The sequence below is a fragment of the Streptomyces sp. NPDC058052 genome, assembly GCF_042885515.1.
GTDB lineage: Bacteria > Actinomycetota > Actinomycetes > Streptomycetales > Streptomycetaceae > Streptomyces.
The window spans coordinates 1-40,728 of record NZ_JBHVRX010000053.1 but is presented as its reverse complement, the minus strand read 5'-3'; the positions used below and the strand labels follow the sequence as shown (position 1 = coordinate 40,728).

Annotated in this window: 38 protein-coding genes and 1 pseudogene; 25 read left to right on the top strand and 14 right to left on the bottom strand. The window is 72.2% G+C overall.

Going from position 1 to position 40,728, the window contains the following annotated elements:
- Positions 1-129: 129 nt before the first annotated feature.
- The 3 genes from ACFVU3_RS38410 to ACFVU3_RS38400 form a co-directional block, all read right to left on the bottom strand.
- A complete protein-coding gene (locus ACFVU3_RS38410; RefSeq protein WP_390073431.1) occupies positions 130-2,625 on the bottom strand; it encodes an FG-GAP-like repeat-containing protein in 2,496 nt (831 codons plus the stop codon).
- An 88-nt stretch (positions 2,626-2,713) separates the two neighbouring features.
- Positions 2,714-3,196, bottom strand: coding sequence for a hypothetical protein (locus tag ACFVU3_RS38405; RefSeq protein WP_390073430.1), 483 nt, complete (start codon positions 3,194-3,196; stop codon positions 2,714-2,716).
- Between the two features lie 11 nt (positions 3,197-3,207).
- On the bottom strand, positions 3,208-3,405 hold the full coding sequence (locus ACFVU3_RS38400; protein WP_390073429.1) for a hypothetical protein: 198 nt from the start codon (positions 3,403-3,405) through the stop codon (positions 3,208-3,210).
- Between the two features lie 426 nt (positions 3,406-3,831).
- On the opposite strand from ACFVU3_RS38400, the gene ACFVU3_RS38395 reads away from it, so the two are divergent.
- Positions 3,832-4,488, top strand: a complete 657-nt coding sequence (locus tag ACFVU3_RS38395) for a ScbR family autoregulator-binding transcription factor (RefSeq protein WP_390073428.1) — start codon at positions 3,832-3,834, stop codon at positions 4,486-4,488.
- Positions 4,489-4,544: 56 nt separating this feature from the next.
- Here ACFVU3_RS38395 and ACFVU3_RS38390 read toward each other — a convergent pair whose 3' ends face one another.
- Positions 4,545-5,189, bottom strand: coding sequence for a ScbR family autoregulator-binding transcription factor (locus ACFVU3_RS38390; protein WP_390073427.1), 645 nt, complete (start codon positions 5,187-5,189; stop codon positions 4,545-4,547).
- A 425-nt stretch (positions 5,190-5,614) separates the two neighbouring features.
- Between ACFVU3_RS38390 and ACFVU3_RS38385 the strand changes: the two genes are divergently transcribed.
- Positions 5,615-7,219 (top strand): MFS transporter, encoded by a 1,605-nt coding sequence (locus ACFVU3_RS38385; RefSeq protein WP_390073426.1) that lies wholly within the window; start codon positions 5,615-5,617, stop codon positions 7,217-7,219.
- Between the two features lie 37 nt (positions 7,220-7,256).
- Here ACFVU3_RS38385 and ACFVU3_RS38380 read toward each other — a convergent pair whose 3' ends face one another.
- A complete protein-coding gene (locus ACFVU3_RS38380; RefSeq protein ID WP_390073425.1) occupies positions 7,257-8,030 on the bottom strand; it encodes a BTAD domain-containing putative transcriptional regulator in 774 nt (257 codons plus the stop codon).
- Between the two features lie 430 nt (positions 8,031-8,460).
- On the bottom strand, positions 8,461-9,396 hold the full coding sequence (gene mshD / locus ACFVU3_RS38375; RefSeq protein WP_390073424.1) for a mycothiol synthase: 936 nt from the start codon (positions 9,394-9,396) through the stop codon (positions 8,461-8,463).
- Between the two features lie 280 nt (positions 9,397-9,676).
- Between mshD and ACFVU3_RS38370 the strand changes: the two genes are divergently transcribed.
- The 11 genes from ACFVU3_RS38370 (at position 9,677) to pstB (ending at position 22,380) form a co-directional block, all read left to right on the top strand.
- The gene (locus ACFVU3_RS38370; protein ID WP_390073423.1) at positions 9,677-11,497 is read left to right on the top strand and encodes a bifunctional metallophosphatase/5'-nucleotidase; all 1,821 of its coding nucleotides are present in this window, start codon (positions 9,677-9,679) and stop codon (positions 11,495-11,497) included.
- A 152-nt stretch (positions 11,498-11,649) separates the two neighbouring features.
- A complete protein-coding gene (locus tag ACFVU3_RS38365; protein ID WP_360607869.1) occupies positions 11,650-12,042 on the top strand; it encodes a GntR family transcriptional regulator in 393 nt (130 codons plus the stop codon).
- Positions 12,039-12,890: an ATP-binding cassette domain-containing protein gene (locus ACFVU3_RS38360; RefSeq protein WP_390073422.1), complete on the top strand. Its 852-nt coding sequence runs from the start codon at positions 12,039-12,041 to the stop codon at positions 12,888-12,890. The genes ACFVU3_RS38365 and ACFVU3_RS38360 overlap by 4 nt, the downstream gene beginning before the upstream one ends.
- Positions 12,887-13,828, top strand: coding sequence for an ABC transporter permease (locus tag ACFVU3_RS38355; RefSeq protein WP_390073421.1), 942 nt, complete (start codon positions 12,887-12,889; stop codon positions 13,826-13,828). Before ACFVU3_RS38360 ends, ACFVU3_RS38355 begins: the two co-directional genes overlap by 4 nt.
- Positions 13,829-14,075: 247 nt before the next feature.
- Complete coding sequence (locus tag ACFVU3_RS38350; protein WP_390073420.1) at positions 14,076-16,331, top strand: RNA degradosome polyphosphate kinase; 2,256 nt, start codon at positions 14,076-14,078, stop codon at positions 16,329-16,331.
- Positions 16,318-17,319 carry a CHAD domain-containing protein gene (locus ACFVU3_RS38345; protein ID WP_390073419.1) on the top strand — a complete coding sequence of 334 codons (1,002 nt, stop codon included), beginning with the start codon at positions 16,318-16,320 and terminating at the stop codon, positions 17,317-17,319. The genes ACFVU3_RS38350 and ACFVU3_RS38345 overlap by 14 nt, the downstream gene beginning before the upstream one ends.
- A 22-nt stretch (positions 17,320-17,341) precedes the next feature.
- Positions 17,342-17,788: an NUDIX hydrolase gene (locus ACFVU3_RS38340; RefSeq protein ID WP_390073418.1), complete on the top strand. Its 447-nt coding sequence runs from the start codon at positions 17,342-17,344 to the stop codon at positions 17,786-17,788.
- A 487-nt stretch (positions 17,789-18,275) separates the two neighbouring features.
- On the top strand, positions 18,276-19,415 hold the full coding sequence (pstS, locus tag ACFVU3_RS38335; RefSeq protein WP_390073417.1) for a phosphate ABC transporter substrate-binding protein PstS: 1,140 nt from the start codon (positions 18,276-18,278) through the stop codon (positions 19,413-19,415).
- Positions 19,416-19,524: 109 nt separating this feature from the next.
- Positions 19,525-20,508, top strand: coding sequence for a phosphate ABC transporter permease subunit PstC (pstC, locus tag ACFVU3_RS38330; protein WP_390073416.1), 984 nt, complete (start codon positions 19,525-19,527; stop codon positions 20,506-20,508).
- Complete coding sequence (gene pstA, locus ACFVU3_RS38325; protein ID WP_390073415.1) at positions 20,505-21,578, top strand: phosphate ABC transporter permease PstA; 1,074 nt, start codon at positions 20,505-20,507, stop codon at positions 21,576-21,578. Before pstC ends, pstA begins: the two co-directional genes overlap by 4 nt.
- A 25-nt stretch (positions 21,579-21,603) precedes the next feature.
- Positions 21,604-22,380: a phosphate ABC transporter ATP-binding protein PstB gene (pstB, locus tag ACFVU3_RS38320; RefSeq protein ID WP_390073414.1), complete on the top strand. Its 777-nt coding sequence runs from the start codon at positions 21,604-21,606 to the stop codon at positions 22,378-22,380.
- Positions 22,381-22,558: 178 nt separating this feature from the next.
- Here pstB and ACFVU3_RS38315 read toward each other — a convergent pair whose 3' ends face one another.
- Together ACFVU3_RS38315 and ACFVU3_RS38310 are read right to left on the bottom strand one after the other, a co-directional pair.
- A complete protein-coding gene (locus tag ACFVU3_RS38315; protein WP_390073413.1) occupies positions 22,559-23,557 on the bottom strand; it encodes an anion permease in 999 nt (332 codons plus the stop codon).
- 6 nt (positions 23,558-23,563) lie between these two features.
- Positions 23,564-24,184, bottom strand: a complete 621-nt coding sequence (locus tag ACFVU3_RS38310; RefSeq protein WP_030495503.1) for a DUF47 domain-containing protein — start codon at positions 24,182-24,184, stop codon at positions 23,564-23,566.
- A gap of 197 nt (positions 24,185-24,381) precedes the next feature.
- On the opposite strand from ACFVU3_RS38310, the gene ACFVU3_RS38305 reads away from it, so the two are divergent.
- Positions 24,382-24,735 carry a metal-sensitive transcriptional regulator gene (locus ACFVU3_RS38305; RefSeq protein ID WP_390073412.1) on the top strand — a complete coding sequence of 118 codons (354 nt, stop codon included), beginning with the start codon at positions 24,382-24,384 and terminating at the stop codon, positions 24,733-24,735.
- 15 nt (positions 24,736-24,750) lie between these two features.
- On the opposite strand, the gene ACFVU3_RS38300 is transcribed toward ACFVU3_RS38305, so the two are convergent.
- Together ACFVU3_RS38300 and ACFVU3_RS38295 are read right to left on the bottom strand one after the other, a co-directional pair.
- Positions 24,751-24,915, bottom strand: coding sequence for a hypothetical protein (locus tag ACFVU3_RS38300; protein WP_390073433.1), 165 nt, complete (start codon positions 24,913-24,915; stop codon positions 24,751-24,753).
- Positions 24,916-25,036: 121 nt separating this feature from the next.
- Positions 25,037-25,864: a hypothetical protein gene (locus ACFVU3_RS38295; RefSeq protein WP_390073411.1), complete on the bottom strand. Its 828-nt coding sequence runs from the start codon at positions 25,862-25,864 to the stop codon at positions 25,037-25,039.
- 83 nt (positions 25,865-25,947) lie between these two features.
- Here ACFVU3_RS38295 and ACFVU3_RS38290 point away from each other — a divergent pair, with 83 nt between their 5' ends.
- Positions 25,948-26,124 carry a hypothetical protein gene (locus ACFVU3_RS38290; RefSeq protein ID WP_390073410.1) on the top strand — a complete coding sequence of 59 codons (177 nt, stop codon included), beginning with the start codon at positions 25,948-25,950 and terminating at the stop codon, positions 26,122-26,124.
- A gap of 73 nt (positions 26,125-26,197) precedes the next feature.
- Here the strand turns inward: ACFVU3_RS38290 and ACFVU3_RS38285 are convergent, their stop codons facing one another.
- The gene (locus tag ACFVU3_RS38285) at positions 26,198-26,929 is read right to left on the bottom strand and encodes a phosphatase PAP2 family protein (RefSeq protein ID WP_390073409.1); all 732 of its coding nucleotides are present in this window, start codon (positions 26,927-26,929) and stop codon (positions 26,198-26,200) included.
- 243 nt (positions 26,930-27,172) lie between these two features.
- On the bottom strand, positions 27,173-28,213 hold the full coding sequence (locus ACFVU3_RS38280; protein WP_390073408.1) for an NlpC/P60 family protein: 1,041 nt from the start codon (positions 28,211-28,213) through the stop codon (positions 27,173-27,175).
- A 432-nt stretch (positions 28,214-28,645) separates the two neighbouring features.
- Between ACFVU3_RS38280 and ACFVU3_RS38275 the strand changes: the two genes are divergently transcribed.
- The 6 genes from ACFVU3_RS38275 to ACFVU3_RS38250 all read left to right on the top strand — a co-directional run bounded on the left by ACFVU3_RS38275 (position 28,646) and on the right by ACFVU3_RS38250 (position 35,699).
- Positions 28,646-28,954, top strand: coding sequence for a hypothetical protein (locus ACFVU3_RS38275; RefSeq protein ID WP_030495498.1), 309 nt, complete (start codon positions 28,646-28,648; stop codon positions 28,952-28,954).
- A gap of 73 nt (positions 28,955-29,027) precedes the next feature.
- Positions 29,028-29,852, top strand: coding sequence for a hypothetical protein (locus ACFVU3_RS38270; RefSeq protein WP_390073407.1), 825 nt, complete (start codon positions 29,028-29,030; stop codon positions 29,850-29,852).
- A complete protein-coding gene (locus tag ACFVU3_RS38265; RefSeq protein WP_390073406.1) occupies positions 29,842-31,206 on the top strand; it encodes a hypothetical protein in 1,365 nt (454 codons plus the stop codon). Before ACFVU3_RS38270 ends, ACFVU3_RS38265 begins: the two co-directional genes overlap by 11 nt.
- Positions 31,203-32,756: an SCO6880 family protein gene (locus ACFVU3_RS38260; protein WP_390073405.1), complete on the top strand. Its 1,554-nt coding sequence runs from the start codon at positions 31,203-31,205 to the stop codon at positions 32,754-32,756. Before ACFVU3_RS38265 ends, ACFVU3_RS38260 begins: the two co-directional genes overlap by 4 nt.
- Positions 32,757-32,776: 20 nt before the next feature.
- Entirely contained in the window at positions 32,777-34,174 is a 1,398-nt protein-coding gene (locus ACFVU3_RS38255) for an ATP-binding protein (RefSeq protein WP_390073404.1), read from the top strand.
- A 1-nt stretch (position 34,175) separates the two neighbouring features.
- Positions 34,176-35,699, top strand: a complete 1,524-nt coding sequence (locus ACFVU3_RS38250) for a type VI secretion protein (protein ID WP_390073403.1) — start codon at positions 34,176-34,178, stop codon at positions 35,697-35,699.
- Between the two features lie 24 nt (positions 35,700-35,723).
- Here the strand turns inward: ACFVU3_RS38250 and ACFVU3_RS38245 are convergent, their stop codons facing one another.
- Together ACFVU3_RS38245 and ACFVU3_RS38240 are read right to left on the bottom strand one after the other, a co-directional pair.
- The gene (locus tag ACFVU3_RS38245; protein ID WP_390073432.1) at positions 35,724-36,149 is read right to left on the bottom strand and encodes a GNAT family N-acetyltransferase; all 426 of its coding nucleotides are present in this window, start codon (positions 36,147-36,149) and stop codon (positions 35,724-35,726) included.
- Positions 36,150-36,305: 156 nt separating this feature from the next.
- Positions 36,306-36,845: pseudogene (locus ACFVU3_RS38240) on the bottom strand (GNAT family N-acetyltransferase); the annotation flags it as partial.
- Between the two features lie 146 nt (positions 36,846-36,991).
- On the opposite strand from ACFVU3_RS38240, the gene ACFVU3_RS38235 reads away from it, so the two are divergent.
- The 4 genes from ACFVU3_RS38235 to ACFVU3_RS38220 are packed head-to-tail and all read left to right on the top strand — an operon-like array spanning position 36,992 to position 40,620.
- Positions 36,992-37,897 carry an ABC transporter ATP-binding protein gene (locus ACFVU3_RS38235; protein ID WP_390073402.1) on the top strand — a complete coding sequence of 302 codons (906 nt, stop codon included), beginning with the start codon at positions 36,992-36,994 and terminating at the stop codon, positions 37,895-37,897.
- Positions 37,894-38,694 carry an ABC transporter permease gene (locus tag ACFVU3_RS38230; protein ID WP_390073401.1) on the top strand — a complete coding sequence of 267 codons (801 nt, stop codon included), beginning with the start codon at positions 37,894-37,896 and terminating at the stop codon, positions 38,692-38,694. Before ACFVU3_RS38235 ends, ACFVU3_RS38230 begins: the two co-directional genes overlap by 4 nt.
- Positions 38,695-38,701: 7 nt before the next feature.
- The gene (locus ACFVU3_RS38225; protein WP_390073400.1) at positions 38,702-39,952 is read left to right on the top strand and encodes a sensor histidine kinase; all 1,251 of its coding nucleotides are present in this window, start codon (positions 38,702-38,704) and stop codon (positions 39,950-39,952) included.
- Positions 39,949-40,620 (top strand): response regulator, encoded by a 672-nt coding sequence (locus ACFVU3_RS38220; protein WP_390073399.1) that lies wholly within the window; start codon positions 39,949-39,951, stop codon positions 40,618-40,620. The genes ACFVU3_RS38225 and ACFVU3_RS38220 overlap by 4 nt, the downstream gene beginning before the upstream one ends.
- Positions 40,621-40,728: the final 108 nt, after the last annotated feature.

Here is a 40,728-nt window from a genome sequence, read left to right as displayed (position 1 = left end):
TCAACCCCCCCCCTTCGGCGGGCGGCCTCCTTTTTTTTTTTCTCCCCCGGGGGGGGGGGGGGGGGGGGGGGGGGGGGGGGGGGGGGGCCGGGGGGGGGGGGGCCCCCCGGCCCCGGGGTCATCCGTGGATCACAGGATGTCCTTGTAGGTGCCCCAGTCGGTGGCGGTGGACATCTTCGCCGGGGTGCCGAAGGTGCCGTCGCCCTTGCCGGGCCACCGCCAGAGCTGGCCGAGGCTGTCGACGCCGGCCATGTCGCCGTAGCGGTCGCCGTTGAAGTCTCCGGCGAAGCTCTTGGTGACGGTGCCGAAGTTGTTCGGCGGCCAGGTCTGCGTGACGCCCGTGCCGTAGGAGGCGTTGCGGGCGAGGGGGCCCGGGTTCAGCTCCAGCAGCGTGCCGCGCGGCCTCGCGAAGTCCATGCGGCCGTCGCCGGTCACGTCCAGCGGGGAGAACTCGGTCTCCGTGCGGGCCGCGTAGAGGTACTCGTACGTGGGCTTCAGGTAGGCCGCGACCCCGCCCTTGCCGTCTCCGGGCCAGATCCAGACGCTGTCGCTGTCGTAGTCGCCCTGCAGCGACCCCTGGCCGCAGACGGTCGCGAGGTCCGTCTTGCCGTCGCCGCTGTAGTCGGCGGCGAAGGCGACCCGGCACGGGTTGTGCAGCCCCGGGTCGAAGAACGCCTGGGCTCCGCCGCTGGACTCGCTGTTCAGCAGCGGCTGGGCCGTCGCTCCGACCCCGCCGTCGCCGTCTCCGGCCCACCACCACACCGCGTTGCCGGTGAAGCCCGCGACGTCGGCGATCCCGTCGCCGTTGAAGTCGCCGGTGAAGACGTTGGTGTACGCGCTGCCGCGGCCGTCGGTCCACAGCATCCGCTTGTTCCCGAGGGTGCCGTTGCCGAGGCCGATGTGGAGGGCGAGGTTGCCGTCCGTCTGGAGGGCCACGACGTCGTAGAGGCCGTCGGAGTTGAAGTCCTGCGGCGGGGTGATGCCGGGGGTGGAGCTGAAGACGTCACAGGCCGGCAGCCCGGGGAAGGGCTCCGAGCCCGCACCGGTGATCTTGTCGGCCGGGACGAAGCCCCAGCCCTGCCAGTTGGTCCAGCCCGACGACGTGTCGCCCTTGACGTAGTACCAGATGCGGTTCCCCGCGGCGTTCATGTCACCGCTGCGCCAGCACACGAAGGCGTGGGGGCCCGCCAGGAGCTGTCCGGTGGTCTGGGCGTTGTTGTACGGCTCGACCTTCACGTCGGACGCCAGGCTGGTGCAGCTCATCTCCTGGGAGAACGACCGGCCGTCGGGGTCGACGTAGTACACGTTCTTGAGCAGGAAGCACTCGCCGTTGTACGCGATCTCCACGCTGAACGCCGCGTCGATCAGGCGGAAGTTACGGTCGATCTCGGTCCTGGAGCCCTCACCGGCGGTGGAGGTCCGCAGTCCCAGGTCGACCAGGTTCGAGCCGCTCTGAGCGGCGGCCTGCGCCGCGCCCGTCGCGCTCAGGGTCATCGTGCCCTTGGGGCAGGAGTAGGAGGAGTTCTTCGTGATCCACGCCGGCTGGTTGTTCCACGTCGTCGTCGTGCCGGCGCGTCCCGTCTGCCACAGCTCCACGGGAACGGTGGCGCAGTCCCCCGTCCAGGTCGACTGGTCCTTGAGGGTCAGCGACGCGTTCAGCACCTGCCGGCCGGCCAGGTAGGGAACGTCGATCTGGAGGAACGAGCGGGTACGCGTGATCTTGTTCGTGGAGGACGACTTGAAGGTCCCCACCGTGGCCCACTGGGTGTCCCAGTTGTTCCAGTCGGGGGAGAACTCGTGCACCCGGTAGGCGCCGAGCACCTCCATGGTGAACGTGGGGTCCACGTAGACCGGGTAGGTGGTGTCGGCTCCGGTCAGCAGCTTCTGGTCGGGGACGACCGTGAGGCTTCCGCCCGCGACGGTGGTCGCCATGTCCTTCTGCCGCTTCTTCGCGCCCTTGCCGCTGTCCCACATCCGGGGAACCGGGCCGGCGAACTTCGTGCGGCCCTTGGCGTCGGTCGCCCGCACGCCCTGCTTCTGGTCCGCGGTCAGCTTCAGGCCGTTCGCCTTGACGCCGTACGTGAGCTTCTTCAGCCCGGGGTTCTTCGCGGCCTCGGCGTCCTTGACCACCAGCAGCTGCTGGAAGCCCTTCGCGTCGACCTCGACCTGGAGGTCGACGCCGGGCAGCACCTCGGGGTACGTCGCGACCGCGCCGTCCAGCCGGGGCGCGGGCAGCTCGCCCGGCCAGCTGTACTCCAGCACGCTCGTCCCGTCGTTGAGCCGGACCAGCGGGCCCTTGCCGCCGGCGGACAGGACGATGCCCGCCGCCGCGGCCTTGGGCCGCACGCCGTTCTTGTCGGCCACCAGACCGGTGTCGACCGGGACCCACTTGCCGCCCTGACGCGTCCGCACCGGCGCCAGGTGGGTCGTCACGGTGGTCGTGCCGGACGGGTTCGCGTACACCTCGGACGTCTCGGTGCGCCGCTCCTCGATCTCCACCGGCTTTCCGGAGGACTTCGCCTTGGCCAGCGCCGAGACCTCGACGCCGGCGGCCGCCGCATCGGAGTTCGCCCCGGAGGTGGTCGCGGCTATTCCCAGCCCCGTCCCGAGGGTGGAAAGGGTCACGAGCAGACCGAGGGCGAGCGCGGTTCTCCGGCCACGCCCTCGCATCATGTCATTCCGATTCAGCATGGAAAAAACTTCTCCGGATCTGTCAGTACCACGGGCAACGGGGAAGCCCCGGGAAGGGGTGCGTAACACCTGCCGGGGTCAGGAGCTTGCTTGCCTCCATGGCCCCCCAGCCCTCGAAAGCGTCGAAAGGCGCGACCGCCGTGTCGCCCTTCGTGTAATACCAGACGGTGTTTCCACCGGAATGCGGCTGACCGCGCGTCCAGCACACGAAGGTGCTCAGCGTGGACGTCTTCTTGCCGGTGAGCGGGCTGTCGTAGGAAGCGCGCCCGTACACGTCTCCGGCGGTGTTCTCGCACTTGAGGTCGGTGCGGAAGACGTTCCCCAGCTTGTCCTGCTGGAGGACGTTCTCCTGCAGGACGCAGGTGGCGGCGTGGGCGGTGCCCGTGCTGAGACCGCTGGTCAGCAGGGGGAGAGCGAGGGCCGCCACGGTGACGGCGCGGACGGTACGGCCGAGGCGGCCGAGGCGGGTCCCGCGACCGGGTCCGCTGTCATGGGTTGCACGCATGTGGCTGGCCCCTATCCCCACGAGCACTTTCGCAGCCCCGGGAAGGGCGCCTTGGTGGTGCCGAGCGCGCTCGCCGGCATGTAGCCCCATGCCTGCTGGCCGGGGTTGTTCACGACCTCGTCGCCCTTGGTGTAGTACCAGACGCTGTTCTTCCCGGAGTGCGGGGATCCGAGCTTCCAGCAGACGAACCAGCTCGTGGTCTTCGTCATCTTCCCGGTGACGGGAGAACCGAAGAAGGTCTGGGAGGTGACATTCCCAGGGGTATTGGTGCAGTAGAGGTCGATGGGGAAATACATGGTTCCCCAGTCGGTGTGCGGCGTGTTCTCGCGAATCGCGCAATTGGCTTCGGCGGATACGGCGGGGGCGCTTCCGACCATTCCCCATGCGCCTATCATGGCGAATGCGGAAAGACAGATCCCCAGCCGGGTCTTTCTCGGTCTCATACGGACTCCCTGTGAGGCAGACCTCGCCAGGATGGCGGACGCGACTGACATGCCCCTGATGATCCGCATCCGGGAGGATGACGCGAGGACCTCCTTAAAACCGCACGGTCGGTTTTTAGTATCCTTTGACACCCCAGTCGAATGGCGTCCTGACCAGACGCTCGATCGACCCACACCTGACCAGGGGGTCCTATGGCCATGCAGCAGCGGGCGATGCGCACCCGTCGACTGATCCTCGACTCAGCCGCTCTGATGATCGAACGCAACGGATACACGGCGACCAGCATCGGCGGCATCTCCACCGCGGCGGGAACCACCAAAGGCGCCGTCTACTTCCACTTCCCGTCGAAACGCGACATCGCCGCCGCCCTGCTCGACGAGGCGAACGCCTCGCTCCGCGCGATCGTGGCCCGTGCCTGCTCTCCCGGAGCCTCGCCGCTGCAGAGCCTGATCGACACGACGCACCTGGTCGTGCACCAGTACAACCGCGACCCCGTGACCCGCGCGTGCATCCAGCTCTGTACGGAGTCCCCCAGCCCGGCGCCCCAGACACGCGCCTACGAACGGACCTGGGCGAGCAGCGTACGGCTGCTCCTCGAATCGGCCTCCGCCCGCAAGGAGTTCAGGGAGGGCGTCAGCATCCGCGCCGTCGCGGCGCTCGTCATGTCCGCGGGCATCGGCGCCGAACTCCTCGCCGGGCGCGAGGAGAAGAAGCTGTCCCCGCAGATGACGACCGCGATGTGGCGGGCGGTCCTGCCCGGCCTGGCCGCTCCGGAGCACGCCGCGACCCTGCTCCCGGAGGGCTCCCCCGGGATCCGGTCCGGGCATCCGGTGCCACGGCGACCCTGAGACGCGTCCGCCCACCCGGGCGACGGACCCGGCAGGACGACTCCGCCGGGCGGCCGTCAGCCCGCGGGACCAGGGGCTTCCGGGCCGTCGGGGAACCTCACCAGACCCTCCGGCTTCAGGTCGTGCAACACCTCCGGCACGGCCAGGCCCGGCAGCGCCACCCGCCAGAAGGCGGTGATCCGCTCGCCCAGGTCCTCCCCCTGCGTGACCGCCTGGGCCATCATCTGGGCCCCCATGAAGAGCGCGACGATGAGCTGGGCCACCGCCGGCACGTCCACCTCGGGACGCAACTCCCTCTCCTCGCGCGCCTGTTCCAGGAACGTCTGGGCCGGCTTGACCCAGCGCAGATAGGGCTCCGGGTCCGGTTCGGTGAACGACCCCTGCTCGATGACCAGCCGGATCCCGGCGCGTACCAGGGGGAAGTGCTTCAGCGCGTGCGCCGCCGCGTGCGTGGAGTCGATGGCCTGCTGCAAGGGGGAGCCCTGGGACCGGAGCCGCTCCAGGGCCGAGAACTGCTCCTCGATCACCCCGCGGGCCAGCTCCTCCTTCGACGAGAAGTGGAAGTAGAGGGCCCCCTTGGTGACGCCCGACACGGCGATGATCTCCGAGAGGGGAGCCGCGGCGAAGCCCCGCTTCTCGAAGATGCTCGACGCGGCTTCCAGGATGGCCCGGCGCGTCCTCAACGCCCGCTCCTGTCTCATGACTTGGCCCCTCGCCCTCACGTCACCAACGCTTCCGCGCCATCCTGTCCCCCCGTATGCGATTTCCCCCAAATAGAAACCGGATAGTAGGTATTGTACGGCTGGGCGGGGCCCGCCACAGCCCTCGGGGCCCGCGGAACACGACGGTGCGGGCCGGCGCGTCCCCCACGGCTTCCCCCCTCCCCTGACGGCCTCCTGACGTTCCGGCTGCGTCCCGCGGACGGAACTCTCCGTCCTCGACAAGCCGCATGGACAGGGGACTTGACGTCGGCTTGACTGCTGCGAGCCCCAGGCGTTCCGGGGCAGGAAGAGCGGGGGAGACCCCCGCCCGGTGATGCCGGAGTGCGCGGATTCCGGCGCCGCGCCCGCCCCGACGGATTCCTGCACCTCACGCGCGCCTCGACTGCCAGGGAGGGAGCCCAGTCGTGCTTTCCGAGAGGTCCTCCGGCCGGGGCGGGAGCGGCCTGCCGCTGCTCTTCCTGGGCCTGGCCGTCTTCGTGGTGTACGCGGGGACCACGATGACCGAGGTCACCCTGCCCGCGCTCCGGGACGAACTGCCCGCCTCCCCCACCCAGTTGCGCTGGGTCGCGAGCGTCTACGTCCTGGCCTCCGCCTGTCTGCTGCTCAGCGGTGGCGCCCTCGGCGACATCCTCGGCCGCAAGCGGGTCTTCCTCGCGGGTCTCGCCGGCTTCGGCGCCACGTCCGCGTGGTGCGCCGCGGCCCCGTCGATCGGCACGCTGCTCGTCGCGCGGGCCGCCCAGGGGGCGTTCGGCTCCGTCCTCATCCCGGTCTCGCTCGCCCTGGTCGCGGCCCTGTTCCCCGATCCGGCCGCCCGTGCCCGGGCCATCGGCCTGGGCGCGGGCTTCTGCGGACTCGCCCTCGGCATGGGGCCGGTGCTCGGCGGGCTCGTGGTGGACGGCTGGGGCTGGCGGGCCGTCTTCTGGCTGAACGTCCCGGTGGCGGCGGTCGCCCTGCTGGGCCTGCGCCGCTCCCTGCCCGACGGGGAGCCGCGCCGCGCCCGCCGGCTCGACGTGACCGGTCAGCTGCTCTTCGTCGTGGCCGCCGCCGCCCTGGTGTTCGCCCTCGCCGAGGGCAACGCCCAGGGCTGGACCTCGGCCCCGGTGGCCGTCGCGTTCGCGCTGGCCGCCGTGGCGCTGCCGGGCTTCCTGTGGCGGGAGGTCCGGGCCACGGAGCCCATGCTGCCCCTGGGGCTCTTCCGCAGCCCGGTCGTCGTGTCCGCGTGCACGGTCAACCTGCTGAGCCTCTTCGGCCTGTACGCCGCCATGTCGCTGGTGGCCCAGCGCATGCACGAGCTGGGGGGCCTGACCGCGTCGCAGATCGGGGTGCGGTTCCTGGTGCTCAACGGGGCGATCGCGGTGGCCTCGTGCGCCGTGGCGTTCCTGGTCGTAGGGACCGGCCCGCGCCTCCCGGTCGTGCTCGGGACCCTCTGCTCGGGGGTGGCGCTCCTGGGCCTCGCCCGGCTGGGCCCCGCGGAGGGGCACGGCTCCTACGGGTGGCTGCTCGCCCTCCTCGGCACGGGCGTCTCGCTGGCCGCGGCGCCGGCCACGGTCGCCCTCCTCGGCGCCGTCCCGGTGACCTGGGCGGGAACCGCCTCCGGGGTGTCCAACACCTTCCGCCAGCTGGGCAGCGTCCTCGGGGTGGCCGCCTCCGGGGCGACGGTCTCGGCGCAGGGGCTCGTCCCCGGCGCGGCCTCGGCCCTGTCGCTGGCCGCGGTCCTGGTGCTGTCGGCCGGCCTGCTCGCCCTGGTGCTGCTGCGGCGGCGCGGGGGGCCGGAGGGAGCGGAGCCGCGGCGCGGAAGGACGGTGGCGTCCGGGCCGTGGCGCGGGAAGACGGTGGCGTCCGGGCCGTGGCGCGGGAAGACGGTGGCGTCCGGGCCGTGGCGCGGGAAGACGGTGGCGTCCGGGCGCCGGCCCGGGGGGCCGGAGATCGCCGGGCCGCGACGCGGGGAGCCCGGGGCCGCCGGGCCGCGGACGGCGGAGCGGGTCGCCGGGGAGGGAAGCGGTGTCTGAAAGCACCGCCACCGGCGCCGCCCTCAGGGGCCCTCGGTCACGCGACGGCGGGGCGGTGCGGGGTTCCCCGTCCCCTCTCCTGCGGGATCCTGTCCGCCATGTCGTGCTGGAGGATCGCCCGCATCCGCGACTGCACGGCGGGGGTCGGGTCCAGGCCGAGCTCGCCGCGCAGCGCGGTCCGCAGCTGCCGGTAGACGTCGAGCGCCTCGGCCGGGCGGCCGGAGCGGTACAGCGCCACCATCAGCTGCTCCGAGAGCCGCTCGTGCAGCGGGTACAGCATCGTGAGCCGCCGCAGCTCCGCGACGGTTCCGGCGTGCCGGCCGCCGTGGTGCTCCAGCTGGATCTTGTCCTCCAGGGCGAGCAGCCGCTCCTCGTCGAGGCGGGCGGCGGCGCTGTCGCACATCACACCGCCGCCGACGCCCTCCAGGGCAGAGCCCCGCCACAGCCCCAGCGCTTGTTCGAGGAGGGCGGCGGACCGGGTCGGGTCCCTGGTCATCTGGCGTTGCGCCTCGGAGCGCAAGGACTCGAACTCGCGGAAGTCGACCGCGTGTTCATCGAGCCAGAGGCTGTATCCCGATTGTTCGGAGACCAGCCGCTCACGGGCGAAGCCGGGGCCGCACCAGGTGTCCAGCGACCGCCGCAGCCGGGTGACGACGGCCTGGAGGGCGTTGTCGACCTGGGCCGGCAGATCGTCGCCCCATATCTCCCCGATGAGCTGGTCCTTCGAGACGGAGGCCCCCTCGCCGAGGAGGAGCAGGACCAGGAGGATGCGCTGGCGTCCCCCTCTGATGTTCGCCGGCCGACCCTGCACCCGAACCTCGAGGGGTCCGAGCAAGTTGAAGCGCACCACAATTGCCACCCTTCTGCGGAAAAGTCGACCGACGCTAGCGAGAATGCGACCGTCGGTTCCTGACGAGTAGAAAACCGACGGGCCGGTTTGTCAACGATCGAACACCAGTCCAGATGGCTGCATTCGATCGGTGGAGAGGGCGAGCGGGACGCGCGTAAACCCGCGCGGACGAGGCGGACGGCCGGGAGCTTGCCCAGCAACACCCAGGTACGAACCACGCGCGGCGGGAATCGGTCAGGTCCGGACCACAGGGAGGATCCGGCAGGTCGTCTTTCGGCCTGAAGGACGGACATCTTGTCCGGAAGAAGCGGCTTCACCGGCGCGGCGGACACGACCGCGCGCCGGGCCCCGGGGGCGTCCCCCCGGGGCCGTCACCAGGGTCCTCCGCCGCTCACGCCTCGGTGCGGTACATCAGGTCCACCTCGTGGGTGGTGAAGCCCATGCCCTCGTACACGCGGACCGCCGCCGTGTTGTCGGCGTCGACGTAGAGCATCGCCGTGGGAAGGCCCTGGGCCGCCAGGTGGCGCAGGCCGATCGCGGTGAGGGCCTTGCCGAGGCCCATGCCCTGCGCCTCGGGGGAGACGCCCACCACGTACACCTCGCCGAGCTGGTCCGCGGCGTGGACCTTCGTCCAGTGGAAGCCCAGCAGCGCCCCGTCCGACTCGCGCTCGGCCAGGAAGAAGCCCTTCGGGTCGAACCACGGCTCGGCCACGCGGTCGTCCAGGTCCCGCTGGTCCAGGGCGCCCTGCTCCGGGTGGTGGGCGAACGCCGCCGCGTTCACCGCCAGCCAGGCCGCGTCGTCCTGGCCGGGCACGAACGTGCGGACCACGAGGCCGGGCGGAAGGACCGGCTCGGGGATGTCCAGGGGCGTCAGCGGGCGGCGCAGCTGGCGGAGTTCGCGGAAGAGGGTCAGCCCCAGCACCTGCGCCAGATGGCGGGCCGCCGACTTGCCGCCGTGCGCCCAGACGCGCAGCCGCTTGCCGGACTGGGCCAGCAGGGCCGAGCCGAGCGCCCGGCCGTGCCCCCGGCCGCGCTGCCCGGGGTCGACGACCAGCTCGGCGGCCGGGGCCTCGATCGGATCGGTGTCCTCCAGCTGGGCGTACCCCACGAGCCGGCCGGAGACGGTGAGGAGGAGATGCCGGATGCCCTCGCGGCGGCCGCCCCGGAGCTGGAGGCGCCCCTGCTCGGAGACCGCCGTCATGCCGTCCGCCTCGGCGGCGGTGGCGATCAGGGCGAGGATCTCCTGGACCTGCTCCGGGGTGGGCTCGTCGACGATGTCGATACGGCGGCCCGACTCGGAGCCCGTGGTGGGAGATTCAGTCGTCATGCGACGAGCCTACGGGTCGGGGGGCCGTTCGGAGGCTGTCCACGGGGCCGCCGTCGAGTGATGGCAACCAGGTCGTAACCCGTCCCCCTCTGTTGCGCTACGCGCGTTGACCTTAGGCTGCGCTCGGCGGGCCAGCGACCACGGACCCACCCCTGGAGCCTCCGGGGAAGGGGATGCGGGCGGGCGGGGGCGACGGGGGGCCAACGAGCCCGCGCCACCGCCTCCTTCGCCGTGACGGAGCACTGCCGGAACCACCAGGCACGCAGGAAAAAGGGGACAGATGTCAAAGACTCGTCACAAGAAGCGGGCGGGGCGGCGGATACTCGCCGCCGCCGCGGGGATCGCCACCGTCGGCGCTCTCGTGGCCGCCATGCCCGCCGGCGCCTCGCAGGGCGAGGGCAAGGGCGGCGGCCACGGCAACGGCCACGCCCACGGCCGTACCGTCGACGTGCAGCTGCTCTCCTTCAACGACCTGCACGGCAACCTGGAGCCGCCGGCCGGTTCCTCCGGCAAGGTCTTCGAGGAGGGCAACCCGGTCGGCATCGACGCGGGCGGCGTCGGCTACCTCGACGCCCACCTGCGGAAGGCTCGCCAGGGCCACCCGTACTCGATCACCGCCGCCGCCGGCGACATGGTCGGCGCCTCCCCGCTGATCTCCGGCCTCTTCCACGACGAGCCCACCATCGAGGCGCTCGGCAAGCTCGGCCTCGACGTCACCTCCGTCGGCAACCACGAGTTCGACGAGGGCGCGGCCGAGCTGGCCCGCCTCCAGAACGGCGGCTGCCACCCCACGGACGGCTGTGCGAAGGAGGGCGTCACCTACCCGGGCGCCGACTTCCCGTTCCTCGGCGCGAACGTCACCTCCGACAAGACCGGCAAGCCGGTTCTCGACCCGACCTTCGTCTGGGAGAAGAACGGCGTCCGGATCGGCTTCATCGGCGTGACCCTGGAGGGCACGGCGAACATCGTCAACGCCGCGGGCATCAAGGGCCTGACCTTCCGCGACGAGGTCGAGACGATCAACAAGTACGCCAAGGTGCTGGAGCGCAAGGGCGTCAAGTCCATCGTCGCGCTCATCCACGAGGGCGGACTCCCGGTCTCCGGCTCGTACGACTACGACTGCGACAGCCCCGGCCCGGGCGCCGGCATCTCCGGCCCGATCGTCGACATCGCCAAGAAGATCACCCCCCAGGTGGACGCGCTGGTCACCGGCCACACCCACCAGGCGTACGCCTGCACCGTCCCGGACCCGTCCGGCGCGCCCCGCACCGTGACCTCCGCGGCGTCCTTCGGCCGGCTCTACACCGACACCACGCTGACCTACGACCGGCGGACGAAGGACATCGTCCGTACGTCCGTGTCGACCGCCAACCACGTGGTGACCCGTGACGTGGAGCAGCGGGACGTCATGAAGGACCTCGTCGCGGACTGGAAGGCGCTGGCCGCGCCCATCGCCAACCGTCCGGTCGGCCACATCTCCGCCGACATCAAGGGCTACAAGACGAAGACCGAGGAGGCCCCGCTCGGCAACCTGATCGCCGACGCCCAGCTGGAGGCCATGGCCCCGGCCGACAAGGGCGGCGCCGAGATCGCCTTCATGAACCCCGGCGGCATCCGCGCCGACTTCGTGCACGCCGCCCCGGCCGGGAGCGGCGAGGGCGACGGCGTGCTCACCTACGGCGAGGTCTACACCGTCCAGCCGTTCACCAACATGATGACCGTCCAGGGCCTCACCGGCGAGCAGATCGTGACGGCGCTCCGGCAGCAGGTCAGCGGCGGCAACGAGGCGGCCCCGAAGTACCTCCAGGTGTCGAAGGGCTTCACGTACACCCTCGACCTCACCAAGACCGGTGCCGACCGCGTCGACGCCGCGTCCGTGCGGCTGAACGGCGAGCCGCTCGACCCGGCCAGGACGTACCGCGTCGCCATGAACGAGTTCCTGTCCGGCGGCGGCGACGGCTTCGCGGCCTTCGCCCAGGGCAAGGACAAGCTCGTCGGCGCCTCCGACCTGGACGTCCTCGTCGCCTACCTGGCGGCCCACGCCCCGGCCGACGCGCCGCTGGCGCCGCCGGCGCTGGGACGGATCAACGTCGTGCGGTGATGAGCGGTCACCTGCCGTAGGACGGCGGGGCGGTGGGCCTCCGGGCCCCCGCCCCGCCGTTCCTTTTCCGGGGCACGGGTGGGTGGTTGACAGCGAGGGGTCTCTTCCACCACCCTTTCACTACTTGATTAGTGAAAGGGTGGTGGAAGGACGTGGTCGAGTACCGCATCGACCGGCGCAGCGGCGTCGCCACCTACCTCCAGATCGTCCAGCAGACGAAACAGGCCCTCCGGATGGGCCTCCTGGAGCCCGGCGACCGACTGCCCACCGCACGCGAGGTCGTCGAAGCGACGGCCATCAACCCGAACACCGTCCTCAAGGCATACCGCGAGCTCGAACGCGAGGGCCTCGTCGAGGCCCGCCGCGGGCTCGGCACCTTCGTCCGCGCCACGCTCGGCACCACGGCCCCCGCCGACTCGCCCCTCCGGGGCGAGCTCGACGCCTGGGCCCGCCGGGCACGCGCCGAGGGAATGGACCGCGAGGACGTGGCGGCGCTCTTCACCGCCGTACTGGCACAGCACTTCGAGGGGGACGACGAACAGTGACCACGACCACCGAGGGGATCGCCCTGCGGGCGGACCTCCTGGGCAAGAAGTACACCGGCCGGAGAGGAGGCTGGGCGCTCCGGGAATGCGACTTCACCCTCCCCACCGGCCGGATCTGCGCCCTCGTCGGCCCCAACGGCGCCGGCAAGTCCACCCTCCTCGCCCTCGCGGCCGGCCTGCTGCGCCCCACCGAGGGCACCCTCGAAGGCCCCGCCCGCGAGGACCTGGCCTACGTCGCCCAGGCCAAGCCGCTCCACCCCCGGCTCTCCGTCGCCGACACCCTCCGCATGGGCCGCGAGCTCAACCCCGGCCGCTGGGACGACGCCGCCGCGCTCCGGGCCGTCGAGGGCGGCGGATTCTCCTCCGACACCCTCGTCCACCACCTCTCCGGCGGCCAGCGCACCCGCGTCGCCCTCGCGCTCGCCCTCGGCAAGCGCGCCGGACTGCTGCTCCTGGACGAGCCGATGGCCGATCTCGACCCGCTCGCCCGCCACCAGCTCATGGGCCTGCTGATGTCCGACGCCGCCGAACGCGGCACGACGGTCGTCATGTCCTCGCACATCCTCACCGAGCTGGAGGGCGCCTGCGACCACCTGATGCTGCTCGCCGGCGGCCGGATCCGCCTCGACGGTGCCGTCGACGACCTGATCGCCGCGCACACCCTGCTGCGCGGCCCGGTCGGCGACCTCGCCCCGCACACCGTCGTCGACAGCCGCACGACGGGCCGTCAGCTCACCGCGCTGGTACGGCGGGAGGGCCCCGTCGAAGGCCCCTGGGAGACCAGCGAGCCGTCCCTGGAGGAACTCCTCCTCGCCCACCTCCGCAACCCCGAAGGAGCCGCCGCGTGAGCACCCTCTCCCTGAAGGGCCCCACGTGGGTGACGGTCCGGCAGTACCGGCGGACGCTGTGGCTGGTGCTGGCGTCGGTGGCCGGCGCCTTCGCCGTGATCGGCGCGCTGCGGATCTGGGACGCGCAGTACCCGGACGTGCTCACGGAGGACGGCTTCCTCGTCCGCGACCAGTTCAACAGCGGGTACCCGTGGCTGGAGGGCGCGATGCGCTCCTTCTCCGAGGGCGTCCTCGCCATCCCGTTCGTCGTCGCGCTCTTCGTCGCCGGGCCGATGGTGGCGCGCGAGTTCGAGTCGGGGACGTACCAGCTCTCGCTCACCCAGTCGGTGAGCCCGGTCTCCTGGCTCCGCTCCAAGCTGGTGGTCGCCACCGCCACGGTCCTCGGCGCCGTCCTGCTCCTGACCGGCGCGTACGCGCTCGGCTGGGTCCGGGCCTCGGACGAGTACAGCCTGCTGCGCACGGACTCCGGGCCGTACCTGGTCCTCGGGACCGTCCTCGTCTCCTACACGCTGCTCGCCGTCGCCGTCGGCGCGCTCGCCGGACTGCTGATCCGCCGCACCCTGGTCGCCATGTCCGCCGCCGGCCTCTTCATCGGTGTCACTCTGATCGTCCTGGACACCAACCGCTGGAACTTCCTGACGCCGGTCACGATCACCGGCGAGGCGGTGGAGGACGCCTCGACCCTCATGCTTCCCGAGGGTGCGCTGATGATGGACCAGGGGCTGCTCACCTCCGACGGCAGGCGCCTGGAAGGCTGGTTCTGCGGCGACTCCGGCGGCGTCTGCCGCGTCGACGAGGCCGTCTCCGCCCAGTACCTCGACTACCACCCCGTCTCCCACGTCCTGCCCACCCAGCTCATCGAGACCGGCATCGTCCTCGCGATCGCCGCCCTCGCGGCCTTCGCCGCCTTCCGGGTGCTCCGCGCGCGCCACCCCTAGCCGCCGCCGTCACCCGTCCGGGTGACGGCCGGGGGCGGGGCCCGTCACAGGCCCCGCCCCCGATTCCCGCACGACATGTCGTCGTCACCCGCCATTCAGACGCGCTTGCGACGCTCACGCAATGAAGCGATCCGTGACCACACCCGGCGGGGTGATCTCCCCGGGAAGACTTCCCAAAGGGAGACTGCCCTCCCCCACGGCCCGCTCCGACGCGCCCGAGGACCCCTTCGCGCGGAAGAATGGGTCCATGAGCCAGCAGCCCGCCGAGGTCCCGGTCCAGACCTCCGCCACCGCGTCCCCTCAGCCGTCCCTGGGTTCCATAGCGGCCCACCGCCCGCACGCCGGGTCCGGCGGGGCCGTGAGCGACCTCGAACCCGACCTCGACTCGGACCTCGACGCGTACGAGGCGTACTCCGAGGACGGCGACGGCACCACCGGCGAGCTGCCCCAGGGCCGCTTCCTCGACCGCGAGCGCAGCTGGCTCGCCTTCAACGAGCGGGTCCTCGAACTCGCCGAGGACCCGACGACCCCCCTCCTCGAACGAGCGAACTTCCTCGCGATCTTCGCCTCGAACCTCGACGAGTTCTTCATGGTCCGGGTCGCCGGCCTCAAGCGCCGCATCGCCACCGGCGTCGCCACCCGCTCCGCCTCCGGCCTCCAGCCCCGCGAGGTCCTCGACCTCATCTGGACCCGCTCGCGCGAGCTGATGGCCCGGCACGCGGCCTGCTTCCAGCAGGACGTCTCCCCGGCCCTGGCCGACGAGGGCATCCACCTGATCCGCTGGCCCGACCTCACGGAGAAGGAGCAGGCGCGGCTCTTCACCCTCTTCCGCCAGCAGATCTTCCCCGTCCTCACGCCGCTCGCCGTGGACCCGGCGCACCCCTTCCCGTACATCTCCGGCCTCTCCCTCAACCTGGCCGTGGTCGTCCGCAACCCGGTCAGCGGCCACCGCCACTTCGCCCGCGTCAAGGTGCCGCCGCTGCTCTCCCGCTTCCTGGAGGCGTCCCCGCAGCGGTTCGTGCCGCTGGAGGACGTGATCGCGGCGCACCTGGAGGAGCTGTTCCCGGGCATGGAGGTGCTCGCGCACCACATGTTCCGGGTGACCCGGAACGAGGACCTGGAGGTCGAGGAGGACGACGCCGAGAACCTGCTCCAGGCCCTGGAGAAGGAGCTCATGCGGCGCCGCTTCGGCCCGCCGGTCCGCCTGGAGGTCGAGGAGTCCATCGACCCGTACGTGCTCGACCTGCTCGTCCGCGAGCTGAAGATCTCCGACGCCGAGGTCTACCCGCTGCCCGGCCCGCTCGACCTGACCGGCCTCTTCGGCGTCGCCTCGCAGGACCGGCCCGAGCTCAAGTACCCGAAGTTCGTCGCCGGCACCCACCGTGACCTCGCCGAGGTCGAGTCCGCGTCCGCGCCCGACATCTTCGCGGCGCTGCGCGAGCGGGACGTGCTGCTGCACCACCCGTACGACTCCTTCTCCACCTCCGTCCAGGCGTTCCTGGAGCAGGCGGCGGCCGACCCGGACGTCCTCGCCATCAAGCAGACGCTGTACCGGACCTCCGGCGACTCCCCGATAGTCGACGCGCTCATCGACGCCGCCGAGTCCGGCAAGCAGGTCCTCGTCCTCGTCGAGATCAAGGCCCGCTTCGACGAGCAGGCCAACATCAAGTGGGCGCGGAAGCTGGAGGAGGCCGGCTGCCACGTCGTCTACGGCCTCGTCGGCCTCAAGACCCACTGCAAGCTGTCCCTGGTCGTCCGCCAGGAGGGCGAGCTGCTGCGCCGCTACTCGCACGTCGGCACCGGCAACTACCACCCGAAGACGGCCCGGCTCTACGAGGACCTCGGCCTGCTCACCGCCGACCCCCAGGTCGGCGCGGACCTCTCCGACCTCTTCAACCGGCTCTCCGGCTACTCCCGCCGCGAGACCTACCGGCGCCTGCTGACCGCCCCGAAGTCGCTCCGCGACGGTCTGGTCTCCCGGATCACCAAGGAGATCGCCCACCACCGGGCCGGCCGGCCCGCGTACGTGAAGATCAAGGTCAACTCGATGGTCGACGAGGCCGTCATCGACGCCTGCTACCGGGCCTCCCAGGCCGGCGTCCCCGTCGACGTCTGGGTCCGCGGCATCTGCGCCGTGCGCCCCGGCGTCCCCGGCCTCTCCGAGAACGTCCGGGTCCGCTCCGTCCTCGGCCGCTTCCTGGAGCACTCCCGGGTCTTCGCCTTCGGCAACGGCGGCGAACCCGAGGTCTGGCTCGGCAGCGCCGACATGATGCACCGCAACCTGGACCGGCGCATCGAGGCCCTGGTCCGGGTCTCCGACCCCGCCCACCGGGCGGCCCTCACCCGGCTCCTGGAGACCGGGATGTCCGACACCACCTCCTCCTGGCACCTCGGCCCGGACGGGAACTGGACGCGCCACGCGACCGATCCCGAGGGCAAGCCGCTGCGGCACGTGCAGGAGATGCTCATCGACGCGCGGAGGCGCCGGCGTGCACAACCCTGACCCCACGCAGTCCACCCGGTCCCCGCAGGACGTGACCGCGGGAGACGTCCTGGCCCCCTACCTGCACGCCCGGGCCGCGGACTTCCTCCGCGGCCTGCGGCAGCACGGCGAGAGCGGCGCGGACACGTCCGGAGCGGAGGAGGCCGCCGGCACCCTGCGGGCGGCCGCCCGCCGCATCAGCGGCAGCCTCCACACCTTCCGGCCGCTGCTCGACGCGGCCTGGGCCGACCAGCTCCGCACCGAGCTGGCCTGGCTCTCCGGCACCCTCGCCCTGGAACAGGCGTGCACCTCCCGGCTCGTCCGGCTCATGGACGCGCTGAACCGGCTGGCGGGCGGCGCCGGACCGGTGCCCGCCGCCCGCGGCTCCGAGAGCGCCGGGCTCACCGTCGGCGCCGCCCGGGCCGGCGCCCTCCTGGAACGGCAGCTCACCCTGGCCAGGACCCGGGCCCACTCGGCCGCCCTCCAGGCCCTCGGCTCCTCCCGCTTCCACGCCCTCGCCGACTCCGTCGCCCTCCTCGCCTCCGAGGTGCCGCTCGGCCCGGCCGGCGCCGCCCCCGCCCCCGAGGTCCTCGACGCCTCCGCCTCGGTCGCCCGCCGCCGCCTCCTCGACGCGGTCGACACCCTGCCGCTGACCCGCGCCGCCCACCCGTACAACGCGGAGGCCCTGGCCCTGGCCGCCGGCGAGAACCAGGACGCGCCCTGGCACCACACCCGGCTGCTGCTCCGGCTCCACCGGTACGCGACCGAGGTGACGGCCCTCGGTGCCGAACCGGACGCCGCCCTGTACGAGGCCGCCCGGGCCCTCGACCGGCACCGCGACGCCGCCGAGGCCGCCGGGGCCGCCTCCGCCGCGGCCCGCACCCCCCGCATCGCCCCGGCCACCGCGTACGCCCTGGGCGTCCTCCACGCCGACCAGCGTCACGAGGTCGAAGCCGCCCGCTTCGCCTTCCAGCGCGCCTGGCACACGGCCGCCGCCCCGGTCCCGTGACCCGCACCGGCCCCCCGGTCCCATGACCCCCGCCGAGCCCCCCGTCCTCGCCGCCGGCTGCGTCCTCTGGCGCCCGGCGGCCGGGGGCGGTCCTGCCATCGAGATCGCCCTCGTCCACCGGCCGAAGTACGACGACTGGTCCCATCCGAAAGGGAAGCGGAAGGGCGGCGAGAGCGCCGAGGAGTGCGCGCTGCGGGAGGTCCTGGAGGAGACCGGGCACCGCTGCGAGCTGGGCGCCCGGCTGCCCACCGTCCACTACCCCGTCGCCGGCCGCCCCAAGGAGGTCGACTACTGGGCGGCCCGCGCCCTCGACGGAGCCTTCGTGCCGGGCCGGGAGGTGGACCGGCTGCACTGGCTGCCGCCCGCGGCGGCCCGCACCCGCCTGACCCAACCGCGCGACCGCGAGCTGCTCGACGCCCTCCTGTCGACCGCCGCGCCCCCGCACCGGCCACCGCCCCACGCCGCGTAGACCGTCCCCGCCGGACCCGACCGGACCCCACAGGACCCACCGGGCCCCGCACGCCGACCACCGGCCACCGCCCCACGCCGCGTAGACCGTCCCCGCCGGATCCCGCCGTGCCCGCACGCCGGCGGCTGCCCGACGCGTCCTGGACCGCCTCCACCGGATCCCTTCCCGCCCGTGACGCCACCTCCCGGACAGGACCCGGCCCCCTCCGCGCCGCCGCCCCCGCACCGCGGGGTCCGTCCCACGTGCCCCGCCGCCGGGTGCCGCGCGGGCGCGCCGCACCGGCACCCCGTGCCGGGCCGCACCGTGGCTTACGGCACGGTTCACCTCGCGTTCACTCTCCACGGCTGGCCGCTTCACCTGATCTGCCTAATTTCGGCCTTACGCGGTGCACGGAGCCTGACGATGCACCCACCACCCGACACGCGCCGCCCTCGAAGCGACGGACACCCGGTCCGGTCACGGCGGCTTCTGGAAGGAACCCCCGAAAGTGAAGCTTTCGCGCAAGAACGGGCTTCGCGCCTCCGCGATCGGTGCCCTCGTCGTCTCCGGCGCGCTCGTCCTCTCGGCGTGTGGCTCGGACAACAACAACGAGCCCACCAAGGGCGGCGGCGAGAAGACGTCGGCCGCGGCGTCGAACATCAAGTGCGACGGCGCCAAGGGCCAGCTGCTCGCCGCGGGCTCCAGCGCGCAGGAAAACGCGATGGACCTCTGGGTCAAGAACTTCCAGGCCGCCTGCGAGGGCGTCGAGGTCAACTACCAGGGCATCGGCTCGGGTGGCGGCATCACCAAGTTCAACCAGGGCCAGGTCGCCTTCGCGGGCTCCGACTCCGCCCTGAAGGACGAAGAGGTCGCCGAGTCCAAGAAGATCTGCAAGGGCGGCACCGGCGTCAACCTGCCCATGGTCGGCGGCCCCATCGCGATCGGCTACAAGCTGGAGGGCGTGGACAACCTCGTCCTGGACGCCTCCACCATCGCGAAGATCTTCGACACCAAGATCACCAAGTGGAACGACCCGGCGATCGCCAAGCTGAACCCGGGCGCCAAGCTTCCCGACTCCACCATCCAGGCGTTCCACCGCTCGGACGAGTCCGGCACCACCCAGAACCTGGGCAAGTACCTCTCGACCGCCGCCGCGGCCGACTGGAAGTACGACCCGAAGACCAAGTCGTGGCCCGCCCCGGGTGGCCAGGCCGCCAACGGCTCCTCCGGTGTCGCCCAGGCGGTCAAGAGCGCCGAGGGCTCCATCGGCTACTTCGAGCTCTCGCACGCCACCGCCAACAAGATCGCCACGGTCAGCGTCAACACCGGCGCGGCCGCCCCGGTCGCCGCCACCTCGGAGAACGCCTCCAAGGCCATCGCCGCCGCCAAGGTCAAGGGCACCGGCAACGACGTGGCCCTCTCCCTCGACTACGCCACCAAGGCCGAGGGCGCCTACCCGCTGGTCCTCGTCACCTACGAGATCGCCTGCGACAAGGGCAACAAGGCGGAGACCCTGCCGACCCTGAAGGCGTTCCTCAACTACGCGATCAGCGAGGAGGGCCAGAAGGTCCTCACCGACGCCGACTACGCGCCGATGCCGGCCGAGATCGCGGCCAAGGTCCGCGCGATCGTCCCGACCCTGTCCTGAACCCCGGCCGGGGGCGGCCCCTCACCTCCCGTGGAGGTGCCTCCCCCGGCATCCGGTGCACCGCCGCCAGGAGCCGTACCCCGTACGGCTCCGCAGACCGGAGAAACCGATGGTTACCACGACACCACCTGCCATGGACAAGAACAGGAGCCGGCGCGCCAGGAGCGCGGCCCGCCCCGGGGACCGCATCTTCAGCGGCCTCTCCAAGGGCTCCGGCATCACCCTGCTCGTCATCATGGCCGCGATCGCGGCCTTCCTGACCTACCGCGCCGTCCTCGCCATCTCGGAGGACAGCACCAACTTCTTCACCACCTTCGAGTGGAACCCGGCCGGCGACCCGCCGGTCTTCGGCATCGCCGTCCTCGCCTTCGGCACGATCGTCTCCTCGGTCATCGCCATGGCCATAGCCGTGCCGGTCGCCATCGGCATCGCGCTCTTCATCTCGCACTACGCGCCGCGCAAGCTGGCCAAGCCGCTCGCGTACGTGGTCGACCTGCTCGCCGCCGTGCCCAGCATCATCTACGGCCTCTGGGGCGCGATCTTCCTCGTCCCCTACCTGGACGGCCTCAACCAGTGGCTCGACCAGTACCTGGGCTGGACGTACATCTTCGACAAGTCCGCCGACGGCGTCGCCCGCAACCTCTTCACCGTGGGCATCCTGCTGGCGATCATGATCCTCCCGATCATCACCAACGTGACCCGCGAGGTCTTCCTCCAGGCCCCGAAGATGCACGAGGAGGCCGCGCTCGCCCTCGGCGCCACGCGCTGGGAGGTCGTCCGCATGGCCGTGCTGCCCTTCGGCCGCTCCGGCATCATCTCCGCCTCGATGCTGGGCCTCGGCCGCGCGCTCGGCGAGACGATGGCCGTCGCCGTCGTCCTCTCCCCCAGCTTCGTCCTCTCGGGCCACCTCCTCGACCCGGGCGGCGGCACCTTCGCCCAGAACATCGCCGCGAAGTTCAACGAGGCCAACGAGTTCGGCCGGGACGCCCTGATCGCCTCGGGTCTCGTCCTCTTCGTCATCACCCTGCTGGTCAACGGCGCGGCCCGGTGGATCATCGCCCGCCGCAAGGAGTACTCGGGGGCCAACGCATGAGCCACGCCGTCCAGGATCGCCCGGTCACGTTCGCCAAGCCGCGCGGCCCCCTCTCCCACGCCCGCCTCCCGCGCTGGACCCCGCTCGCCGTCGCGGCCGGCTCCGTCGCCGCCGGCGTCGGCATCGGCATCGGCGCCGGCTGGCACAGCAAGGTGCAGTGGGGCCTCGTCTCCGCGCTCCTCTTCGTCCTGGTCACCTACGCCGTCACCGCCAAGGTGGAAGGCGCCCGCCAGGCCAAGGACCGCGTCGCCACCAGCCTCGTCTGGGTCTCCTTCGTCCTCGCCGTCATCCCGCTGCTCTCGCTCGCCTGGGTGACGATCAGCAAGGGCATGGAAGTCCTCGACGGCTACTTCCTCACCCACTCGATGAACGGCGTCCTCGACGCCGAGGCCGGCGGCGGCGTCTACCACGCCCTCCTCGGCACCATCGAGCAGGTCGGCATCGCGACCCTGATCGCCGCGCCGATCGGTCTGCTCACCGCGGTCTACCTGGTCGAGTACGGCACGGGGAAGCTCGCCAAGGCCGTCACCTTCTTCGTCGACGTCATGACGGGCATCCCGTCGATCGTCGCCGGCCTCTTCATCCTCGCCACCTGGAACCTGATGCTGGGCTTCGGCCCCTCCGGTTTCGCCGGCGCGATGGCCCTCGCCATCCTGATGATGCCGGTCGTCGTCCGCTCCACCGAGGAGATGCTCAAGCTCGTCCCGAACGAGCTCCGCGAGGCTTCCCTCGCCCTCGGTGTCCCGAAGTGGCGCACGATCCTGAAGGTGGTCCTCCCCACCGCGATCGGCGGCATCACCACGGGCGTCATGCTCGCGGTCGCCCGCATCACCGGTGAGACGGCCCCCGTCCTGCTCCTCGTGTTCGGTACGAAGCTCATCAACCCGAACCCCTTCGAAGGCGCCCAGTCCTCTCTGCCGCTCTACGTGTACGAGCAGTACGCGGTCGGCACCGACGCCGCCGTGGCCCGCGCCTGGGCCGCCGCGCTCGTCCTGATCGCCTTCGTCATGATCCTCAACATGGTGGCCCGCGGCATCGCCCGCTGGAAGGCCCCGAAGACCGGCCGCTGACCGCGGCGACTGGAAGTGAACTGATATGGCCAAGCGAATCGACGTCAGCGGCCTCTCCGCCTACTACGGCAGCCACAAGGCGATCGACGACATCTCCATGACCGTCGAGCCCCGCTCGGTGACGGCCTTCATCGGCCCCTCCGGCTGCGGCAAGTCCACCTTCCTGCGCACCCTGAACCGCATGCACGAGGTCACCCCCGGTGGCCGCGTCGAGGGCAAGGTGATGCTGGACGACGAGAACCTGTACGGCTCCGGGGTCGACCCGGTCGCGGTCCGCCGCACCGTCGGCATGGTGTTCCAGCGCCCCAACCCCTTCCCCACCATGTCGATCTTCGACAACGTGGCGGCGGGCCTGCGCCTGAACGGCTCCTACAAGAAGGCCGAGCTCGCCGAGATCGTGGAGCGCTCCCTCAAGGGCGCCAACCTGTGGAACGAGGTCAAGGACCGCCTCAACAAGCCGGGCTCCGGTCTCTCCGGCGGTCAGCAGCAGCGCCTGTGCATCGCCCGCGCCATCGCGGTCGAGCCGGAGGTCCTGCTCATGGACGAGCCCTGCTCGGCCCTCGACCCGATCTCGACCCTCGCGATCGAGGACCTCATCGGCGAGCTGAAGGAGCGCTTCACGATCGTCATCGTGACGCACAACATGCAGCAGGCCGCCCGCGTCTCGGACCGCACCGCCTTCTTCAACCTGGCCGCGGTCGGCCAGCCCGGCAAGCTCATCGAGCTGGACGACACCGAGCGCATCTTCTCCAACCCGAGCGTCCAGGCGACCGAGGACTACATCTCCGGCCGCTTCGGATAGCCAGAACGTCCCGCCCGTGCGCGGCGGCCCCGGGAGCGCCCACACCGCCCCCGGCCCCCCGCGCGCACGGTGCCGGGCAACCTCGTCGTCGGTGCTGCATGGCGGTGCCACCGCACGACGAAGGGCCCGGCTCCCCCCAGGGGAGCCGGGCCCGACCATTTCCAGCCATCCACCGGCCTCAGCCGAAGAAGAGCTGCACCACGTAGAAGCTGAGCGCCGCGACGATCGCCGCGGCCGGCATGGTGATGAACCAGCCCAGGATGATGTTCTTCGCGACGCCCCAGCGCACCGCGTTCACCCGCTTCGTCGCGCCGACGCCCATGATGGCGGAGGTGATGACGTGGGTCGTCGAGATCGGCGCGTGGAAGAGGAAGGCCGAGCCGAACATGATCGACGCGCCGGTGGTCTCCGCGGCGAAGCCCTGCGGCGGGTCCAGCTCGATGATCTTGCGGCCGAGGGTCCGCATGATGCGCCAGCCACCCGCGTACGTACCGAGCGAGAGCATCACGGCACAGGCGATCTTCACCCACACCGGGATGTCGTCCCCGGCGTCCTGCACGTCGGCGATGACCAGGGCCATCACCACGATGCCCATCGTCTTCTGGGCGTCCTGGAGACCGTGGCCGAGCGCCATGCCCGCCGCCGAGACGGTCTGCGCGATGCGGAAACCGCGCTTGGCCTTGTGCGGGTTGGCCCGGCGGAACATCCACATGATCGCGCACATGACCAGGTAACCGGCGACGAGACCGACGACCGGCGAGATGAACATGGGGATGACGACCTTGTCGAGGACGCCGCCCCAGATCACCTCGGTGCCGCCGGCGAGCGCCGCACCCACCATGCCGCCGAAGAGGGCGTGCGAGGAGGAGGACGGAAGGCCGAAGTACCAGGTGACCAGGTTCCAGATGATCGCGCCGACGAGCGCGGCGAAGAGGATGCCCATCCCCTTGTCGCCGTGCGGCGTCTCGATGAGTCCCTCACTGACCGTCTTGGCGACCCCGCTGCCCATGAAGGCACCGGCGAGGTTCATGACCGCCGCCATCGCGAGGGCCGCGCGCGGGGTCAGCGCCCGCGTCGACACCGAGGTGGCGATCGCGTTGGCGGAATCGTGGAAGCCGTTCGTATACGTGAAGCCGAGCGCGACACCGATGGTCACGATCAGGGCGAAGGTGTCCACGAAGCCTCAGGACTCCTTGACCGCGATGGTCTCCACCGTGTTCGCCACGTGCTCGAAGGCGTCGGCCGCCTCTTCCAGCACATCCACGACCTGCTTCAGCTTGAGCACCTCGATGGCGTCGTACTTGCCGTTGAAGAGGTGGGCGAGCAGCTTGCGGTGGATCTGGTCGGCCTGGTTCTCCAGCCGGTTGACCTCGATCCAGTACTCGGTGAGGTTGTCCATCGTGCGCAGGTTCGGCATCGCCTCGGCGGTCAGCTCCGCCGCCCGGGCCAGGACCTCGATCTGCTGCTCGACACCCTTGGGCAGTTCCTCGATGTTGTAGAGGACGACCAGGTCGACGGCCTCCTCCATGAAGTCCATGATGTCGTCGAGGGACGAGGCGAGGGAGTAGATGTCCTCACGGTCGAACGGCGTGATGAACGAGGAGTTCAGCTGGTGGAAGATCGCGTGGGTGGCGTCGTCGCCGGCGTGCTCCGCTGCCCGCATCCGCTCCGCGATCTCGGCCCGGGCGGAAGGCTCCGCCCCGAGCAGTTCCATCAGGAGCTTCGAGCCCGTGACGATGTTGTCCGCGGACGCGGCGAACATGTCGTAGAAGCTCGTCTCCCTGGGGGTCAGACGAAATCGCACGTGAGGTCCTCGGGGTGCTGGGTTTCGGTCAGGCTGATGCTAGGCGCATCATCCGGCCACGGCTAACCGGCGTCCTCTCAGTGTCGCCCATCAGGCACAGTGATCTGCACGAGACCCCCGCCCCCCATTCGGCGGGGATCGGTACCATATACCCACGAGGGGTATACACCCCCTTATCTGGACAACGGGAGGACGCGATGACGACCACCGAGGCGGACCAGGTCACCCCCGAGGCCGTCGAAACCGTCGAGCCGGCCGACCACGCCCACGGGGTGCACGGCTACCACAAGCAGAAGGACGAGCACCTCAAGCGGCTGCGGCGGATCGAGGGCCAGATCCGCGGTCTCCAGCGGATGGTCGACGAGGACGTCTACTGCATCGACATACTCACCCAGGTCTCGGCCTCCACGAAGGCGCTGCAGTCCTTCGCCCTCCAGCTCCTGGAGGAGCACCTGCGGCACTGCGTGGCGGACGCGGCGGCCCACGGCGGCGACCTCGACGCCAAGGTCGAGGAGGCCACCAAGGCGATCGGCCGGATGCTCCGCACCTGAACCCCCGGGACGCGCTCAGCCGGCCGGTTCGACCCGGAGCACCTCGTCGATCAGGTCGGCGCTGAGCCGTTCCCCGTCTGCGGCCGAGGCGGCGATGATCAGCTCGCCGCACAGCTCTATCTCGGCGAGGGCGACGCGGTCGGGGTCGGCGGTCGCGGTTGCGGTACCGGGCGGAGCCACGCGCATTCACCCTCTTCCTGCCGGAGTCGGTGTCCCAGCGTACGGATCGGGCCACGGACGGCGCATGACACGGACGGACCATTTGGCGATGGTCCGAACCACGCGCCGGTCCGGCGGGCCCTCAGACCTCGACCTTGCCCGCGTAGATGTCCCGACCGTCCGGCAATGTCACCGCGACCCGCGCCCCGAAGCCGTACAGCAGCGTCGTCGACGCGACGGCGACCGTGCGCCCCTGGTTGCTGAAACTGAACTGGTGCCGGACCTTCCGCAGCCGACCCGCGCCGTCGAGGTACGCGTCGAAGGGCACGGCGTCGGTGGTGAACCCTTTCGCCGCCGCGACGAGCGCGCCCCGCAGCTGCGGTGCGGCGACCCGGGCCGCCGCACCGATGTCGGCGACGCCCCGGTAGTGGCGCACCCGCACGCCCGCCAGCTCCGTCTCCCCCACGTACGTCACCTCCCGCGCCCCGCGCAGCAGCTCGGCCGCCGCGCCCGGGTCGGTGGCCCCGCCGGTGACCAGATTGCCGTCGTCGAGGGTGGTGGTGTCGACCCGCACCCACTTGTCGGCGGGGACGCCGGCGCCCCGGTTCTTCATGTAGAGGGCGCCGGGGGTGAGCAGCTCGGTGATCGGCCGGTGCTCGCTGGTGCCGGCCGCGTCCTTGGGGAGCACCACCTGGAGGTGGCCGGTGCGGCGGCGGAAGTCGTAGCCGCCCTCGCCGCGGATGGTGACGCGGGTCCCGCCGGCGGCCATCTCCATCGCGGTCGACGTCTTGGAGGTGCCCGCCCGGAGCAGGGCGTCGGCGGCGCCCCGCACGGCGCCGGCCGGGTCGGGCAGCGGCTCGGGGTCCTCGGCGGCGGTACACCCGGTGACCGCCGCGGCGACCAGGGACGCGGTGACGGCGAGCGCTCCGCCGCCGAGCCCGCGCGGACGCGTGTACCGCTGCACCACCATCGCCCGTCAACCCCCAAAAGCCTGGATTCCCGATGCGCATAACGACGGCACGGGCGAGCCGTCACGCGCAGTACGGTGGGGGCGTGCATGAGCAGCCCGCGACCGGTCCGCATCACACGACGACGCAGGAGCGCGGCTCCTTCGCCCTGGCCCGCTGCAGCTGCGGCTGGTCCGGCCCGGCCCGCCGCTCCCGCGACCGCGCCCGCACCGACGCCACCGAACACGTGGACGCCACCGGCCGGCGGGAAGTCCGCCCCTAGGCCGTCCCTCTCGGATCCCGCCGGGGCTCGTCCCAGGTCCTGTCCGGAGAGTCCCGCCTGGCGCGACAGGCTTCTAGGCCGCGAGGCCCTTCTCGCCCCGGCCGTCCTCGGCGGGGCCGCCGAGGCGGGGTTCGGGGATGCCGACCGTCTCCGTGCGGGCGGCCGTGAGGACGTCGGCGCGGCGGGAACGGACCAGCCACGCGCCGCGGCGCGACCGTCCGACGGCGGTGACCAGCGGGGTGAGCAGCGCCAGGGTCAGCGGGGCGAGGAGCAGGGCCACGGCGGTGCCGAGGGCGAAGCCGCCGATGACGTCGGTCGGGTAGTGGACGCCCATGTAGACGCGGGCGAAGCCCTCGGCGAGGGCGAGGCCGATGGCCGCGAGGCCGAAGCGGCGGTGGGCGACGAAGAGGGCGACGGCGATCGCCATCGCCATCGTGGCGTGGTCGCTGACGAAGGAGTAGTCGGTCTTCCCCTCGATCAGGACCTCCAGGCCGTCGTGGTCCTCGAAGGGGCGGGGCCGCTCGACGAAGCCGCGGATGGGGATGTTGACCAGGAGGGCGACGCCGGCCGCGAGCGGGGCCCAGACGATGCCGGCGACGGCCGAGACGGAGTCCGCGAAGGTGCCGCGCCGGCGGACGCTCCACCAGCACCAGAGCACGACGAGGACCATCGCGAGCATGATCCCGTACTCACCGGTGAACTCCATGACCCGGTCGAACCACGGGGGAGCGTCCTTGGCCAGCCCGTTGATGTCGTACAGCAGGCCGACATCGGGACTCGAACCGTCCGATGCGAGTTCAGCCATCTGCCGCGGCCCCTTGCTCTCGTTTCCTGGTTTCCAACCCCCGTGGTCAGACGTGGTCAGACATGGTCGGACGTCGTGCGACGCGGTGCGACGTGGTCGGAGTCGTCACAGGAGGGAACGAACCTGCTGAGGCGCGCGTTCCGCCCTTTCCCGTGGATCATGATGACGTTACCGAAGAGTGACGCTTCCCCGCAGCTCAGGGCCTGTGCCTGACGGAGAGTTCCGGCCAGTCGGTCCGTCAGATCACGCGCGTGCGCCGGGAGGACGGGTGGGCAGGGCGGCGGCGCCGTCCTTGGTGACCCGGGTCGCCCCGAAGTAGTCGGGCGTGTCCATCCGCGTGAAGCGGATCACCGCGCCCGTCCGCGGCGCGTCGATCATGTAGCCGCCGCCCACGTAGATGCCGACGTGACGGATCGCCCGCGAGTTCGTCAGGTCGTCGGAGAAGAAGACGAGGTCACCGGGGAGCAGCTCGTCGCGGCGCGGGTGCGGACCGGCGTTGTACTGGTCGTTCGCCACGCGCGGCAGCTCGACCCCCACCTCGCGGTACGCCGCCTGCGTCAGGCCCGAGCAGTCGAAGCGCCCGCCCTGCGCCGCCGTTCCCGTACCGCCCCACAGGTACGGGGTGCCCAGCTTGCCCTGCGCGAAGTGGATCGCGCCCGCCGCCTGCTGCGAGGGCGCCACCCGGCCCTGCGGGCGGGCGAAGCTCTTCTCCAGCGACCGGATGACCCGCACGTAGTTCTGCGTCTCCCGGTACGGCGGAACCCCGCGGTACTTGATGACAGCGTAGGCGCCCGCGTTGTACGCGGCCAGCATGTTGCTCGCCGGGTCGCCGGGCACCTTCTTCACGTAGCCGGCCAGCGCGCAGTCGTACGAGGCCGCCGAGGGGATCGCGTCCTGCGGGTCCCAGATGTCCTTGTCGCCGTCGCCGTCCCCGTCGATGCCGTGGCTGGCCCAGGTCCCGGGGATGAACTGCGCGATGCCCCGCGCGTCCGCCGGCGACACGGCCCGCGGGTTCCAGCCGCTCTCCTGGTAGAGCTGCGCCGCGAGCAGCGCGGGGTTGATGGCCGGGCAGAGGTTGCCCCAGCGCTGCACGAGCCCCTGGTACATCGTCGGCACCGCGCCCTTGGCCAGCGCCACCGTGCCGGTCGTCGCCGACCCCGCGCCCCCGAGGAAACCGGCCGCCGCCGCGTACGTACCGACCAGCAGCAGGGCCAGGAACCCGGCACAGAGCCCGAAGGCCCCACCGGCCAGCAGCCACGCCTTGCCCGCCCTACGCACCGTCAACCACCCCTCGGTCCCTGGCAGTACGACCCGACGGACCAGTCTAGGCGGCGCCCCCGCCGTCCGGGGCGTCCCACGACGCGACGGCGCGACCCCGCCGGTCCGCGCGCCCGGCACGGGAGCACCCCGCGTTCGGCCCCGGGGCGCCGGACCGCACGTCCCGCGCGGGTGCCCGACGCGGCCCCAAGAGTGCAACAACGACAATCATTGCCCGGAGTCACCCCCCGTGATACACAGAGTGACCATACGCTTCTTCGTATCGAATCCGGCCGCACCACCGCAGGTCAAGACGGTCAGACCGGTCAAGTGTGCGGGGATCGGGTAAAGAGAGCCGCCAAGCCGTCACACGCGAGCGGTTTCATCAGCGAAGATAGTGGCGATGACCCATGCCGTCCGGCAGGGGTGACCAACGACCCGACAGGGGCGGTGAGTTATATGTACCTGGCGGCCGAGAAGGGCGACATCACCACCATCATCGGTGGAATCGCCCCGAACTGGGGTCCTTTCGGGAGCCTGGGCGCCGAAGCGAAGATCATGATCGAGGTCGTGATGGCCGTGGCCATCCTGCTCTGTCTCGGCATCGCCATCTGGGGCGCGGCCAAGCAGCGTATCGGCGCGACCGCGCTCCGCGACACCTTCAGCGCCGAACAGGGCAAGGGCCTGATCGTCGCCGGCCTCACCGGCGTCTTCATCATCGGCTCCCTCGGAACCCTCTTCACCATCGTCTACGGAATGGCGATCTGACCGTCCGTCGCCCGACGGACGGCCATCCAGCACCACAGTCGTACCCGCGAACGAACGAGGGGGCGTACCCGGCATGAGTCCCGGCGACGAGCACGACGGCTACGGCGGCTCGGGCCAGACCCGTACCCGCCTGCCCGAGGGCAACACCGGTGACGTCCACGGCGGCACCCGCCGCCCCGCCCGCGGCTCCCGCTCCCTGCTCACGGCGGTGGGCGTGGTGGTGCTGCTCGTCGCCGCCATCGCCTTCGCCAACCGCGGCGGCGGCGACCCGGCGGACTCGGCCCCCTCGTCCGGCACCCCCGGCAAGTCCGCCACCGCCGCCACCGGCACCCGCCCGGTCACCGGCACCGACGGCACCGTCCCCACCGGCTACGCCCACGACGAACAGGGCGCCCAGAGCGCCGCCGCCAACTACGCGACGGCCCTGGGCTCCACCGACATGTACCAGAAGGGCCCCCGCGAGGCCCTGATCCGCGCGGTCTACGCCCCCGAGGTGGCGGACACCCGCGTCACCGACCTCGACAAGGGGTACGGCGACACGGCGCTCCTGGGCCGCATGGGCCTCCAGGCGGACGGCACCGCGCCCCAGGGGCTCACCTTCGTCGCCCGGACCATCCCCGTGGGGACCAAGGTGGAGTCGTACACGCAGGAGCGGGCGACGGTGTCCGTATGGCACTCCTACCTCTTCGGCCTCGCCGGCGAGGAGTCGAGGAACCCCGTCTCCGAAGCCTGGTACACCAAGACCTACGACCTCCTCTGGACCGCCGGCGACTGGAAGGTCGTCGACGTCCGCCAGAAGGACGGACCCGTCCCGGTCGGCCGGGACCAGCGGGCCTCCTCGGCCCAGGACATGGCGGACGCCGTCGAACAGTTCGGAGGCTTCACCTATGCCCGGTAGGCCCGCCGCCCTCCTCACCCGCGCCGCCGCCGTCCTGGGTTCCGCCCAGGTGGCCGTCGTCCTCCTCGCGGGCCGAGCACTCGCCGACCCCACCCCGACCGCCCCTGCCACCCCCTCGCCCACCCCCACCCCCGCACCGAGCAACAGCACCAACCCCTGCGAGCTGCTCAGCGACACCGCCCGGGACTACTGCGAGGGCCAGGGCACGGGCGGCACCGGCGGCGGAGGCTCCTCCAGCGGCACGGTCAGCGACCCGGCGAACGCCCTCGACCCCCTCTCCTCCCTCGCCCGCGGCTGCGCCGACGCCGCCGTGGCCGTCGTCGACTACCTCTCGAAGGCGGTGAAGGAGACCGCGGAGGTCGACTTCACCAACACCGAGTTCCTCTCCCGCTACGCCGTCGTCTTCGCCGCCGCCACCTTCCTCACCGTCCTCCTCTGGCTCCTCGCCGTAGCCAAGCGGGCCATGCGCGGCGTGCCGCTCACCACGGCGCTCTCCGAGGCCATCGGCTTCCTCTGGCTGACGGTCCTCGCCTCCGCCTTCACCCCGCTGGTCCTCTACACCGTCGTCAACGCCACCGACGCCATCACCGAGGTCATCGCCTCCGGCACCGGCCAGCAGACGGACGTGTTCTTCGGCGCGTTCAAGCAGGCTCTCCAGAAGGGCGACAGCATCAGCGGCGGACCGATCATGCTGATCATCGTCAGCCTGGTCACCGTCCTCGCCGCCGGCGTGCTCTACCTGGAGCTCTTCCTCCGCGCCGTCCTGCTCTACGTCGGCGCCCTCCTCGGCGTCGTCGTCTACTCCGGCCTCGTCGACAAGAACATGTGGGGCCACGTCCGCCGCTGGGCCGGCATCATGATCGCCGTCATCCTGGTCAAGCCGATCATCGTGATCGTCCTCGGTCTCGCCGGCGCGCTCTCCTCCGGCACCGGACCCGACTCCTTCTCCGCCGTCGTCTCCGGCCTCGCGATCATCCTGCTCGCCATCTTCGCCTCCGCGATGATCTACCGCTTCGTGCCCGGCTTCGGCGACGAGATCGTCGCCTCCCGCAACAACCGCCTCCACCGCGCCGGGGAGAACGCGGCCGCGGCCGTCATCTCCTCGCCCGCCTCCCTGGTCTCCCAGGGCATCAAGACCCACAGCACCCGCGACAACGGCTCCGGCGGCGGCCAGGCATCCTCCTCCGCGGCCGCCCGCCCCGCCAACCAGCTCTCCGGCGGCGTCGCCGCCCACAGCAGCCGTTCCGGAGACTCCCGCGGCGGCGCGGGCTCCACGCCCCCGCCCCGCAGCAGCAGCCCCACCGCGGGAACCCCGCACAGCAACCGCAAGAACTCTGGAGGTGCAGGGCGTTGACGACCCAGTCCCAGCCGGTCACGCCCCGCCGCACGTATCTCGTCGGCCGCGCCCGGCCGAACGCGATCGTCGGCAAGAACCGCGAGACCGGCGAGATCGCCCTGATCGTCGCCGGCGCCTTCCTCGGCATGATGAGCGGGCTCCTCATCCCCCTCCTCCCCCTGCGGATCGCGCTCCTCGCCGGACTGCCGATGCTCGCCATCGCCGCCGTGTACCTCCCGTACAAGCAGCGCACGTTCTACAAGTGGTTCGAGATCAACCGCAGCTACAAGCGGATGCTCAAGCGCGGCACCGCCTACCGCTCCGCCGCCGCCGAGTCCGGCACCCGCCTCGACGGCCGCGAGGTCGAGGTCGGCCCGCCGCCCGGCATCGGCCGCGTCAGCTGGCTCGCCGCCCCCTTCGGCCCCGACGAGATCGCCGTTCTGCTGCACGCCGACCGGCGCACCGTCACCGCCGCCATCGAGATCGAGGGCCCCGGCGTCGGCCTGCGCGACTCCGAGGACCAGGAGGCCCTGGTCGACCGGTTCGGCACCCTCCTCAAGCACGTCGCCAACGGCGACGGCTTCGTCACCCGCCTCCAGATGCTGGCCCGCACCCTCCCCGCCGACCCCGACGCCCACGCCAAGGACGTCGCCCAGCGCGGCGACCCGACCGCGCCCGGCTGGCTCCAGGAGTCGTACGACCAGCTCCAGTCGATGGTCTCCACCTCCAGCGAGCAGCACCGCGCCTACCTCGTCGCCTGCATGCACTACACCCGCGACCTCGCCGCCGAGGCCAACGCCATGGCCCACGCCGCCCGGCACGCCTCCGGCTCCCGCCGCCTGGACCGCGACGGCGGCCTCGCCGTCGTCATGGCCCGCGAGCTCACCGACATCTGCGCCCGCCTCACCGAGGCCGACATCCGGGTCCGCCAGCCCCTCGGCCAGTCCCGGCTCGCCTCCCTGGTCCACTCCATGTACGACCCGGACCACCCGATCGACCACATCCAGGCCATGACGAAACGAAACGCTTGGCCCGCCGAACTCGACGCCATGGAGGCCACCTACCTCCAGGCCAAGACCCGCGAGTCCTCCACCCGCGCCCCCTGGTGCCACGCCACCGCCTGGGTCAAGGAGTGGCCCATGACCCCGGTCGGCGTGAACTTCCTCGCCCCGCTCCTCGTCCACACCCCCGACGTCATCCGCACGGTCGCCGTCACCATGGACCTGGAGCCCACCGAGGTCGCGATCGAGCGCATGCTCACCGAGAAGACCAACGACGAGGCGGAGGCGTCCCGCCAGGCCAAGATGAACCGCACCGTCGACCCGCGCGACATCGCCGCCCACGGCCGGCTCGACCAGCGGGGTGAAGATCTCGCCAGCGGCGCGGCAGGCGTCAACCTCGTCGGGTACATCACCGTATCGGCGCGCTCGCCCGAGGCCCTGGCCCGGGACAAGCGCACGATCAGGGCCTCCGCCGGCAAGTCGTACCTCAAGCTGGAGTGGTGCGACCGCGAGCACCACCGGGCCTTTGTGAACACCCTGCCGTTCGCGACCGGCATCCGCCGCTAGGGCCGAAGGGGCACCGACCGATGCGAGATCCGCTGTCCGTCCTCACCGAAGCCTTCACCTCCTTCGTCCTCGGCAAGGTGGAGACCACCCGCCTGCCCGTGCGCACCTCCACCGGGCAGGCCCAGGCCGTCTACCTGCCGACCGCCGCCCCCGGCCTCGGCGACTCCGGCGTGATCATCGGCCGCGAGGTCTACAGCGGCAAGGGCTACGTCTACGACCCCTTCCAGCTGTACGGGCAGCAGCTCCCCGCCCCCCACTGGCTCGTCCTCGGCGAGTCCGGCAACGGCAAGTCGGCGCTGGAGAAGACGTACGTGCTCCGCCAGCTCCGCTTCCGCGACCGGCAGGTCGTCGTCCTCGACGCGCAGGGCGAGGACGGCGTCGGCGAGTGGAACCTCATCGCCCAGGAGCTGGGGATAACCCCCATCCGCCTGGACCCGATGGTCGCCAACGACTCCGGGATCCGCCTCAACCCGCTCGACCCCGCCATCACCACCACCGGCCAGCTCGCCCTGCTGCGCACCATCATCGAGGTGGCGATGGGCCACGGCCTCGACGAGCGCTCCGGCTTCGCGCTGAAGGTCGCCCACGCCCACGTCAACGAGCACATCGGGGACCGCCAGCCGATCCTCACCGACATCGTCGAGCGCCTCCGCCACCCCGAGGCCGAGTCGGCGGAGGCCATGAACGTCGACATAGACGACGTGCGGGCCTGGGGCCTGGACGTCGCCCTGGTGCTCGACCGGCTGGTCGACGGCGACCTGCGCGGCATGTTCGACGGCCCGACCACGGTCGGCATCGACCTCGACGCGCCCCTGATCGTCTTCGACCTCTCGCACATCGACCGCAACTCCATCGCCATGCCCATCCTCATGGCGATCGTCGGCGTGTGGCTGGAACACACCTGGATCCGCCCCGACCGGAAGAAGCGCATCTTCCTCGTCGAGGAGGCGTGGCACATCATCAACAGCCCCTTCGTGGCCCAGCTGTTCCAGCGCCTGCTCAAGTTCGGCCGCCGTCTCGGCCTGTCCTTCGTCGCGGTCGTCCACCACCTCTCCGACGTCGTCGACGGAGCGGCGGCCAAGGAGGCGGCGGCGATCCTCAAGATGGCCTCCACCCGCACCGTCTACGCCCAGAAGGCCGACGAGGCGCGCAACACCGGCCGGGTCCTCGGCCTGCCCCGCTGGGCGGTCGAGATCATCCCGACCCTCACCCCCGGCATCGCCGTCTGGGACGTCAACGGCAACGTGCAGGTGGTCAAGCACCTCATCACCGAACGGGAACGGCCGCTCGTCTACACCGACCGCGCCATGACCGAGTCCTCCGGCCCCGCCGATCCCGAGCTGGAGTGGGAGACGGAGCAGCGCGCGCTCCTGATGGAGCGGCAGATGGACGACAGCTCGCAGTCGACGGTGGCGTGACGTGGCGGAGGCACGGCAGCAGCAGGGCGGCGGCGTCTCGGACGGGTTCCTGATCGGGCTGTTCGCCCTGATCCTCGGCCTGGCCCTGCTCGTCTGGTCGGCGACCGGCCTGTCCGCGTTCCTCGCGCACGGCGCCTGGCCGGACGGGGTGGAGCTCACCAGCACCCCGCCGGCCCTCCGCTCCCTGGTGGCCGCCCCGACCGACCTCGCGGCGGCCTGGCCGGCCACCCCGCCCGGCCAGCTCTCCGGCTACGGCCTCTTCTGGGGCCTGGTGATCGGCCAGGCGATGATCCTCGTCGTCCTCGCGGTCTTCCTGCTCGGGACCTTCGCCCGCTGGCGGGCCGTCCGCGCCCACCGCAGGGCGAACGCCACCGCCGGCCGGCGCCCCCCGGTGCGCGACCCGGACCCGGCGCACGAGCCGGCGTACGAGCCGCCGCCGGCCCCCGCGCCCGCCCCCGCGCCGGCCCCGGTGCGGGAGCCCGTACGGGAACGGCCCGAGCCCGCCCCCGTACCCCTCCAGAAGACCTCACCGCCGGGACCGGCACCGTCACCCGCACCGGTCCCGGCTCCGGCACCGGCTCCGGCGCCCGTGCTCCCGCCGGACGGGTCCCCCACCGTCTACGGCCCGCCGGAGACCCGCCGGCCGCTCGCCATACAGGCCGTCCGCGACGCCGAGGGCCCGGTCCTGGTGGTCACCTCCGACCCCACCGTCTGGGCGGACACCAAGGACGTGCGCGGCAAGCTCGGACCGGTCCTCGTCTACGACCCCGGCCACCTCTGCGACACCCCGGCCCGCCTCCACTGGTCCCCCTCCGAGGGGTGCGCCGACCCGGACACCGCCCAGGCACGCGCCGCCGCCCTGCTGGCCCCGGTCCGTCCGCACGCCCGTCTCGACGCGGCCACCGCCACCACCGCCGAAACGCTCCTGCGCTGCTGGCTGCACGCCGCCGCCGTGGACGGCCGCCCGTTCCGCCAGGTCCACCGGTGGGCCCAGGGCACCGACGCCCACGAGCCGGTACGGATCCTCCGCGGCCACCCCAAGGCAGCCTCCGGCCTCGCCGGTCTGCTCGAAGCGGCGCTCACCGCCCACCCGGAGAGCCGCCGCCTGGCCCAGGAACTGACGGCCCGCGCCTTCTCCGCCTTCTCCTCGGTCCACATCCGCGAGGCATGCACCCCGAATCGAACGGATTCGCTGGCCCTGGCATCTTTCCTCGCCGAGGGGGGCACCCTCTACGTGGTGGGCGAGCCGATCGAGGATCCGCGCACCCACCCGGGCGCGATGCCCCTCCTCACCGCGCTCGCGTCGCACGTGGTCGAGCACGGCCGCCGCATGGCCGCACGGTCATCCGACGGTCGGCTCGACCCACCACTCACGCTGGTCCTCGACGACGTCGCCGCCGTGGCCCCCCTCCCCGACCTCCCGGCCCTCCTCGCCGACGGCCCGCACCGGGGCCTGCCCACGCTCGCCCTGATGCGCTCCGCGGAACAGGCCCGCACCCGCTGGCCGGAGCGCTCGCTCCGCTGAACGGCCCGGCGGGAAGGCTCAGGGCTACGCGGGCCGCGCCAGCACGTGCTCCAGGTCGCGCTCCTCGCCCGAACCGACCGTGTCCGCTCGGCCGCCGGTCGCCACGAAGCCGAAGCGCCGGTAGGCCGCGGCCGCCCGGACGTTCTCCTCGTGGACGTACAGCCGCGCCCGCTCCACACCCGCGTCCAGCGACCACGCCCACTCCAGGACCGTCGCGAGCAGCGCGTCCACCAGACCGCCGCCGCGCGCCTCCGGGCGCACGTACACCCCCACCACATCGATCTGAGGCACCGTCACCGGATCGCCGAACAGACTCTTCCCGTCCTCGGGGAGCTCCACGAAGACCGTGACCGTCCCGGCCCAGCGCCCGTCCGGCCCCTCGGCGACGAACTGCCGGATCCGGCCGCCCCGGTCCTCCGAACCACCCTCGGCCCGCTCCTGCCAGAACACGTCCGGACGCGCCTCCGCCTCCTCGTACGACTCCACGAAGGCGAGCGGCGCCACCGGGTCCCGCAGCGCCGCGAGGCGGAGCTCCCGCACCCGCCGCCACTCGCCGGAGCGGATCGCGCGGAGCGCGTACTCCCCGTGCCGGGCCGCCGGCGGCAGCAGCTCGTACTCGTCCTCGTACGCACCCGTGCCGCCCGGCATCGGCACCCGGTCGCCCGAGGCCACGAAGCCGAACCGCCGGTAGAAGGCGGCGGCCCGCGCGTTCTCCTCGTGGACGTACAGCCGCACCCGCCGGATCCCGTCCACGGTCCACGACCACTCCACGGCCGCCCGGAACAGCGCGTCGATCACGCCGCCGCCCCGCGCCTCGGGCCGCACGAACACCCCCACCAGGTGCGTCTGGTCGACCTTGGCCGGGTCCCCGAACCGCACCTCGTCCGAGGGCCGTTCGACGAGCACGGTGACCGTGCCCAGCCAGCGCCCGTCCGGCGCCTCGGCGACGAACTGGCGCACCCGCCCCTCCCCGGTCGCCGACGCGGCCGCCGTCCGCTCCCGCCAGAAGTCGTCCGGACGCGCGGAGGCGTCCGCGTGGGTCTCCAGGAAGGCGAGGTGCGCGACGGGGTCGAGCAGCGCGGCGAGCCGCAGCTCGCGCGCCTTCTCCCACTCGTCGGCCAGGACGGTACGGATCACGAAGTTCATGCGGCATCCTCACCCGGGGCCTCCTCCCCCCACAAGGGGAATTCGCAGCTCAGCGCCGTGCCGTCGTACCCCGGTACGACACCGCCCGGCCGGGTGGCGACCACGGTCGGACGCCCGCGCCCCGCCCTCTCCGTAGCGTCGGGACCATGATCCGAGCAGAGCGACTCACCAAGCGGTACGGCGACCGGACCGTCGTCCGGGACCTCTCGTTCACCGTCCGCCCCGGCACCGTCACCGGCTTCCTCGGCCCCAACGGCGCCGGGAAGTCCACCACCCTGCGCATGATCCTCGGCCTCGACGCGCCGACCCGCGGCACCGCGACCGTCGACGGCCGCGCGTACGCCGGCCACCCGGCACCCCTCACCCAGGTCGGCGCCCTCCTCGACGCCCGCTCCTTCCACCCGGGCCGCACCGCCTTCCACCACCTCATGGCCCTCGCCCACACCCATGGCATCCCGCGCTCCCGCGTCGAGCACGTCCTCGGCGTCACCGGCCTCGCGGACGCCGCGGGCCGCCGGGTGAAGGGCTTCTCGCTCGGCATGGGCCAGCGCCTCGGCATCGCCGCCGCCCTCCTCGGCGACCCGGCCGCCGTCGTCCTCGACGAACCCGTCAACGGCCTCGACCCGGAGGGCGTCCGCTGGGTCCGCACCCTCCTCACCTCCCTCGCCGCCGAGGGCCGCACGGTCCTCGTCTCCTCGCACCTGATGAGCGAGATGGCCGTGACCGCCGACCGGCTCGTCGTCATCGGCAAGGGCCGGCTCCTCGCCGACACCACCGTCGCCGACCTGGTCCGGGACGCGGGCGCGGCCTCCGTCCTCGTCGTCTCCCCCGACGCCGACCGCCTCCGCGCCCTCCTCCCGGCACCGGCCCGCACCACCGAGGAGGCCCCCGGCACCCTCCGGGTCACCGGGCTCGACGCGCCCGCGATCGGCCGGATCGCCGCCGCCCACGCCCTCGAACTCCACGCCCTCACCCCCGAGTCCGCCTCTCTGGAGCAGGCGTTCATGGACCTCACCCACGATTCCGTCGAGTACCAGGGAGCAGCGGCATGACGACGGCCACCACCCCGACCCCGGCCCCCTACGGGGTCACCCCGTCCCGGGTCCTCCGCGCCGAGTGGCACAAGCTGTGGACGCTGCGCTCGACCTGGATCACGGTCCTGTCGGCGGTCGTGCTCGTCCTCGGCGTCGGCATCCTGATGGGCACCACGTACACCTCCGACGGCGGCGACTCCGACGTCGACACCGTCGTCCTCACCCTCTACGGCTCCCAGCTGGGCGGCATCTGCCTCGCCGTCCTCGGCATCCTGGTCACCGCCGGCGAGTACTCCTCCGGCCTGGCCCTCGCCACGTTCACCGCCGTCCCCGGCCGGCTGCCGGTGCTGTGGGCGAAGGCGGCGGTCCTCGGCTCCGCGGTGGCCCTCCTCTGCCTCCTCACCAACCTGACGACCTTCCTCACCGCCCAGGTCTTCCTCGGCGACACCGACCAGGCCGCCGCGCTCACCGACGACGGCGTCCTCGCGGCCCTCGCCGGCAACGCGGCCGGCGTCGCCCTGCTCTCCCTGATCGCCCTGGGCCTGGGCGCCGCCCTCCGCTCGGTGCCGGGCGCGCTGGGCGCGTTCATCGGCGGCGTCCTGGTCCTCCCCGAGGTCGTCGGGATGCTCCCGTACGACGCCGTGGACACCGCGCTGCGCCACTTCCCGACCCAGGCCGCCGGCGTCCTCGGCTCCGCCACCCCCCTGCCCGGCGCCCCCTCGGCCGGAACCGCCCTCGCGGCCCTCGCGCTGTGGGCGGCGGCCGCCCTGACCGTCCCGGCGCTGTTGCTCCGCCGCCGGGACGTACGGGGATGATGACCCGGTGACGACGGAGACGACGGCGCCCAGCCGGTACGCGCACCAGCTCATCACCCGTGTCCGGGCGGCCGATTCGGCCCGCCCGTGGCTCTGGGACGGCGCGCTGACGCTCGGCTGGACGGCGGCGGCCCTGGTGGACGCGGCGGGCGGCTGGCGGAACGTGGCCCGGGACCCGTCCCTGCCCGCCGGCCTGATCGTCGCGCTGAGTCTCGCCCTCTCCCTCCCCCTGTACGCGCGCCGCCGCCACCCCACGACGGTCCTCGCCGTGATGGCGGCGGCGGCCTTCGTCAGCGAGGTGTCCGGTGCCTTCCTCCAGGCCGCGTTCCTCCAGTTCCTGCCGCTGTTCCACATCGCCCTGACCCGCCCGCCGCGCCGGCTGCTGTGGGCCTTCGCCCTGCTCCTGGCGCCGATCCTCACGGGCGCGCTCCGCTTCGACGGCGACACGTGGGACCTGCACGTCGTCCCCACCCTGTGGGCGTACGCGATCGTCGCCCTGGCCGGGATCACGGTCCGCTCCCGCCGCGACCACACCGCGAGTCTGGTGGACCGGGCCCGCCGCCTGGAGATCGAGCGCGACCAGGAGGTCCGGCTGGCGGCGGCCGCCGAACGGGCCCGGATCGCCCGCGAGATGCACGACATCATCGGCCACAACCTGTCGGTGATCACCGGCCTCGCGGACGGCGGCCGGTACGCGGCGGCGAAGAGCCCGGAGCGGGCGGCGCAGGCCCTCGACGCCATCGGCACCACGAGCCGCCAGGCCCTCGGCGAACTCCGCCGTCTGCTGGGCGTCCTGTCGGCCCCCGACGACGCCCCCGCGGCCGCCCGCACCCCCCAGCCGACGCTGGAGGACCTGGAGTCCCTCCTGGAGGGCGTACGGAAGGCGGGCCTGCCGGTCGCCGCGGAGCTGCCGGAGCCGCTCCCGTCCCTGCCGCCGGGCGCCCAGCTGACGGTCTACCGCGTGGTCCAGGAGTCCCTGACGAACACCCTCAAGCACGCGGGCCCGAACGCCCGGGCCACCGTCCGCGTGGCCGCCGGCCCGGACACCCTCCGGGTCACCGTCACCGACACGGGCACCCCGTCCGCCACCCCCGGCCAGGGCCAGGGGCTCACCGGAATGCGCGAGCGCGCGGCGCTCTACGACGGCACACTCGACTGCGGCCCCCTGCCGTCCGGTTCCGGCTGGCAGGTACGGCTCCACATCCCCCTGGCCCCCGCTCCCGCTCCCGCTCCCGTTCCGGAGGAGTCCCACCCGTGACGACGGTTCTGATCGCCGACGACCAGCCGATGCAGCGCTTCGGCTTCCGCATGCTCCTGGAGAGCCAGGACGACATCACGGTCGTCGGGGAGGCCGCCAACGGCACCGAGGCCGTCCGCCAGGTCGCCGACCACCACCCGGACGTGGTCCTGATGGACATCCGCATGCCGGGCCTGGACGGCATCGAGGCGACCCGCCGCATCGTCGCCGCGGGCGCCCGCACCCGGGTCCTCATCATCACCACGTTCGACCTGGACGAGTACGCGTACGACGGTCTCCGGGCCGGCGCGAGCGGCTTCCTGGTGAAGGACGCCCAGCCGGAGGAACTCCTCGCGGGAGTCCGCGCGGTGGCGGCCGGCGACGCGGTCGTCGCCCCCAGTCTCACCCGCCGTCTCCTGGACACGTACATCCATCACCTGCCGCCGACGCCCGCGTCCGCCGCCGCGCCCCGGGAGGATCCGCGTCTGTCGGGCCTGACCGACCGGGAGCGCGAGATCCTCACGGTCGTCGGCCAGGGCTGGACCAACACGGAGATCGCGGACCGGCTCCACCTCGCGGAGTCCACGGTGAAGACCCACGTGGGCCGCATCCTGGCGAAGACGGGAGCGAGGGACCGCGTGCAGGCCGTGATCCTGGCCTACGACACCCAGCTGGTGAAGCCGGCCTAGGCCGGGAAAAGTCCCGGTGAACGCAGAAAAGCCCCGCACCATGAGGTGCGGGGCTTTCCCACAATGATTGTTCGGCGGCGTCCTACTCTCCCACAGGGTCCCCCCTGC

Coding starts and splice junctions, on each gene's coding strand:
- ACFVU3_RS38350 (WP_390073420.1), top strand. CDS start 14,076: ATGAGCCAGCAGCCCGCCGAGGTCCCGGTCCAGACCTCCGCCACCGCG.
- mshD (WP_390073424.1), bottom strand. CDS start 9,396: ATGACGACTGAATCTCCCACCACGGGCTCCGAGTCGGGCCGCCGTATC.
- ACFVU3_RS38270 (WP_390073407.1), top strand. CDS start 29,028: ATGAGTCCCGGCGACGAGCACGACGGCTACGGCGGCTCGGGCCAGACC.
- ACFVU3_RS38390 (WP_390073427.1), bottom strand. CDS start 5,189: ATGAGACAGGAGCGGGCGTTGAGGACGCGCCGGGCCATCCTGGAAGCC.
- ACFVU3_RS38340 (WP_390073418.1), top strand. CDS start 17,342: ATGACCCCCGCCGAGCCCCCCGTCCTCGCCGCCGGCTGCGTCCTCTGG.
- ACFVU3_RS38235 (WP_390073402.1), top strand. CDS start 36,992: ATGATCCGAGCAGAGCGACTCACCAAGCGGTACGGCGACCGGACCGTC.
- ACFVU3_RS38405 (WP_390073430.1), bottom strand. CDS start 3,196: ATGCGTGCAACCCATGACAGCGGACCCGGTCGCGGGACCCGCCTCGGC.
- ACFVU3_RS38275 (WP_030495498.1), top strand. CDS start 28,646: ATGTACCTGGCGGCCGAGAAGGGCGACATCACCACCATCATCGGTGGA.
- ACFVU3_RS38255 (WP_390073404.1), top strand. CDS start 32,777: ATGCGAGATCCGCTGTCCGTCCTCACCGAAGCCTTCACCTCCTTCGTC.
- pstA (WP_390073415.1), top strand. CDS start 20,505: ATGAGCCACGCCGTCCAGGATCGCCCGGTCACGTTCGCCAAGCCGCGC.
- ACFVU3_RS38305 (WP_390073412.1), top strand. CDS start 24,382: ATGACGACCACCGAGGCGGACCAGGTCACCCCCGAGGCCGTCGAAACC.
- ACFVU3_RS38400 (WP_390073429.1), bottom strand. CDS start 3,405: ATGACGAAGACCACGAGCTGGTTCGTCTGCTGGAAGCTCGGATCCCCG.
- ACFVU3_RS38230 (WP_390073401.1), top strand. CDS start 37,894: ATGACGACGGCCACCACCCCGACCCCGGCCCCCTACGGGGTCACCCCG.
- ACFVU3_RS38285 (WP_390073409.1), bottom strand. CDS start 26,929: ATGGCTGAACTCGCATCGGACGGTTCGAGTCCCGATGTCGGCCTGCTG.
- ACFVU3_RS38395 (WP_390073428.1), top strand. CDS start 3,832: ATGGCCATGCAGCAGCGGGCGATGCGCACCCGTCGACTGATCCTCGAC.
- ACFVU3_RS38370 (WP_390073423.1), top strand. CDS start 9,677: ATGTCAAAGACTCGTCACAAGAAGCGGGCGGGGCGGCGGATACTCGCC.
- ACFVU3_RS38265 (WP_390073406.1), top strand. CDS start 29,842: ATGCCCGGTAGGCCCGCCGCCCTCCTCACCCGCGCCGCCGCCGTCCTG.
- pstB (WP_390073414.1), top strand. CDS start 21,604: ATGGCCAAGCGAATCGACGTCAGCGGCCTCTCCGCCTACTACGGCAGC.
- ACFVU3_RS38295 (WP_390073411.1), bottom strand. CDS start 25,864: ATGGTGGTGCAGCGGTACACGCGTCCGCGCGGGCTCGGCGGCGGAGCG.
- pstC (WP_390073416.1), top strand. CDS start 19,525: ATGGTTACCACGACACCACCTGCCATGGACAAGAACAGGAGCCGGCGC.